Annotated in this window: 50 protein-coding genes and 1 pseudogene (2 of these 51 cut by a window edge); 28 read left to right on the top strand and 23 right to left on the bottom strand. The window is 72.2% G+C overall.

Annotation, left to right across the window (positions count from 1 at the left end):
- Positions 1 to 144, top strand: partial view of a hypothetical protein gene (locus OHO83_RS29120; protein WP_330279953.1) — the final stretch only. It extends 594 nt beyond the left edge of the window; only the last 144 of its 738 coding nucleotides appear in the window; the start codon falls outside the window, past its left edge; it ends in the stop codon at positions 142 to 144.
- A gap of 26 nt (positions 145 to 170) precedes the next feature.
- Here OHO83_RS29120 and alc read toward each other — a convergent pair whose 3' ends face one another.
- From alc to OHO83_RS29100, 4 genes are all read right to left on the bottom strand, one after another.
- The gene (gene alc / locus OHO83_RS29115) at positions 171 to 1319 is read right to left on the bottom strand and encodes an allantoicase (protein ID WP_266670569.1); all 1149 of its coding nucleotides are present in this window, start codon (positions 1317 to 1319) and stop codon (positions 171 to 173) included.
- Positions 1320 to 1409: 90 nt separating this feature from the next.
- Positions 1410 to 2315 carry a LysR family transcriptional regulator gene (locus OHO83_RS29110; protein WP_330279952.1) on the bottom strand — a complete coding sequence of 302 codons (906 nt, stop codon included), beginning with the start codon at positions 2313 to 2315 and terminating at the stop codon, positions 1410 to 1412.
- A 4-nt stretch (positions 2316 to 2319) separates the two neighbouring features.
- A complete protein-coding gene (locus OHO83_RS29105) occupies positions 2320 to 3285 on the bottom strand; it encodes a DMT family transporter (protein ID WP_330279951.1) in 966 nt (321 codons plus the stop codon).
- 40 nt (positions 3286 to 3325) lie between these two features.
- A complete protein-coding gene (locus OHO83_RS29100; protein WP_330279950.1) occupies positions 3326 to 4312 on the bottom strand; it encodes an EamA family transporter in 987 nt (328 codons plus the stop codon).
- 154 nt (positions 4313 to 4466) lie between these two features.
- Between OHO83_RS29100 and OHO83_RS29095 the strand changes: the two genes are divergently transcribed.
- Positions 4467 to 4967, top strand: a complete 501-nt coding sequence (locus tag OHO83_RS29095; protein WP_266670577.1) for a MarR family winged helix-turn-helix transcriptional regulator — start codon at positions 4467 to 4469, stop codon at positions 4965 to 4967.
- A gap of 42 nt (positions 4968 to 5009) precedes the next feature.
- Here the strand turns inward: OHO83_RS29095 and OHO83_RS29090 are convergent, their stop codons facing one another.
- On the bottom strand, positions 5010 to 6470 hold the full coding sequence (locus OHO83_RS29090) for an FAD-dependent monooxygenase (protein WP_330279949.1): 1461 nt from the start codon (positions 6468 to 6470) through the stop codon (positions 5010 to 5012).
- Positions 6471 to 6607: 137 nt separating this feature from the next.
- On the opposite strand from OHO83_RS29090, the gene OHO83_RS29085 reads away from it, so the two are divergent.
- Positions 6608 to 7180 (top strand): TetR/AcrR family transcriptional regulator, encoded by a 573-nt coding sequence (locus tag OHO83_RS29085; protein ID WP_266670581.1) that lies wholly within the window; start codon positions 6608 to 6610, stop codon positions 7178 to 7180.
- Between the two features lie 112 nt (positions 7181 to 7292).
- Here the strand turns inward: OHO83_RS29085 and OHO83_RS29080 are convergent, their stop codons facing one another.
- From OHO83_RS29080 to OHO83_RS29070, 3 genes are read right to left on the bottom strand one after another with little or no spacing between them, the layout of a single operon-like run.
- The gene (locus tag OHO83_RS29080; RefSeq protein WP_116512957.1) at positions 7293 to 7532 is read right to left on the bottom strand and encodes a hypothetical protein; all 240 of its coding nucleotides are present in this window, start codon (positions 7530 to 7532) and stop codon (positions 7293 to 7295) included.
- A gap of 20 nt (positions 7533 to 7552) precedes the next feature.
- Complete coding sequence (gene malQ, locus OHO83_RS29075; RefSeq protein ID WP_266670584.1) at positions 7553 to 9652, bottom strand: 4-alpha-glucanotransferase; 2100 nt, start codon at positions 9650 to 9652, stop codon at positions 7553 to 7555.
- Positions 9653 to 9898, bottom strand: a complete 246-nt coding sequence (locus OHO83_RS29070) for a hypothetical protein (protein WP_100594170.1) — start codon at positions 9896 to 9898, stop codon at positions 9653 to 9655.
- A gap of 319 nt (positions 9899 to 10217) precedes the next feature.
- On the opposite strand from OHO83_RS29070, the gene OHO83_RS29065 reads away from it, so the two are divergent.
- Entirely contained in the window at positions 10218 to 13193 is a 2976-nt protein-coding gene (locus OHO83_RS29065; RefSeq protein WP_330279948.1) for a beta-N-acetylglucosaminidase domain-containing protein, read from the top strand.
- Positions 13194 to 13224: 31 nt separating this feature from the next.
- Here OHO83_RS29065 and OHO83_RS29060 read toward each other — a convergent pair whose 3' ends face one another.
- The gene (locus tag OHO83_RS29060) at positions 13225 to 14286 is read right to left on the bottom strand and encodes a mechanosensitive ion channel family protein (protein WP_266670588.1); all 1062 of its coding nucleotides are present in this window, start codon (positions 14284 to 14286) and stop codon (positions 13225 to 13227) included.
- A gap of 259 nt (positions 14287 to 14545) precedes the next feature.
- On the opposite strand from OHO83_RS29060, the gene OHO83_RS29055 reads away from it, so the two are divergent.
- Positions 14546 to 15082, top strand: coding sequence for an HNH endonuclease (locus OHO83_RS29055; RefSeq protein WP_100594167.1), 537 nt, complete (start codon positions 14546 to 14548; stop codon positions 15080 to 15082).
- Positions 15083 to 15158: 76 nt separating this feature from the next.
- Here OHO83_RS29055 and OHO83_RS29050 read toward each other — a convergent pair whose 3' ends face one another.
- Genes OHO83_RS29050 through OHO83_RS29030 form a run of 5 tightly spaced genes read right to left on the bottom strand, consistent with a single transcriptional unit; the run spans position 15159 to position 19414 of the window.
- A complete protein-coding gene (locus tag OHO83_RS29050) occupies positions 15159 to 15755 on the bottom strand; it encodes a hypothetical protein (protein WP_330279947.1) in 597 nt (198 codons plus the stop codon).
- Positions 15752 to 17128: a hypothetical protein gene (locus OHO83_RS29045; protein ID WP_330279946.1), complete on the bottom strand. Its 1377-nt coding sequence runs from the start codon at positions 17126 to 17128 to the stop codon at positions 15752 to 15754. Before OHO83_RS29045 ends, OHO83_RS29050 begins: the two co-directional genes overlap by 4 nt.
- Positions 17125 to 17901 carry an ABC transporter ATP-binding protein gene (locus OHO83_RS29040; protein ID WP_330279945.1) on the bottom strand — a complete coding sequence of 259 codons (777 nt, stop codon included), beginning with the start codon at positions 17899 to 17901 and terminating at the stop codon, positions 17125 to 17127. Before OHO83_RS29040 ends, OHO83_RS29045 begins: the two co-directional genes overlap by 4 nt.
- Entirely contained in the window at positions 17898 to 18857 is a 960-nt protein-coding gene (locus tag OHO83_RS29035) for a zf-HC2 domain-containing protein (protein ID WP_330279944.1), read from the bottom strand. The genes OHO83_RS29040 and OHO83_RS29035 overlap by 4 nt, the downstream gene beginning before the upstream one ends.
- Positions 18854 to 19414, bottom strand: coding sequence for an RNA polymerase sigma factor (locus tag OHO83_RS29030; protein ID WP_266670598.1), 561 nt, complete (start codon positions 19412 to 19414; stop codon positions 18854 to 18856). The genes OHO83_RS29035 and OHO83_RS29030 overlap by 4 nt, the downstream gene beginning before the upstream one ends.
- A gap of 187 nt (positions 19415 to 19601) precedes the next feature.
- Between OHO83_RS29030 and OHO83_RS29025 the strand changes: the two genes are divergently transcribed.
- The 16 genes from OHO83_RS29025 (at position 19602) to OHO83_RS28950 (ending at position 38776) form a co-directional block, all read left to right on the top strand.
- Positions 19602 to 20780 (top strand): ROK family transcriptional regulator, encoded by a 1179-nt coding sequence (locus tag OHO83_RS29025; protein ID WP_329435202.1) that lies wholly within the window; start codon positions 19602 to 19604, stop codon positions 20778 to 20780.
- Positions 20781 to 20850: 70 nt separating this feature from the next.
- Positions 20851 to 22188, top strand: a complete 1338-nt coding sequence (locus OHO83_RS29020; RefSeq protein ID WP_266670602.1) for an ABC transporter substrate-binding protein — start codon at positions 20851 to 20853, stop codon at positions 22186 to 22188.
- A 17-nt stretch (positions 22189 to 22205) separates the two neighbouring features.
- Positions 22206 to 23141 (top strand): carbohydrate ABC transporter permease, encoded by a 936-nt coding sequence (locus OHO83_RS29015; RefSeq protein ID WP_329435198.1) that lies wholly within the window; start codon positions 22206 to 22208, stop codon positions 23139 to 23141.
- A 5-nt stretch (positions 23142 to 23146) separates the two neighbouring features.
- On the top strand, positions 23147 to 24064 hold the full coding sequence (locus tag OHO83_RS29010) for a carbohydrate ABC transporter permease (RefSeq protein WP_330279943.1): 918 nt from the start codon (positions 23147 to 23149) through the stop codon (positions 24062 to 24064).
- Between the two features lie 8 nt (positions 24065 to 24072).
- On the top strand, positions 24073 to 25338 hold the full coding sequence (locus OHO83_RS29005) for a 6-phospho-beta-glucosidase (RefSeq protein ID WP_330279942.1): 1266 nt from the start codon (positions 24073 to 24075) through the stop codon (positions 25336 to 25338).
- Positions 25329 to 26321, top strand: a complete 993-nt coding sequence (locus OHO83_RS29000) for an N-acetylglucosamine kinase (protein ID WP_330279941.1) — start codon at positions 25329 to 25331, stop codon at positions 26319 to 26321. The genes OHO83_RS29005 and OHO83_RS29000 overlap by 10 nt, the downstream gene beginning before the upstream one ends.
- A 111-nt stretch (positions 26322 to 26432) precedes the next feature.
- A complete protein-coding gene (locus tag OHO83_RS28995) occupies positions 26433 to 26897 on the top strand; it encodes a DUF3995 domain-containing protein (RefSeq protein ID WP_266670612.1) in 465 nt (154 codons plus the stop codon).
- Positions 26887 to 27399 carry an RNA polymerase sigma factor gene (locus tag OHO83_RS28990; protein ID WP_266670614.1) on the top strand — a complete coding sequence of 171 codons (513 nt, stop codon included), beginning with the start codon at positions 26887 to 26889 and terminating at the stop codon, positions 27397 to 27399. Before OHO83_RS28995 ends, OHO83_RS28990 begins: the two co-directional genes overlap by 11 nt.
- Positions 27396 to 27881 carry a hypothetical protein gene (locus OHO83_RS28985; RefSeq protein WP_330279940.1) on the top strand — a complete coding sequence of 162 codons (486 nt, stop codon included), beginning with the start codon at positions 27396 to 27398 and terminating at the stop codon, positions 27879 to 27881. Before OHO83_RS28990 ends, OHO83_RS28985 begins: the two co-directional genes overlap by 4 nt.
- A 292-nt stretch (positions 27882 to 28173) precedes the next feature.
- Entirely contained in the window at positions 28174 to 29559 is a 1386-nt protein-coding gene (locus OHO83_RS28980; protein WP_330280806.1) for a hypothetical protein, read from the top strand.
- A gap of 17 nt (positions 29560 to 29576) precedes the next feature.
- Positions 29577 to 30581 (top strand): glutamate ABC transporter substrate-binding protein, encoded by a 1005-nt coding sequence (locus tag OHO83_RS28975; RefSeq protein WP_266670618.1) that lies wholly within the window; start codon positions 29577 to 29579, stop codon positions 30579 to 30581.
- Between the two features lie 83 nt (positions 30582 to 30664).
- A complete protein-coding gene (locus OHO83_RS28970) occupies positions 30665 to 31981 on the top strand; it encodes a hypothetical protein (RefSeq protein ID WP_330279939.1) in 1317 nt (438 codons plus the stop codon).
- The gene (locus OHO83_RS28965) at positions 31978 to 34548 is read left to right on the top strand and encodes a serine/threonine-protein kinase (protein ID WP_266670622.1); all 2571 of its coding nucleotides are present in this window, start codon (positions 31978 to 31980) and stop codon (positions 34546 to 34548) included. The genes OHO83_RS28970 and OHO83_RS28965 overlap by 4 nt, the downstream gene beginning before the upstream one ends.
- A gap of 1 nt (position 34549) precedes the next feature.
- Complete coding sequence (locus OHO83_RS28960; protein ID WP_266670624.1) at positions 34550 to 35881, top strand: PP2C family serine/threonine-protein phosphatase; 1332 nt, start codon at positions 34550 to 34552, stop codon at positions 35879 to 35881.
- Between the two features lie 274 nt (positions 35882 to 36155).
- Positions 36156 to 37508, top strand: coding sequence for a vWA domain-containing protein (locus OHO83_RS28955; RefSeq protein ID WP_330279938.1), 1353 nt, complete (start codon positions 36156 to 36158; stop codon positions 37506 to 37508).
- 35 nt (positions 37509 to 37543) lie between these two features.
- Positions 37544 to 38776, top strand: a complete 1233-nt coding sequence (locus OHO83_RS28950; protein WP_329435186.1) for an FHA domain-containing protein — start codon at positions 37544 to 37546, stop codon at positions 38774 to 38776.
- A 3-nt stretch (positions 38777 to 38779) separates the two neighbouring features.
- Here the strand turns inward: OHO83_RS28950 and OHO83_RS28945 are convergent, their stop codons facing one another.
- Positions 38780 to 39766, bottom strand: a complete 987-nt coding sequence (locus OHO83_RS28945; protein ID WP_266670630.1) for a methyltransferase domain-containing protein — start codon at positions 39764 to 39766, stop codon at positions 38780 to 38782.
- Positions 39767 to 39973: 207 nt separating this feature from the next.
- Between OHO83_RS28945 and OHO83_RS28940 the strand changes: the two genes are divergently transcribed.
- The 4 genes from OHO83_RS28940 to OHO83_RS28925 all read left to right on the top strand — a co-directional run bounded on the left by OHO83_RS28940 (position 39974) and on the right by OHO83_RS28925 (position 47702).
- Positions 39974 to 40378, top strand: coding sequence for a globin (locus OHO83_RS28940; RefSeq protein ID WP_266670632.1), 405 nt, complete (start codon positions 39974 to 39976; stop codon positions 40376 to 40378).
- A gap of 149 nt (positions 40379 to 40527) precedes the next feature.
- Positions 40528 to 43875, top strand: a complete 3348-nt coding sequence (locus OHO83_RS28935) for an FtsX-like permease family protein (RefSeq protein ID WP_443066065.1) — start codon at positions 40528 to 40530, stop codon at positions 43873 to 43875.
- A gap of 1 nt (position 43876) precedes the next feature.
- Positions 43877 to 46654: an FtsX-like permease family protein gene (locus tag OHO83_RS28930; protein WP_266670636.1), complete on the top strand. Its 2778-nt coding sequence runs from the start codon at positions 43877 to 43879 to the stop codon at positions 46652 to 46654.
- Between the two features lie 91 nt (positions 46655 to 46745).
- Positions 46746 to 47702 carry an ABC transporter ATP-binding protein gene (locus OHO83_RS28925; protein ID WP_266670638.1) on the top strand — a complete coding sequence of 319 codons (957 nt, stop codon included), beginning with the start codon at positions 46746 to 46748 and terminating at the stop codon, positions 47700 to 47702.
- Between the two features lie 30 nt (positions 47703 to 47732).
- On the opposite strand, the gene OHO83_RS28920 is transcribed toward OHO83_RS28925, so the two are convergent.
- The 7 genes from OHO83_RS28920 to OHO83_RS28890 form a co-directional block, all read right to left on the bottom strand.
- Positions 47733 to 48407: a hypothetical protein gene (locus OHO83_RS28920; RefSeq protein ID WP_266670640.1), complete on the bottom strand. Its 675-nt coding sequence runs from the start codon at positions 48405 to 48407 to the stop codon at positions 47733 to 47735.
- Positions 48404 to 48844, bottom strand: a complete 441-nt coding sequence (locus tag OHO83_RS28915; protein ID WP_266676345.1) for an acyl-CoA thioesterase — start codon at positions 48842 to 48844, stop codon at positions 48404 to 48406. The genes OHO83_RS28920 and OHO83_RS28915 overlap by 4 nt, the downstream gene beginning before the upstream one ends.
- Positions 48844 to 50508: an energy-dependent translational throttle protein EttA gene (gene ettA / locus OHO83_RS28910; protein WP_227294723.1), complete on the bottom strand. Its 1665-nt coding sequence runs from the start codon at positions 50506 to 50508 to the stop codon at positions 48844 to 48846. The genes OHO83_RS28915 and ettA overlap by 1 nt, the downstream gene beginning before the upstream one ends.
- Positions 50509 to 50708: 200 nt before the next feature.
- Positions 50709 to 51413 (bottom strand): UTRA domain-containing protein, encoded by a 705-nt coding sequence (locus OHO83_RS28905; RefSeq protein ID WP_330279936.1) that lies wholly within the window; start codon positions 51411 to 51413, stop codon positions 50709 to 50711.
- Entirely contained in the window at positions 51410 to 51718 is a 309-nt protein-coding gene (locus OHO83_RS28900; protein WP_443066064.1) for a transposase, read from the bottom strand. Before OHO83_RS28900 ends, OHO83_RS28905 begins: the two co-directional genes overlap by 4 nt.
- 614 nt (positions 51719 to 52332) lie before the next feature.
- Positions 52333 to 52575, bottom strand: a complete 243-nt coding sequence (locus tag OHO83_RS28895) for a hypothetical protein (RefSeq protein WP_330279935.1) — start codon at positions 52573 to 52575, stop codon at positions 52333 to 52335.
- 652 nt (positions 52576 to 53227) lie between these two features.
- The gene (locus tag OHO83_RS28890) at positions 53228 to 53416 is read right to left on the bottom strand and encodes a hypothetical protein (protein WP_330279934.1); all 189 of its coding nucleotides are present in this window, start codon (positions 53414 to 53416) and stop codon (positions 53228 to 53230) included.
- A 265-nt stretch (positions 53417 to 53681) separates the two neighbouring features.
- Between OHO83_RS28890 and OHO83_RS28885 the strand changes: the two are divergent.
- The 3 genes and pseudogenes from OHO83_RS28885 to OHO83_RS28875 all read left to right on the top strand — a co-directional run.
- Positions 53682 to 54296 (top strand): annotated as a pseudogene (locus OHO83_RS28885) (tyrosine-type recombinase/integrase); the annotation flags it as partial.
- Positions 54297 to 54502: 206 nt separating this feature from the next.
- Positions 54503 to 55066 (top strand): hypothetical protein, encoded by a 564-nt coding sequence (locus OHO83_RS28880; RefSeq protein WP_330279933.1) that lies wholly within the window; start codon positions 54503 to 54505, stop codon positions 55064 to 55066.
- Between the two features lie 760 nt (positions 55067 to 55826).
- On the top strand, positions 55827 to 57326 hold the full coding sequence (locus OHO83_RS28875) for a glycosyltransferase family 39 protein (RefSeq protein WP_266670643.1): 1500 nt from the start codon (positions 55827 to 55829) through the stop codon (positions 57324 to 57326).
- A 285-nt stretch (positions 57327 to 57611) separates the two neighbouring features.
- Here OHO83_RS28875 and OHO83_RS28870 read toward each other — a convergent pair whose 3' ends face one another.
- On the bottom strand, positions 57612 to 57671 hold the end of the coding sequence (locus OHO83_RS28870) for an LAETG motif-containing sortase-dependent surface protein (protein WP_405636280.1). Its footprint extends 1356 nt past the window's final position; 60 of the gene's 1416 nt are visible here — the last part of the coding sequence; the start codon falls outside the window, past its right edge; it ends in the stop codon at positions 57612 to 57614.

Here is a 57671-nt window from a genome sequence, read left to right as displayed (position 1 = left end):
GCCCGGGCAGTCAGCGGCCTGGGACCCGATCACTCATGGACGCGGAACCTCGACGCCACGGCGGTCATTGCCGCACTCGGCGGGATGCACCTCCTGTGGCTGCGCACCTGGTGGCGCCGGCGCCGTACGACGCGGCGGAGCTGATCGCGCGCCCCGCCGCCGGTCGTCCGTCAGGCCTCGGTGTGGCCGTAGCGCTCCCGCAGGGCGTCACGGCCCGTTTCCGTGAGGGAGCCGTGCAGGCGCATGCGGGCGACGCCGCCGTCCGGGAAGGCGTCGAGGCGTACGTGGGTGGCCACGGCCTGGGCGGGGAGCTTGAAGCGGTGGAGGGTGTCGGGCTGGAGGCGGGTGCGGGGGATGATGTCGAACCATTCGCCCGTGTCGCCGTTGCGGCCGCTCAGGGCGATCCAGCCGGCCGAGTTCCCCTTCAGGTACGCCGTGTCGATCTCCACCGCGCGGATCGCGCCCTGCGCGGCGAGGCGGAACCGTACCCAGTCGTTCGTGCCGTGCACCCGGCGCCTGCGGTTCTCCCAGCCGTCGTCCATCTTGCGGGACGTGCCGGGCAGGATGATCTGCGTGGGCGACGAGTAGAACTTGTCCGACGCGTCCTCGTACGTACCGCCGTTGAGGACCGAGATCAGGTCGAACGTGCCGAGCAGGTCGAGCCACTCGGGGTCAGGGACCACCTCGCCGTGCACGCGCAGGCGGGCCACGCCGCCGTCGGGGTGCTGGCAGAGGCGGAGGTGGGTGTAGCGGCGCTCCGAGGTGATCGTGAAGCCGTTCGCCGCGTGGCCGCGTACCGGGGTCGGCGCGATCAGCTCCTCCCACTTCACGTCGGCGGCGAGCAGGTCCTCGGGGCTCGGGGAGCCCTCCACGCACGCCGCCTGGACGCTGACGCGCTGCGGGTAGTTGCCGCGGAAGTGAGCGGTGTCCACGACGATGCCGCGGATCACGCCGGGCGCGCCGAGCCGGACGATCGCCCAGTCGTGGTCCTCGGGCGCGGGGAAGGGGGAATCGGCGGTGCCGCGGCGGCGGCGGGTCTCCCAGCCGTCCATGATCTTGCCCTTGTGCCCGAAGTGCTCCGGGTCGAACACCGCGGGCTCGCGGACGAGGAGGTTCTCGCGCTGGGCGAAGAACTCGTCGTTCGCGGCGATGACTCCCGCGCCCAGGCGCCGGTCGGCGAGGTCCACCAGCTCCGCGTAGCTCTCGGTGTCGCCGAAGTGGCGGTAGTCGGCGTACGGGTCGCCGCCGGAGTACGGGGCGGCGTCGTTGGCGTGGGGGTCCTCGGGGGCTTCGAGCGGCGTGGCGTCGGATGTCGTCATACGTCCACTGTCGGACCCGCCGAGCCCTTAGGTCCATCGAAACTTTTCGACATGTACGTTCAGGTGAACTGAATGGTCGGTCCCGGGGCGTCAGCGCTCCGCCGCGGCGTCCCTCAGGGCTTCCAGCACCCGGGACACCGCCGGCGCCTCCTCCGACCCGCTGCGTACCGCCGCCACCACGTGCCTGACCGGGCGGTCCTCACCCAGCGCGCACATCACGACGCCCTCCCGGCCCGCCGCCGCCATGCGCGGGACCAGGGCGATGCCCATCCCCGCCTCGACCATCGCCAGGATCGCCGTCCAGCCGGCCGCGCTGTGCGCCTGCTCCGGCACGAACCCGGCGGCCTCGCACGCGGCCCGCGTGATCTCCGACCAGGGTCCCGAACCGCCGAAGATCCAGTGCTCGCCGGCCAGCTCGGCCAGGCGGGGGCCCGCCGCCCCCGCCAGCGGGTGCCCGGCCGGCAGGGCCACGTCGAGCGGGTCGGCGAGCAGCGGCACGCGCGTGAACTTGGGGTCGCGCGCGGTGGGCGCGTGCGCGGCGAGCGACAGGGCCAGGTCCACGTCACCGGCCGAGAGCAGCTCGTACGCCTCCGCCGCCTCCGCCTCGCGCACCCGGACCGCGATCCCGGGGTGGGTGGTGCGCAGCGCGCGTACGGCGGGCACCACCAGGGCGGGCACGGCGGTGGAGAACGCGGCGACCCGCACCTCCCCGGACTCGCCCTGCAGATAGGCGTCCAACTCCGCGTCGGCGCGCTCCAGTTGGGCGAACACGGCTTCGGCGTGCCGCAGGACGAGATGGGCGGCGTCGGTGAGGCGTACGCGCCGTCCGTGCGCCTCCAGGAGCGGCACGCCGAGCTGTCTGGCCAGGTTGGACAGCTGCTGCGACACGGCCGACGGGGTCATGAGCAGCGCCTGCGCGGTGGCCGTGACGGTCCCCCGGTCCCGCAGGGCCCGCAGGATCGCGAGCTTCTTGATGTCCCAGTCGGTGGCGCGCATGGGGTCAACGTATCCGGGACCCGCCCCGGGTCGCGGAGCCGAGGGCCACCCCCGCCAGGATCAGCGCCATGCACGCGATCTGCAGGCGGCCCATCGCCTCACCGAGGACCGCGTAGGAGAGCAGGGCCACGCACACCGGCTGGAGGTAGTAGATGACCCCGGCGCGGGCCGCGCCGATCTGGGCGATCGCCTTGTTCCAGGCGAAGAACGCTACGGCGGACGACACCACGCCCACGTACAGCAGGGGCGAGACGGTCGCCGCCGTCGGCTCGAAGCCGCCCTGCACGGCGAGGCTGACGAGGAACACCGGCAGCAGCATCAGCGCGCCGAGCACGAACGTCGCGAAGAGGAACGCGGGCCCGCCGATCTCCGCCGGCCGGCGCCGCAGCAGCGCGCTGTACGAGCCGAAGCAGACCGCCGCGGCGACCACCCACAGGTCGCCCGCCGTGAAGTCCGGCGCCAGGGAGCCCTTGCCGACCAGGAGCAGCACACCCGCGCACGCCACGACCGTGCCCGTCACCCGGCGGGCCCCGAGCCGCGCGCCGCCGAGGCGTTCGTACGCCGCCATCAGGACCGGCGACGCGGCCATGATCATGCCCATGTTCCCGGCGGACGTCGTCATCGCCGCCTGGTTGACGAGGGTGTTGTAGACGGTCACACCGAGCAGCGCGGCGAGCAGCAGGAAGCGCAGGTGGGTGCGGAGCAGCGCCCGCTGCCGCCAGGCGGAGCGCGCCGCGAACGGCGCCACCGCGGCGATCGCGATGATCCAGCGCCAGAACGCGTGCTGGATCGGGGGAACGCTGTCGTGCAGCGCCCGGGAGGTGACGAAGCTGCCCGACCAGACCACCGTGGCGAGTACCGCGAGCGCGAGGCCGGTGCCGAGCCCGTTGCCCGCGCGACGCCCTCCCGCCCCCGCGCCCCCCGCTGCGACCTTCTCGGCGCCGGTGGTCGTCCGGTCCAGGACTGCCATCCCGTATCCCCTCCTGAGCTGTGATCTCTCTACGACCCGACTACCGTCGCAGCTCCCCACCCGTCAGGTCCATCGAAACTTTCCGCTCTTTCTCTTCAGCAGAACTGAAAGGTCGGGGCTGCGGAGCGGGGAGAGCGGCGATCCGGGGCGGGCGCTGGCCCAGCAGGGTCGCGCCGAACGCCAGCGCCATGCCCACCAGCTGCACCGGCGTCAGCGCCTGCCCGAGCGCCACCCAGCCGATCACCGCCGCCGTCAGCGGCGAGAGCGGGCCGAGGAACGTGACCTGCGTCGCGGACAGGCGGCCGATGCCGCGGAACCACAGCCAGTACGCGACCGCCGTGTTGGCGAGCGCCAGGTACGCGTAACCCGCGACGGCCCGGCCGTCCAGCGCCGGGGGCGGGCCCTCGACGAGGAAGGCGAGCGGGGCGATGAGGAGGCCGCCGGCCGTGAGCTGCCAGCCGGTGAGCGCCAGGGGACCCACCCCTTCCGGGCGGCCCCACCGCTTGGTGAGGACCGTTCCCGTCGACATCGACGCCGTGGAGGCCAGCGCCGCCAGCGCGCCGACCGGGTCGAGCGCGCCCGCCGCCTTGAGGACGACGAGGCTGACGCCGAGCGCGGCCGCGATGCCGGTCAACAGCGTGCGCCGCGTGGGGCGTTCACCGAGCAGGACCGTCGCGAGGCCCGCGACGAAGAGGGGGCCGATCGAGCCGACGACCGCCGCCATGCCCCCGGGGAGGCGGTAGGCGGAGAGGAAGAGGAGGGGGAAGAACGCGCCGATGTTCAGCGCGCCGAGGACCAGGGACTTCCACCACCAGGCACCGCGCGGCAGCGTGCGCGCCAGCGCCAGCAGGAGGAGGCCCGCGGGCAGCGCCCGCATCAGCCCGGTGAACAGCGGACGGTCGGGCGGCAGGAACTCCGTGGTGACCGCATAGGTCGACCCCCAGGAGATCGGGGCCAGCGCGGTCAGCGCGATCACGGCGCCGTTGCGCCTGTTCCCTTTCTCGACGCTGTGCTTGTTCGTCTTCATCGGGCGCCCCCCGCGGCGAAATGGGTTGGAGGAAGTGACTTCGTAGCAAGTAGCTTAGTCGTAAGCTACTTGCCGTCAAGTCACTTCCTTCCAAGTTACTTTTCACTGATCTACTTTCTTGCGACCGACCGAACCCGGGTCGCATACTCACCCCATGAGCAGCAGCAAGGACGCCGTCGACGCGATCATCGACCAGTGGGCCGAGGTCAGGCCCGACCTCGACACCACGGCGATGGAGGTCTTCGGCCGGGTCTACCGGATCTCGCGCGCGATGGGCGACCGCATCGACAAGACGTACGCGCGCTACGGCATCGCGCGGGGCGAGTTCGACGTCCTCGCCACGCTGCGCCGCTCCGGCGACCCGTTCACGCTCTCGCCTCGTCAGCTCTCGGCGACACTGATGCTGACGACCGGCGGCATGACCGGGCGGCTCGACAAGCTGGAACGGCGCGGGCTACTGCGCCGCTCCCCCGACCCGCACGACCGCCGCGGCCTCCAGGTGACACTCACCGACGAGGGCCGGGCGCTGGTCGACGAGGCGGTCGGCGCCGGGCTCGCCGTGCAGACCGAGGCGCTCACCTCGCTCGACAAGGAGCAGGCCGGCCAACTCGCCGACCTGCTCCGTCAGTTGATGGCGGGCACGCAGCCCTCCTGATACCGGACCGAACTCCCGGACGCCCCGGTCGCGGCCGGCCGCCTACGCCCGGAACGAGTACGAGTCGATGCTGTCCGGGATGCGGGCTGAGATGACGCCCCCGTCCGCCGGCTCGTCGTCCGACACCCAGGCGACGTAGCCGTCGGGGCGCACCAGGAGTGACGTGCGGCGGTCGCCGGCCCAGTGCGTGACGGCGTAGCGGTCGTCGCCCTTGTCGTGGGCATCCCCGGGGACGATCAGGACGAACGTGCCCTGACGCAGAGCCTCGTAGAGCCGGCCCTCCTTGAGCGCGACGTCGGGGACGCGGGTGCCGACGAGGCGGTGCGCGCGGGGCGGGGCCGGGTAGGCGATGCCGATGCCGGTGAGCTGGCCGACCATCCGGGTGCGCGCGGGGCGGACGCGGCCGAGGAACGCGGTGAGGGCGGCGCGGGCCGCGAGAGTCCAGGGCCGGTTGGCCATGGCGAGCCTGACGATGCCGCCGCTGCTGCGCAGGACGGCCTTCCCGACGGGGTGGCGCTCGGCCTCATAGGTGTCCAGCAGGGCCTCTCCCGCACGGCCGTTGACGACCGCGGCGAGCTTCCAGCCGAGGTTGGCGGCGTCCTGGAGTCCGGTGTTCATGCCCTGGCCGCCGGCCGGAGTGTGAACGTGCGCGGCGTCGCCGGCGAGCAGGACGCGGCCGACGCGGTACGCGGGCGCCTGGCGCTCGTCACTGTGGAAGCGGGACATCCAGCGGGCCTCGTGCATCCCGTAGTCGCGACCGAGGGCGCGGCGGGTGACCTCCTTGATCTCGTCGAGGTCGAGGGGCGCGGACTCGGGGACATTGCGCGCGCGGTTCCAGCCGATGATGCGGTAGTAGCCGTCACCGAAGGGCGCGATGAAGGCGAAGGCGTCGCCGACGGCGTTGACCGTGAGGACGTTCTCGGGCTCCTCGGCGAGCTTCACGTCGGCGAGGACGACGGAGCGGATGACGGACTTACCGGGGAAGGGGAGCCCGACGCCCTCGCGCACGGCGCTGCGCATGCCGTCGGCGCCGACGACGTACGCGGCCCGCATCGTCGTCGACTCGCCTTCCCCTGTGCGGACTTGGAGCGTCACCTCGTCCGCGTCCTGCGTGAGGCCGGTGACCTCGGTCTCGTACGAGAACTTCACGCCCGCGTCGGTGGCGCGTCGCTGCAGGGCGGCCTCGACCTCGTACTGCGGCAGGACCAGGAGGTGCTGGAAGCGGGAGGGGAGGTCGCTCAGGTCGACGGCGAGGCGGCCGAAGAGGCTCAGCCTGTCGAGGGCCCGGCCCTTGGCCTCGATGCCGTCGGCGAGGCCGCGGGCGTCGAGCTGCTCCAGGGTGCGCGCGTGCAGGACGAAGGCCCGGGAGAGGTTGCTGATCTTGTGGGGGCGCTTCTCGACGACGGTCACGGGGACACCCGCGGCGGCGAGGTCGCCGGCGAGGAGCAGGCCGGTGGGGCCGGAGCCGACGACGATCACGGTGCGAGGAGTGGTGGCGTTCATGGTGGCCTCCTGGTGCCTGCAAGCTCAGGTCGGTTGTACCCGGTCGCCCATTGCCAACGCTTGTTGGTCAACGTCTGTTGGCAAATCTAGGGGCACCGCTCTGGACTGTCAACAGGTGTTGGCCTACGTTTGTTGGCATGACAGGAACCACCCGGCAGGCACGCCGCTCGGACGCCACCCGCACCGCGATCCTCGCGGCCGCCCGCGAACGCTTCGCCGCCGACGGGTACGAGCGGGCCACGATCCGCGCCATCGCCAAGGACGCGGCGATCGACCCGTCGATGGTGATGCGCTACTACGGCAACAAGGAGGGGCTCTTCGCCGCGGCGATCGACCTGGACCTGCGGCTGCCCGACCCCGAGGAGATCGCGGTCGACGACATCGGCCGGACCCTCGTGCGGCACTTCCTCGACCTGTGGGAGGAGAACGAGGTCCTCACCGCGCTGCTGCGCGTGGGCGTCACCAACGCCGCGGGCGCCGAGCGCATGCAGGACATCTTCAAGAGGCAGACGCTGCCGCTCGCCCTGCGCGTGTGCCCCGACCCCGCCGAGGCCCCGGTGCGGGCCGCGCTCTGCGCCTCACAGGTCCTCGGTCTCGCGCTCACCCGCTACGTGCTGCGCTTCGATCCCGCCGTCGGGCTCGGCCGCGACGAGACGGTGGAGTGGCTGGCGCCGACCCTCCAGCGCTATCTGACGGCCGAGCGGCCGTAGAACCTCCCGGCCGGGCGCGCGGACCGGGGCGAGGAACGCACCGAGGGCGCCCTCGGTGCGTGGTGCACACGAGGACGCCCTCGGCAAAGACGTCACATGAGAGGTGCGGCGGTCAGCCCTGCTTCTGCGGCTTGCGGGACTTGTCACCGACGATCACGAGGCCGGCGATCACCAGGAACAGCACGATCGGCGCAACGACATAGAGGCCAAGGGTCTCGATGACGGTGAGGCCCTTACCGGGGTCGTCGCCGTCGTCGCGCGCCAGCGCGAGCGCGGGGGACGACATGAGCAGCATCATCAGCGTCGTACCGGCAGCCAGGGCGCCGGCGCGCAGGGCGTTCTTCTTGTCCACGGTGCAAACGTAGCGAACACCTAAACGGGCCGCGCGCCCGGGGGTGCCGTACGGGGCAGCCCGGACCGCAGGACCTCGATCAGCGCGTGCGCCCTCGGCGAGGCCGTGAGCTCCTCGAAGGTGACCGGGCGGCCGGTGGGGTCGGCGATCGGGAGCCGCCAGTTCGGGTACTCGTCCCAGGTCCCCGGCAGGTTCTGCGGGCGCCGGTCGCCGACCGCGTCGGGCAGCCAGACCCCGACCATGCGGGCCGGGGTGAGCAGCAGGAAGCGGTGGACGGCGCGGATCTCCTCCTCCTCGCCAGGGCCCTGTCCCCCGCCGCCGGGCAGCAGTCCCAGGCGCGCGAACAGGGCGGTCCACTCGGCGACTTCCGCCGTGGCCTCGGCCTGCTCCCGCGCGAGCGGCCGCCCGAGGAGGCCGAGGCTGTCGCGCAGCCGCACATGGTCGCCGGTCAGCCGGGCCGCGGTGGACGGCAGGTCGTGGGTGGTGGCGGTGGCCACGCAGTCCGTCCGCCACTTCTCCGGCGGCACCGGGCGGCCCGTGCCGTCCCAGTCCCGCTCGAACCACAGGACGGACGTGCCGAGCACCCCGCGCGCGTCCAGGGTTTCCCGCACGCCGGGCTCGACCGTGCCGAGGTCCTCGCCTATCACCAGGGCGTCGGCGCGGCCGGCCTCCAGGGCGAGCACGGCGAGCATCGCCTCCGCGTCGTAGCGGACGTACGCGCCCTCGGTCGGCGGCTGCCCGGCCGGCACCCACCACAGCCGGAACAGGCCCATGACGTGGTCGATGCGGACCGCCCCCGCGTGGGCGAACAGGCCGCGCAGGAGCGCGCGGTACGGGGCGTAGCCGGTGGCGGCGAGCCGGTCGGGGCGCCAGGGCGGCAGGCCCCAGTCCTGGCCGCGGGAGTTGAAGGCGTCCGGGGGCGCGCCGACGGACATGCCCGCGGCGAAGACATGCTGCTGGGCCCAGGCGTCGGCACCTTCCGGGTGTACGCCCACGGCCAGGTCGTGGACGAGTCCGACGGGCATGCCCGCGTCGCGCGCGGAGCGCTGGGCGGCGGCCAGTTGGGTGTCGGTGAGCCAGGCGAGGTGGCTGTGGAAGTCGACGCGGTCCATCAACTCGGCGCGGGCTTCGGCGGTTTCGCGCGATCCGGGGTCGCGCAACGGCTCGGGCCAGGTGTGCCAGTCGGGGCCGTGCCGCTCGGCGAGCGCGCACCAGGTGGCGTGGTGGTCCAGGTCCGCGCCCTGCTCGGCGAGGAAGTCCCAGTAGGCGGCGCGGCGGCCGGGGCCGAGCGGGACGCGCAGGACGTGGTCGAGGGCGCGGCGCTTGAGGTCCCACACGGCGTCGCGGTCGATCAGGGCGCCTGTGTGCAGGACGCCGTCGCGCAGCCGGGCGGCCTCCGTGAGCAGCTCGCGCACGCGGTCGCGGTCGGTGTCGGGCAGATAGGCGTACTCGGGGATGTCCTCGACGCGCAGGTGTACCGGGTCGGGGAAGCGGCGCGACGACGGGCGGTACGGGGAGGGGTCCGAGGGTCCTTCCCCGCGGGGTACGGCCGCGTGCAGCGGGTTGACCTGCACGAACCCGGCACCGGCGGTGCGGCCCGCCCAGGCCGCGAGGTCGGCCAGGTCACCGAGGTCGCCCATGCCCCAGGACTTCGCCGACAGGAGGGAGTAGAGCTGCACGAGCAGCCCGTACGTGCGCTCGCCCGGGGTGCGCACGCGCGGCGGGGCGACGATCAGGTGGGCGTCGGCCGCGGCGCCGTCGCGGGCGGTGGCGCGCAGCCGGTGGACGCCGAGGGGAACGGACCCGGACGGTCGCCAGCCGTCGACGCGTTCGCCCTGTTCGGTGGCCAGCTGGAGCGTCACGCCTTCGGGTAGTTCCCGCGCCCAGGCCGGGGCGGGTTCGCCGGCCCACAGGACGACCGTCGGGGGCAGCAGCCGCGCCGCGGCCTCCGCCTCGCCCGCGGCCAGTGCGTCCCGTACGGACTCCGGGGTGCGCGCGTCGACACCCAGGGCGGCGAGGACGGCGACGAGCGCGGCGTCCGGGGCCTCGACTGTGCGGCCGGGGGACGGCGAGTAGGACGGGGAGACCCCGTGCAGCGCGGCGAGCCGGGCCAGCGTCACCTAGACCCCCGAGGCGTCCAGGCCCGCGACCGGACCCGAGGGGGTCGGCTCGCTCGTGAGGGGCGCTACGTCGATGAGGGCGGGCTCGCTGGTCAGCGGCTCCGTGTCGGCGAGGGGCGGTTCGCTGGTGAGGGGCAGCTCGGCGCCGAACGCGAACTCGTCCGGCAGCGGCAGGGCGGGAGCGGGCAGGATGACGTCCGCCTGTTTGGACAGGGCCGAGAGCAGAAGGTGCGCTGATGCGGCCATGAAGGCCTCCTTTTCGCGGTTCTTCGCGGGTCTTGTCGTCGATCTTCTCGTGGGTGACGGTCTCGGCAGCTCTACCCAGCGAGCGCGGCCGCAGACATGAACGGCCCGACAACGTGTTACTGGTCACATTCTGTTCCATGGGCGGGACTCGGCCGGTGAGCGGCGCGAAACACCCCTTCCCGCCACTCCCGGCCGGGCAATTGCGGCACAACGGCCACTCCCGTTGACACTCCGACCCGGTCAGTGGTGGGCTCGGTCCCCATCCTGGGACACCTATGACCGGTCCCATCACCGAGCCGAGACCAACGAGGAGTGAGCCGTGCAGCTCCGGCGCCACAGGAAGGGGGCGGCGGCGATCGCTGTCGCCGTCATCGCCAGTGCGCTCGGGGGAGCCTCCGGAGCGGTGGCGGCCCCTCCCGGTCACCCGCTCTCCACGGGTGACCGGGAGAGCGAGACGGGGACGCCCGCGGTGTGGCCCCGGCCGCAGTCGCTGCGTACCGCCTCCGGCGCGGAGTCCGTGACCGTGACCGACGAGGTCGTCCTCGTCACCGGCCGGGGCGCCGACCCGTACGCGGTGGAGGCGCTGCGCACCGTGCTGCGCGGGGCGGGAGCCCGGCACATCACCGAGGTCGACGACGAGAGCTCCCTGCCCGCGTCTCCCGCCCTCGTGGTGCGGATCGGCTCCGTGGCCGCCGGGACCGCGGCCGGTGACGGCTGGGGGGCGGCCGGCGCGCGCCCGGGCCGGGGACAGGGCCTGGAGGCGGCGCTCGGCGCTCTCGGGGCGTCGGCCCGCAAGGACCTGCCGTCCGGCGGGTACCGGCTCGCCGTCGGGCGGACGGACGGCCGGGACACCGTCGCCGTGGAAGGCGTCGGCGACGACGGCCTGTTCCACGCCGTGCAGACGTTCCGGCAGCTGGTGAGCGGGCGCAAGGTCGCCGGGGTCGTCGTGCGCGACTGGCCGGGTACGGCCGTGCGCGGCATGACGGAGGGGTTCTACGGGACCCCGTGGACCCGTGAACAGCGGCTCGACCAGCTGGACTTCATGGGGCGCACCAAGCAGAACCGCTATCTGTACGCGCCGGGCGACGACCTGTACCGGCAGGCGCGGTGGCGCGAGACGTATCCGGCCGCCCAGCGCGCCGACTTCCGGGCGCTCGCCGAGCGGGCGCGCGCCAACCACGTGACGCTGAGCTGGGCCGTGGCGCCCGGGCAGGCGATGTGCATGTCGTCGGACGACGACGTCAGGGCCCTGAACCGCAAGCTGGACGCCATGTGGGCGCTCGGTGTGCGGGCGTTCCAGCTGCAGTTCCAGGATGTGTCGTACAGCGAGTGGCACTGCGAGGCGGACGCGAGGACGTTCGGCTCGGGACCGAAGGCGGCGGCGCGGGCGCAGGCGCGCGTGGCGAACGCGGTGGCGCGGCACCTCGCCGCGCGGCACCCGGGCGCGGGGCCGCTGTCGCTGATGCCGACCGAGTTCTACCAGGACGGGTCGACGGAGTACCGCGAGGCGCTCGCGGGCCGGCTCGACGACTCGGTCGAGGTGGCGTGGACGGGCGTCGGCGTGGTCCCGCGCACGATCACCGGGCGCGAACTGGCGGGCGCGCGGGCCGCGTTCGGGTCCGGACACGACCTCGTCACGATGGACAACTACCCGGTCAACGACTACGCGCAGGACCGCATCTTCCTCGGGCCCTACACGGGCCGTGAGCCCGCCGTGGCAACGGGTTCGGCGGCGCTGCTCGCCAACGCGATGGAGCAGCCCGCGGCCTCCCGCATCCCGCTGTTCACGACGGCGGACTACGCGTGGAACCCTCGCGACTACCGCCCGCAGGAGTCCTGGAAGGCCGCCATCGACGACCTGGCGGGCGGTGACGCGCCCACCCGTGAGGCGCTCGGCGCACTGGCGGGCAACGACGCGTCGTCCGTGCTCGGCGAGGACGAGTCCGCGTATCTGAAGCCGGTCGTCTCCGGCTTCTGGGACTCCCGTACGACGCTGGTCACCGACCGCGCGCGGTACGAGGCGGCGGCGAAGAAGCTGCGGGACGCGTTCACCGTGATGCGGCGGACGCCCGAGCGGCTCAGGTCGACACCGGTGGACGCCGAGGTGCGGCCCTGGAGCGACCAGTTGGCGCGCTACGGGGAGGCCGGGGAGACGGCCGTCGACATGCTCGACGCGCAGGCCCGCGGTGACGGGGCGGCGGCGTGGCGGGCGGCGCGACTTCTGGAGCGCCGGCGCGCCGGCCTGGAGTCCCGTCAGGTCACCGTCGGCAAGGGTGTGCTGGACCCGTTCCTCGACCGGGCGCAGAAGGCGTACGCGGCGTGGGCGGGGACCGGCCGCGCCGACGCGACGCGCGACGGGGAGGCGAAGCTTCCGCGGGCGCGGCGGCTCACGGCGGTGACGGTCCTGGCCGACCCCGGCACGCGGGGCACCGTGCAGGTCCATGAGCCGGGCGAGGGCTGGAAGTCCGTGGGCACGCTCTCGGACAGCGGGTTCACCGAGCGCAGACCGAAGGACGTGCGCGCGGACGCGATCCGCGTCACCGGCGCCGAGAAGGGCGCCGTGCGCCACGTCGTCCCCTGGTACGCGGACTCCCCCGACGCCTCGTTCGAGCTGGCCCGCACGGAGCTGGACGCGGAGATCGGCGGCGGCGCACGGCGGGTCACGGCACGCCTGACCTCGCAGCGGCCGGGCTCCGTCCAGGGGCGCCTTCACGCGGAAGGCCCGCACGGCATCAAGGTGTCGCTGCCCGACCGGGCGACGCTCCCGCGCGGCACACAGGTGAGCGCCCCGGTCGAGATCACCGTCCCGGACGGCACCCCGGCGGGCACGTACGACGTCCCGGTCAGCTTCGCCGGCACGACGCGCACGGTGTCGGTACGGGCGTATCCGCGTACGGCGGGCCCGGACCTGGTCCGCGAGGGCAGGCCCTCGTCCTCGGCCGACGAGACCGCGGACTTCCCGGCGTCCGCCGCCGGCGACGGCGACCCGGAGACCCGGTGGTCGTCCCCCGCCGAGGACGGCGCCTGGTGGCAGGTCGAACTGGCGAAGCCGGTGCGGCTGGGACAGGTCGTGCTGACCTGGCAGGACGCGTACGCGAAGGGCTACCGGATCCAGACGTCCGCCGACGGGAAGTCGTGGCGCACGGCCGCGACGGTGAAGGACGGTCACGGGGGCCGTGAGTCGGTCCGCATGGACGCCCGCGACACCCGCTTCGTACGGGTCCAGGGCGACAAGCGGGCCACGCGGTACGGCTATTCGCTGTGGTCGGTGGAGGCGTACGCCGTCGCGGAGTGACGCGAGCCGGGCCGGCGTACGCCCGAGGCCGTTACTTCGACAGGTTCGGCGGCGTGATCGGGGAGGCCGCCAGGGACTGCGGGGATGTGGTCGACGCGTAGGCGGACGGCGCCGAGACGCCGGCCGTCGGGTCGGCGGTGACCTCGTCGGCGGCCTGCAGGGGCACTCGGCCCACGATGCGGATCCCGGCCTCGTCGAAGGCCAGCTTGATGCGCCAGCGCAGCTCGCGCTGCACGGTGAGGGACTTGCCGGGCATGGTCTTCGCCGAGACGCCCACGACCATGGAGTCGAGGAGCACGCTGTCCAGGCCGAGGACCTCGACCGGGCCCCACAGCATCTCGTTCCAGGGCTCGTCCTTGCTCATGGCGACGCCGACCTCGGTCAGGGTCTCCTTGACCTTGACCAGGTCCTCGTCCGAGCGGACGGTGACGTCGACGCTCGCGGTGGCCCAGCCCTGCGAGAGGTTGCCGATGCGCTTGACCTCGCCGTTGCGGACGTACCAGATCTCGCCGTCGGCGCCCCGCAGCTTGGTGACGCGCAGGCCGACCTCGACCACCTCGCCCGAGGCGACGCCCGCGTCGATGCTGTCCCCGACGCCGTACTGGTCCTCGAGGATCATGAAGACGCCGGACAGGAAGTCCGTGACGAGGTTGCGGGCACCGAAGCCGATCGCCACACCCGCGACGCCCGCCGAGGCGAGCAGCGGGGCGAGGTTGATCTGGAACGTGCCGAGGATCATCAGGGCGGCTGTGCCGAGGATCACGAAAGAGGCGACCGAGCGCAGCACGCTGCCGATGGCGTGCGAGCGCTGCCGGCGGCGCTCCACATTGACCAGCAGGCCCCCGAGCGCCGTGCCGTCGACGGCCTGCGCCGTGCGGTTCATGCGCTCGATCAGCTTGGTGATGGCACGCCGGATGGCCACCCTCAGGACCGCGGCGATGACGACGATGAGCAGGATGCGCAGGCCGATACCCAGCCAGGTGGACCAGTTCTGCTCGACCCAGCTCGCGGCGTTGGTGGCCTGCTCCTGGGCGTCCTTGAATGTGGTCGGGTCCGAGGACGGGTCGGACGCCGACAGGACGGACAAGATCACGGCTGAAACCTCCAGGCATAGCGGCCGCCCGTGAAAGGCGAAGTTACGGGCAGACCCACCACACTAACGGGGCATTGTGTGTGGATCGTTGTCTTGTTCGAGGGAGAGGCTGTCCTCACCTGGGGATGTAGGGGGTGTGGTCGAAAACACTCCCAGCCCGTTACCGGGACATGGTGGCGCTCGTGCAGGCCATGAGGGGAAACTGACTACAGATCGTCCCGGCGCGAGCCACGCGCCGCCGGCGTACAAGGAGGCATCCGTGCCGCATGTCCTGGTCCTCAACGCGTCGTACGAGCCACTCGGCGTCGTACCGCTCCGCCGCGCGCTCGTTCTGGTCCTCGAGAACAAGGCCATGTGCCTCGAGGAGTCCGGCGCCTATATGCACAGCGCAACCTGTACTGTCCCCGCACCCAGTGTGGTCCGCCTCAAGCGGTTCGTCCGGGTCCCTTACCGGGGGCCCGTTCCTCTGACCCGGCGGGCGCTGTTCGCCCGGGACGGCGGGCGGTGCATGTACTGCGGTGGCGTCGCAACCAGCGTCGACCACGTCATTCCCAAGAGCCGCGGCGGCCAGCACGCCTGGGAGAACGTGGTCGCGTCCTGCCGCCGATGCAACCACGTCAAGGCCGACCGTCATCTGGTCGAGATCGGCTGGCGCCTGCGGCACAAGCCGGCCCCTCCGACCGGGCTCGCCTGGCGCATCATCGGGACCGGGCACAGGGATCCGCGCTGGCTGCCGTACTTGCAGCCGTTCGGCGCGGACGAGGCACTGGCCCGGATCGAAGGCATTTCCGCCTGACCATCGATCCGGGTCCTTGTTTTCACCGGTACGTTCTGCGGGCCCCGCAGAACGTACCGGCCGGGCTGTTGCCCGCTCAGTGTCCGGTCCGGGCTCCGCGCCGGGCGTAGAGCGCGCCGCCGAGCACGAAGAGCGTGAGCGCCGCGGCCCAGGCACCGCGCTGCGGCCCCGTCTGCATGGGCCAGGACAGGACCGTCGCCTCCCGCATGCGAGGGGACGAGAACGACAGATAGACGGTCGAGAAGTACAGCATCGCGGGCAGCCAGCTGAGCCGCGCCCCGATGACGACCGCCGCGAGGGCCGTGATGCCGGTGGCCCCGAGGACGTTGCGGATCATCGCCGCGGCCCCGTAGATCTGTGTGTCCCCCGGCACCGCGAGGGCGAGGACCGCCGCCGCGAGGCCGGTGAGCGCCAGCAGATGGACGAGCCGCCGTCGCCACCAGGGGCGTACCGCCGTGCGGTCCAGTTCTTCCGCGTGCTGATGCAGGCCGGTGCCGATGGCGGCGGAGGTGAGCAGCGGGGCCAGGGTGAGGAGGGGGACGCGGCGGTACGGGTCGAGGAACGCGTCCTGCCGGGTCCCGGCCCACAGGGTGAAGAGCGCCGCGCACAGGAACATGAGGAGCGTCAGGGGCAGGCCCCGCGAGCGGGCGTAGAGGGCCAGGGGCGTACTCACAGTGACGGGACCTCCTTCGGGTCGGGGGCACAGTCGCGGGCGGTCGCGAAGTAGCGGCTCAGCCAGGCGCGGCGCTTCTCGGGGGACATGGCCCTGAGGTGGTCCAGGGCCGCTTCGTCGGCGCGGTGCGTGGCGAGTCTCTTCTTGTCGCCGGGGTGCAGGGCGATGTCCTTTTCGTGTATCTGCTCGGACAGGCGGCTGGGAGCCAGCCAGCGCAGGACCGCCTCGTCGGTCCGGGCGATCCGTGCGTTCTGCGTCTTCAGCGCGGGGCAGTCGTCGCGGACGAGCTTGTGGGCGGCCTCCCACGCGTACTGCTCCGGGTCGGTCAGCTCGCCGCGCACCACACTCCAGCCGATCGGCGTGAGCATCGGCAGCTCGGCCTCGTCCTCGTGCGGCCTGCGCGGCAGGTCCTCGAAGCGGACCGGCAGGTTCTGTACGCCGTCGAGGCGGCCCCTGAGTCCCGAAAGGGCGTCGGACACCTTGGGCAGCATCCCCGGGTAGGCGGCGCTGACGCAGACGCGCGGAGCGGAGTCGTCGCACACCTGGCGCTGGGTGAGGGGGTTGCGCTGCCACATGGCGTCACCGCTCTGCACGAGGACGGTGGCCGCGGCGAGTGCGGCCGCGAGCGGGACGAGGGCGGTGGCGCGACGGCGTGCCGCGTGCGCGAGGACGGCCGTCAGGGCGAGTGCGCTCCCCCACAAGGCGAAGACGAGGGGCTGCCACCACACGGGGTCCGTGGTACCGCCGAACGGGAACCCTCCGGCGGGCCCGAGGAAACGGACGGCGGAGTCCGTGGTGGAGGCGAGGCCGAAGAGGACGTAGCCGCCCAGGGCGAGCACCGGGGCCGCGAGCCGCCACGGCACCGTCCGGCCCGCCACATGCCCGAGCAGTGCGCACGCCCCGACCGTCAGCGCGTCACCGAGGAGCACGAGCGGCAGGGGGTGTCCGGCGGAGGTGTAGGGCAGGCAGGCCAGCAGGGAGCCGGCGGCCGCGAGGGCGTAGCCGGCCGTCACCCACAGCGCGACGGGCAGCGCGCAGACCAGGAACTGTGCCAGCGGGCCCCGGGGCATCGACGCCCTCAGTTCGCCCATCCGCGTCCGGCGCTCCCGCCCGCCCTGCCACGCGCCCGCCGCGAGGGCGAGGGGGACGGCCAGGGCGGCGGCCGTGAGATGCAGGTTGCTCATGGTCTCGGGCCAGCTGCCCTGCCACTGGGCCGCTTTGGACGCCATGAGGCCGCCGACGCTGAGGAGTGCGGCGAGCCCGGCCCAGGGGGCGAAGCCGCGGAGCAGCTCGGCGCGCAGGGGGTGTCGGGGACGGCCGGGTGCTTTCGGCGCCGGTGGGGCGGTGGCGGGTGCCTGGACGTCCGTGGTCATCGGCCCGCTCCGGCCGTGGCGGCGCGATGGCCTCGGAGGGCGGCCGTGTAGCCGCGTTCGGTGGCGTTGCCGTCGGCTTCGTCGCCGTCCGTGCCGAGGGCGGCGAGGGACCCGGGGGTGCCGCGGTAGGCGATCCGGCCTGCCTCGATCAGCGTCACCCGGGTGCAGGCCGCCGCGACGTCCTCCACGAGATGGGTGGACACGATGACGGCGGCTCCCAGCCCCAACTCGCGCAGCAGTGAACGGAATTCGACCCGCTGCTCGGGGTCGAGGCCGGCGGTCGGCTCGTCGAGCAGGAGCACCGCCGGATCGTTCACGATGGCCTGCGCGATACCGACGCGGCGCACCATGCCGCCCGACAGGTTCTTGATCTTCGCGTCGATACGGTCCGTCAGGCCGACACGCGCGACGGCCCGCTCGACCGCGTCGGGCGTGAGCTCGGCGGGCATCTCCTTCAGCCAGGCGACGTACGCGACGAACTCGCGCACGGTGAAGCCGGGGTAGTAGCCGAAGTGCTGCGGCAGATAGCCGAGTCGGCGCCGGGCCGCGCTGCGCTCGCGCGGCTTGCGCAGGTCGCCGCCGAGCATCTCCACCCGGCCGCCGGTGGGTTCGGCGACGGTGGCGAGCACCCGGATGAGGGAGGTCTTGCCCGCGCCGTTCGGGCCGAGGAGGCCGTGGACGCCGGGGCCGAAGTCGAGGTCGACGCCGTCGAGCGCGGGGGCGGGGGACTTGCGGTGCCGGACGGTCAGTCCGGTCACGTGAATCGTGCTCACGCCTTCTCCAGGTGGTCGTATGCGGAGCGGCAGACGGCGAGGACAGCGCCGGACAGCGCTATCGCGGCCGCCCAACCCGCTTGTGCCGCCGCTCCGTCGAAGTAGAGGGAGATCTGTTCGGTGAGCCGTTGGATGAGGAGGCCGGGGCTGTCGCCGCGCGCGGCCGTGGGCACCGCGAGTGCGAGCAGCCAGCCGCCGCCGACGAGGAGGGTCGCGGTGCGGCAGCCGAGGAACGCGGTGAGCGCCAGCGACGCGAGCGTCAGGGCGAGTCCCGGCAGCAGCCAGGCGGCGGCGCCGGGCACCCGCGTCCCGTACGGGACGGGCCCGCCGTGGCCCGCGCTCATCGTGCCGGGCAGCAGCAGCCCCGCCACGGTGAGCAGCGGGACGCAGACGGCGAGGACGGCGGCCGCGCGCGTCAGGAGCAGCCGCAGCCCGCCCGACGGCGAGGTGGCGGCGAGCTCGTACGCCGGGTCCGCGTGACGCCCGTAGGACAGAGCGATCCCGGCGACGGGCAGTACGGGGGCCAGGGCGAGCAGCAGGGGCCGGGCGCCCTCGTACCCTCCGGCCTTCCCCAGTCCGACGGCCCCCGCGGCGACGAGCAGCAGGGCCAGGGCCCAGGGGCCGCGCAGCGCGGGACCGGCAGCCCACAGGAGCCGCCCGCGCCGCGGGCGTCGGGGCCCTGTCGGCAGCGAGTGGGCCGCCGGCGACGCGGCCTCCTCGTCGCCGGCCGGCGACGCCGCACGGATGTCCCCGAGTACGGCCGCGCGGATCTCCGCCAGTTCGGCCCCTGCCGCCCCGGCCCGTACCGCCCGGGACACCCGCGTGGCGCACGCTCCGCAGCTCTCCAGGTGTTTCTCGACGGACCAGTCGTCCGTCTCGGCCAGGAGCCCGTCCGCGTAGCGCGCGGCGAGTTCTCCGCCGACGTGCCAAGCCGGTCCGTGCCGTTCGCCGCTCATGCGGTGCCTCCCATCGGCGTCAACCGGCCCAGTGCGATACGCAGTTCACGCCGCGCCCGCATCGCCCGGGTCTTCACGGTGCCTTCCGGTATGCCGAGCAGGCGGGCTGCCTCACGGGTGGTCAGACCGTCGACGACCGTGGCGCGCAGCACTTCGCGCAACTCGGGCGAGATACGGCCGAGCGCGGTGCCCACATCGCCGTACTCCAGCCCGTCGAGCACGTGCTCCTCGACGGAGGGGACGTCGGCCGTGGGCGCGTAGGCGATCTGTCCGGTCCTCTCCTGGACCCGTCGGGCGTCGACGAGCCTGCGCGCGGCGATCACCCAGAGCCAGCCGCCCGCCTCCGCGCCGCGGTGCGAGGCGGCGGAACGCCACACGGTGACGAAGGTGTCCTGCAGTACTTCGCGGACGACTTCGGGATCCGCGCACCGCCGGCTGAGCCGCGCGTGCAGCCATCCGGCGTGCCGGTCGTAGAGCGCGGCCATCGCGGCGGAGTCCCCGCCGGCGACGGCGCGCAGCAACGCCGCGTCCGAGTCGTCGTCTCCCTGGCCCCCCATGGGGCGGAACAGTCTCACAACCCCTCTATCGATGGTGCGTGTCACTTCGGTTCACGGGGCGGGCACGGCGGGGACAACAACTTGGCCACCGCCCGGCCGCACCCTATTGACGCGGCCTTCACCCACGGCTTACGTTCCTCGCACATCAATAGGAAACCTTCCTAACAGTGCTGCGAGGAGACAGGTCATGGCCGGTACGGCCCCGGGAACCCCCGGTACCCCGAGCGTCCTGCGCGCCATGAACGACCGCGCGGCCCTCGACCTCCTCGTCGCCCACGGCCCACTGACCCGCACCCGGATCGGCGAGCTGACCGGCCTGTCCAAGCCCACCACCTCGCAGCTGCTCAGCCGGCTGGAAGCGGTGGGCCTGGTGCGCACCACGGGCAGCCAGACCGGCCGCCCGGGGCCGAACGCCGTGCTGTACGAGATCCACCCCGGCGCCGCCCACATCGTGGCCGTCTCCGCGGACCCCACCGGGATCACCGCCGTGGTCGCCGACATCGCCGGCGCCGAGCGCGGCCGCTGCCGTATCGAGGCCGTCGCCGTCGCCGACGACGTGCGCAACCGCACCGCCCAGCTCGTCGCCGAGGCTTTCGACGGCGCCCTGCGACGGGCCGGGCTCGGCCACGACGACATCACGGCCACCGTGATCGGCACCCCCGGCGCCATCGACCCGCACACCGGTCAGCTCCGGTACGCCCCGCACCTGCCGGGCTGGCACTCGCGCACCCTGCTCGCCGAGCTGGCCGAGGTCCTCGGCACCCCGGTCTCCATCGAGAACGACGTCAATCTCGCCGCCATCGCCGAGCAGTACGAGGGCGCGGCGCAGGACCACGACGACTTCGTGCTGGCCTACGTCGACGAAGGTGTCGGCGCGGCGATCGTGCTCGGCGGCGTGCTCCTGCGGGGCGCGACCGGCGGCGCGGGCGAGATCGGCTACATGCCGCTGCCCGGCGCCCCGCTGGCGCGCGGCGGCGAGAAGGAGACCGCCGGCGAGGACGCGGGAGGCGGCTTCCAGAGTCTGGTCGCCGCGCCCGCCGTGCGGCTGCTCGCCGGGGGCACCAAGGACCTCGGCGAGGCCCTCGCCGACCCCGCCGTGCTCGACGAGGTGGCCCGCCGCCTGGCCACCGGGCTCGCCGCCGTCGTCGCCGTCGTCGACCCCGAGCTGGTCGTCCTGTCGGGACAGGTGGCCCAGGCCGGCGGCGAGGCGCTGCGCGTCCGCGTCGAGGACGAACTCACCGGTCTCGCCCTGCCTCGGCCCCAGCTGCGTATCAGCGATCTCGACGACGACCCGATCCTCACCGGTGCGCTGCGCTCGGCGCTGACCCAGGCTCGCGACATCGTCTTCGACACCAGCCACGTCTGAGCCCGCCCCACTCTCCCCTCCCCCCTTTCGTCACTTCCCCCGACCCCCGTACAGGTAAAGGACGTTCGCCATGCCGCGATGGCGTGTACCCCTGCGCGCGCCCGTAGCGCTCGCCGCGGCCGGACTGCTGCTGTCCGGCTGTGCCAATCCGAGTGTCGGCAGCGCCGACGACGACCCGACGAAGCCCGTGACCCTGAAGTTCTGGCACGGCTGGTCGGCGCCCGGCGAGGTGAAGGCGATCAACAACTCGATCGCCCGCTTCGAGAAGCTCCACCCGAACATCAAGGTGAAGGCCACCGGGAACGTCACGGACGCCACCATCAACCAGGCCCTGCGGGCCGGCGGCGACGAGGCCCCCGACGTGGTGACCTCGTTCACCACCAACAACGTGGGCCAGTACTGCGACTCCGGCATGTGGGCGGATCTCGACCCGTTCATGAGCAAGAGCGGCCTCGACAAGGCGAAGGTCTTCCCCAAGACCCTCCTCGACTACACGAGTTATGACGGCAACCAGTGCGCCCTGCCGCTGCTCGCCGACGCGTACGGGATGTACTACAACAAGGACGCGTTCAAGGAGGCGGGCATCAGCCGGCCGCCGCGGACCATGTCCGAGTTCGAAGCCGACGCCAAGGCGCTCACGAAGCGCGCGGGCGGCTCCTACAAGCGCGTCGGCTTCATGCCGAACTTCCGCCTGTACCAGAACAGCCCCGACCGGCTCTTCGCCCAGTGGGGCCCCGCCTACTTCGACGCCAAGGGTGACTCGCGGCTCGCGAAGGACCCGGCCACGTACAAGTTCTTCGACACCGCCCACAAGCTCGTCGAGGCGCAGGGCGGCTACAACGCCCTGGAGCGCTTCCGTACGTCCTTCGGTGACGAGATGTCCACGCAGAACGCGTTCATGAACGGCAAGCTGGCGATGCACCTCGACGGCGAGTGGCGCGGCCTGATGATGAACGAGGCCAAGGTCGGCTTCGACTGGGGCGTGGCACCGCTGCCGGTCCCCGACGACCAGGCCGAGACGTACGGGCGCGGCTATCTCACCGGCACCGTCGCGGGCATCGCGCACAGCAGCAGGCATCAGAACGCGGCCTGGGAGCTGGTCAAGTACCTGACCGCCGACACCGACCAGGTCGTCAGTTTCGCCAACGCGATCCACAACGTGCCGTCCACGTTCGCCGCACTCAAGTCGCCGAAGCTGGACGCCGATCCGACGTTCCGCACCTTCCTGGACATCGCGCAGAACAAGTACAGCCAGGTCATGCCGCCCTCCACCAACGGCGGCATGTACGTCACCTCGCTGCAGGACTTCTCGTACTCGGTCGAGGCGGGCAAGGTCCACGACCTCAAGAAGGGGCTGCGCGAGCTCGACCGGCAGATCGACGCCGACACCCTTCAGTCGAAGAGCTGAGGAGCGGGAGCCCCATCATGGCCTTGACACTGTCCAATCCCGCGCGGCGCAGACTGCGTACGCTCGGGTTCCTCTCCCCCTGGCTGATCGGCTTCAGCGTCTTCTTCGCGTACCCGCTGATCGCCACCGTCTACTTCTCGTTCATGCACTACAACCAGATCCAGAAGCCCGACTTCGTGGGGCTGCGGAACTGGAGGTACGTCTTCGAGCAGATGCCGCTGTTCGGTCCCGCCCTGTGGAACACGCTGTGGCTGGTCGTCGTGATGGTGGCCCTGCGGGTGATCTTCGGGCTCTCGCTCGGACTGCTCATCACGAAGATCAAGACCGGCGCCGGCTTCTTCCGTACGGCCTTCTACCTGCCGTACCTGGCCCCACCGGTGGCGGCGACCGTCGCCTTCGTCTTCCTGCTCAACCCGTCGACGGGGCCGGTCAACGAGGTCCTCGCGCACCTCGGCATCACCGGACCGAACTGGTTCAACGACGCCGCCTGGGCCAAGCCGTCCCTGGTGATGCTCTCGCTGTGGGGCATCGGCGACCTCATGGTGATCTTCATGGCCGCGCTGCTCGACGTGCCCAGGGAGCAGTACGAGGCCGCGGAGCTGGACGGCGCGGGTGCCTGGTCCAAGTTCCGGTACGTGACCTGGCCGTCGATCACTCCGATCGTCATGTTCGCCGTCGTCACCGGCGTCGTACAGACGATGCAGTACTACACGCAGGCCCTGGTCGCCGGAAAGATCGCCTCCGGCGTCTCCATCGGCCCCGGCAGCGTCATCCAGCCCGGCTACCCGGACCACTCGACGCTCACCGTCCCGCAGCTCGTCTACTCGATGGGCTTCCAGAACTTCAACACCGGCGCGGCGTGCGTCCTCTCGCTCGTGCTCTTCGCCATCGCCATGGCCGTGACCATGCTGCTCATGCGCAAGCGCTCGGGTCTGCTCGCGGCGGAGGACTGATCAAGATGACGTCTACGACACTCAGCCCAGCCCCCACCCCGACCGCTGCTCCCGCCGGCGCCTCGCGTCAGCGCGGACCCGCCGCCGCTCGCGCCCGCCGCAAGCGCGTGCTGCACTGGATCGCCGTGCACTGCGTCGCGATCGCCGTCGCGCTGCTGTTCATCCTGCCGTTCGTGTTCGTCTTCCTGACGTCGGTGATGAGCGACAGTCAGGCGATGAGCGGCGACCTGTGGCCCGACTCCTGGCACTGGGAGAACTACAAGGCCGTCTTCGAGACCGACGGCTTCCTCGACTGGTGGAAGAACTCCCTGCTCTACGCGGGCCTCGGGACCGTGTTCACCGTGTGCTCGGCGATCCCCGTCGCGTACGCGCTCGCCAAGTTCCGCTTCCGCGGCCGCAGGACGGCGATGATCCTCGTCATCTCGACGATGATGCTGCCGCCGCAGGTCATCGTGATCCCGATGTACCTGGTGTGGGCCCAGCAGTTCCATCTGTCGGGCACGCTGTGGCCACTGATCATCCCGATGGCGTTCGGCGACGCGTACTCGATCTTCCTGCTCCGTCAGTTCCTCCTGACGATCCCGAAGGAGTACATCGAGTCGGCGAAGGTCGACGGCTGCGGTGAGCTGCGGACCCTGCTCAAGATCATCGTGCCGATGGCCAAGCCGGGCATCGCCGCGATCGCGCTGTTCCAGTTCTTCTACTGCTGGAACGACTACTTCGGGCCGCAGATCTACGCGGCCCAGAACCCGGCGTCCTGGACGCTGTCGTACGGCCTCGAGTCCTTCAAGTCCGCACACAGCGTCAACTGGAACCTGACGATGGCCGCGACCCTTCTCGTGATGGCGCCGGTCTGCATCGTCTTCTTCTTCGCACAGAAGGCCTTCGTCGAAGGCGTCACCCTCACCGGAGTAAAGGGCTGAGAACCGATATGAAGCTCGCTGTGGTCGGCGGAGGCTCGACCTACACACCCGAACTCATCGACGGATTCGCACGGCTGAGGGACACCCTGCCGATCGAGGAGCTCGTGCTCGTCGACCCGGCGGCCGACCGCCTGGAACTGGTCGGCGGCCTCGCGCGGCGCATCTTCGCCAAGCAGGGCCACCCCGGCGTCATCCGCACGACGAGCGACGTGGACGCCGGTGTCGCCGACGCCGACGCGGTCCTGCTCCAGCTGCGCGTCGGCGGTCAGGCCGCCCGCAACCAGGACGAGACCTGGCCGCTGGAGTGCGGCTGCATCGGCCAGGAGACGACCGGCGCGGGCGGCCTCGCGAAAGCGCTCCGCACGGTGCCGGTGGTCCTCGACATCGCCGAGCGGGTGCGCCGCGCCAACCCGAACGCCTGGATCATCGACTTCACCAACCCGGTCGGCATCGTGACCCGCGCGCTGCTCCAGGCCGGGCACAAGGCCGTCGGTCTGTGCAACGTCGCGATCGGCTTCCAGCGGAAGTTCGCGCGGCTGCTCGACGTGACGCCGTCGCAGGTCCACCTCGACCACGTCGGCCTCAACCACCTCACATGGGAACTGGGTGTGCGCCTCGGCGGCCCGGACGGCGAGAACGTGCTGCCGCGCCTGATCGGCGAGCACGGCGACGCCATCGCCGAGGACCTGCACATGCCCCGCGCGATCGTGGACCGCCTCGGGGTCGTGCCCTCCTACTACCTGCGCTACTACTACCAGCACGACGCGGCCGTGCGGGAGATGCGCACGAAGCCGTCACGCGCCTCCCAAGTGGCCGCGATGGAGAAGGAGTTGCTGGAGATGTACGGCGACCCGACGCTCGACGAGAAGCCGGAGCTGCTCGCCAGGCGGGGCGGCGCCTTCTACAGCGAGGCGGCTGTGGACCTGGCGGCGTCCCTCCTCGGGGGCGGCGGCTCCCCGTACCAGGTCGTCAACACGTACAACAACGGCACGCTGCCGTTCCTGCCCGACGACGCCGTGATCGAGGTACAGGCGGCGGTCGACGGCAAGGGCGCGAGGCCGCTGGCCGTGCCCGCGCTCGACCCGCTGTACGCGGGCCTCATCGCGAACGTCACCGCTTATGAGGACCTGGCGCTCGAAGCCGCCCTGCGCGGCGGCCGCGACCGTGTCTTCAAGGCGCTGCTCGCGCACCCCCTGGTGGGCCAGATCGACTACGCCGAGCAGCTCACGGACCAGCTGATCGCCCACAACCGGGAGCACCTCGCGTGGGCCTGAGCTCTTCTCACAACGGCTGGGTGCTGGCCATCGACGCCGGCAACAGCAAGACCGACGTCGCGGTGGTCGCGGCCGACGGCACCATCGTCGGCGCGGCCCGCGGCGGCGGGTTCCAGCCGCCCAAGGTGGGCATCGAGGCCGCCGTCGACGTGCTCGCCGAGGCCGTCGACCGTGCGCTCGCCGAGGCGGGCACGACCACGGTGGGACACGTCTCGGCGTGTCTCGCCAACGCGGATCTCCCCGTCGAGGAAAGGGAGTTGGCCGCGGAGTTGCGCACGCGCGGCTGGGCCGCCTCCGTCGACGTACGCAACGACACCTTCGCCGTCCTGCGTGCCGGGCTCCTCAAGGACTCCGAGCCGCGCGGCGTCGCCGTCGTGTGCGGCGCCGGCATCAACTGCGCCGGGATGCTTCCCGACGGGCGCACCGCCCGCTTCCCCGCGATCGGCAAGATCTCCGGCGACTGGGGCGGTGGCGGCGGCCTGGCCGAGGAGGCCCTCTGGTACGCGGCGCGCGCCGAGGACGGCCGTGGCGAGACGACCGCCCTGATGCGCGCCCTGCCGGCGCACTTCGGGCTCCCCTCCATGTACGCGCTGATCGAGGCGCTGCACCTGGGCCGCATCCCGATGGAGCGACGGCACGAGCTGACGCCGGTGCTCTTCGCGACGGCAGCGGACGGCGACCCGGTGGCCCGCGCCCTGATCGACCGCATGGGCGACGAGGTCGTGGCCATGTCCGTGGTGGCCCTGGACCGGCTGGGCCTGCTCGAAGAGGAGACCCCCGTGCTCCTGGGCGGCTCGGTGCTCGCCGCGCGCCATCCCCAACTCGACGACCGGATACGGGAGATGCTCGCCGTGCGCGCCCCGAAGGCGGTACCGCGCGTGGTCACCGCCCGGCCCGTCCTCGGCGCGGCGCTGCTCGGCCTCGACGCCGTGGGGGCGGACGAGGACGTGCACGCGCGCGTGCGGGCGCACTTCGGGGGCTGAAGGGCCCCGGCCCACGGCCCCGGCTGCCGGAAAAGTCGCGGGGAACGTTTCGCCGGGACCCGTCCTCTGGAGGGTGTCGGTCACTCATCGCACCCTCCGGAGGACGCCCCCATGCCCACCGACCGCACCGCCCGCCGCGCCGCCACGCTCATCGCCTCCGTACTGAGCTGCGACGCCGTGCTGCACCTCTGCTGGTCCACCGGGTCGACCTGGCCCGCGCGCGACGTGCGAAGCCTGTCGTACGCCGTCCTGGGCGCGGATGTGCCCTTCACCCCGCCCGTCCTGCTGCCGCTCGCCACCGCCCTGTTCACGGCGAGCGGCGTCGTCGTGGCCCGCGCGCGCCTCGACCGCCCGCACGCCCTGCTGCGCCTCGGCACCTGGGCCGTCGCCGCCGGGCTTTCGCTGCGCGGTCTCGCGGGGGTCTACTGGCTCTTCACCAAGGACCCCGGCACGGCGTTCTACTGGCTCAACCTGGGCGCCTACACGCCGCTGTGCGCGGGGCTCGCGCTGGCCGCCGTCAGGGCCGCCCGGCCGGAGCCCGTGGCGCGCAGGGAAGATGCCGTACGTGTCCGATGACGACGACAGGGCCGGGACCGTGCGTCTCGTGCGGGCCGCCCAGCGCGGCGACACCCTCGCCATGGCGCGGCTCCTCGACGAACTCGCCCCCTACGTAGGGCGCATCTGCGGTCCCATCGCACTCGACCAGGGGGCGGACGCGGCCCAGGAGGCGCTGGTCGCCGTGTTCCGCTCGCTGCGCTCGCTCAAGGACCCGGCCGCCGTGCGCGGCTGGGTCCGCGCCATCGCCGTGCGCGAGGCCGTGCGCCTCGCGCGCCGCTCGGCGCGGGCCGTGCCCGCCGACCTGAGCACCCTGCCCGCGCGCGGTGACCCCCAACTCGCCTCCGACATCAGGGACGTACTGGACCGGCTCTCCCCCGAGCACCGCGCGGTGCTCGTCCTGCGCGATGTGGAGGGTCTCGACGAGCGCGCCGCCGCCGAGCTCCTCGGCGTGCGCGTGGGCACCGTCAAGTCCCGGCTGTCCCGGGCCCGTGACACCTTCCGGAAGGCGTGGACCTCATGACACAGCCCCCTCAGCCGCCACACTCCCCTCAGCTGCCGCAGTGGCCCCGGGCGGAGCTCGACCCCGTACGCAGGCTGCGCGCGCTCGCGTCCGGCATCAGCGGCGCCCACGTCACCGAGGGATACGTCGACGCCCCGTACGCTCGCGTGTGCGCCCTTCTGGGCGATCTGGAGGGCGAGTTCGGGCGGATCACGCCCGATATGCGGGGGCTGCGCGTGCTGCGCCGGGACGGGGAGCGCGTGGAGGCGCTGGCCGTCAGCAAGTACGGGATGCGGGCCCGCCTGCGCGGGGTTCACCGGCCGGGCTGGTGCTGGCTCCAGAGCCGGTTCCTGCTGCTCGGTGTCGCGGCGGTACCCGAGGGGGACGGGACCCGCGTCGCGTTCACCGGCGGGGTGCGGGTGCCGGGGCGGGCCGCGCTGGTGCCACTGGGCGTGCGCCGTGAGGGCCGCCGTAGTCTGAAGCGGCTGACCGTCCTGCTGTGACGGGGCGTGTGGAGGGAACCGTTCGGATTCGCCTCACGTGTTCAGGGGCAGGGGCCGCACGACGGCGTGCGCGGGGGCGCTCGAAGTGCGGTGTTCGCACGGCAATACGAACAAGATCCAGTCAATGGCTGTGCGGATGTCAGTCCCTGCGGCAATACTTGCGGCCGTGCACCTTCGCCGGCGGTCCCCGCACGCCGGGCGGAAGTGACGGACCGATGACCATGGGGGAGGTCGAGTGAACAACCCGCCGAACGGCAGCGCGGCGCCGCCGGGGACGGTCGGCGCGCCCACGATGCCGTCCGTGCCGCCGCAGGTGCGGCCGCCGCACGCGCAGGTCCCGGAGCCCGCCGCACCCGCGCGCAGCACCGCGTGGGCGGAGGGCGTCGACCGGGTGCGCGCAGCGGCGACGACGGAGCCGGGGCGCCTGCGCATCATCGGCGCGGTGCTCGCGCTGCTCGTCGTCGCGTTCGGCGCGGTCACGGCCTGGCAGATGACCGACCGCTCGGCCGCCGCGGACGACGTCCTGCACAGCAGCCAGCCCCTGAGCGCCGACGCGGCGGACATCTACCGCTCGCTCGCCGACGCCAACACGGCGGCGTCCAGCGGCTTCCTGGCGGGCGGCCAGGAGCCGGCCGAGACGCGGGACCGGTACGAGAAGGACATCAGGACGGCCGCGGCCAAGCTGGTGACGGCGGCGGCGAACTCGGACCCCGACTCCCCCTCCACCGCGGCCATTTCGAAGCTCAACAAGCTGCTGCCGCAGTACAAGGGCCTCATCGAGCGCGCCCGGGCGAACAACCGGCAGGGCTTCCCCCTGGGCGGCGCCTACCTGCGGTACGCGAACGAGACGATGCAGGAGCAGATGCTCCCCGCGGCCGAGGACCTGTACAAGAAGGAGAACGAGCGGCTCCGCTCGGACTACGACAGCGCCACGCCCTACCCCTGGGCCGCGATCGGCCTCGGCGTCGTCGCGCTCGGCGCGCTCGCCTGGGCCCAGCGGCGCAACTACCGCCGGACGAACCGTGTGCTCAACCACGGCCTGGTCGCCGCGACGGCCGCGTCCACGGTCGTCCTCCTCTGGCTCGTCGTCGGACACACCGTCGCCCGCGCGGGTCTCGACGAGTCGTACGACCACGGGGTCCGCTCGCTGAACGTGCTGCACGACGCGCGCATCGCCTCCCTCAAGGCCCGGGGCAACGAGAATCTGACGCTGGTCAGCCGCGGCGCCGAGACCGTCGAGGTGAAGGGCGTGACCAAGGACGCCTTCGACGTGGACTACCAGAACCAGATGAAGACGCTCGCCACGAAGCTCGGGGACGCGACGAGGCTCGCCGACGACAGCACGGGCAAGCGGCCCGTGCAGGCCGCGGGTGACAACATGCGGGTGTGGCAGGACCGCCACATGGACGCCCGTGAGCAGGACGACGCGGGCAACTACCAGGGGGCGCTCGACAAGGTGATCGGCTCCGCGCAGGACAAGCCGACCCGCGAGTGCTTCGACAACGTCGACAAGGAACTGCAGTCCGCCCTGACGCACGAGCAGGCGGAGTTCAAGCAGGCGGCCACCGACGGGCGCGGCGCGATGACGGGGCTCCCGGTGGGCGCCGCCGTACTCGCCGTGCTGGGCGCTGCGGGCGCCGTGCTCGGCATCGGGCGCCGGCTTTCGGAGTACCGGTGAGAGGGGGCGGGACAGCCATGAGCGCACGACGTACGCGGATCAGCCTGCGCGGCTGGGGCGGTGTGGCGGCCATGGCGGTCGCCTGTGCCCTGACCGCGGTCCTCGCGCTGCTGCTCCCCCTGACCCGGGGCGCCGGCGGCGACGGAAGCACGGGAGTCGGCGGCCCCGGTCTGGCCACGGGTGTGCAGGCCAGGGCCGACAACTGCACCGATCCGGAGCGCAGCCTGAAGCCGTCCGGCGACGAGTCGGGTGCGGCGGTCAAGGCCATCAAGAAGCGCGGCTACCTCATCGTCGGCGTCGACCAGAACAGCTACCACTGGGGCTACCGCGACCCGAACAAGAAGTCCAGCGAGCTCGAGGGCTTCGACATCGACCTGGCGCACGAGATCGCCCAGAAGATCCTCGGCGACCGCGACCTGATCCGGTTCCGCGCGATCCCGACCAACCAGCGCATCCCGGCGATCCAGCACGGGAACGTCGACATGGTCGTCCGCACGATGACGATCAGCTGCGAGCGGCTCAAGGACGTCGCCTTCTCGACGGCGTACTTCCAGACCGGGCAGCAGGTGCTGGCACCCAAGACCTCCTCGATCACCGGGTACGACAAGTCGCTCGCGGGCAAGCGGATCTGCACGGCGGCCGGCTCGACCGCGTTCGACCGTCTCGACGCGGACCGGAAGGCGGGCACGCTGGCCGCCGGCGCCGACATCTCCACGACGGTGCCGAACCAGCTGGACTGCCTCGTCAGGCTGCAGCTCGGCGAGGTGGACGCCGTGGTGACGGACAGCGCGCTCGCCGCGGGCCAGGCCGCGCAGGACCCGACGGTCGAGCTCAAGGGCACGCCGTTCACCAAGGAGTTCTACGGCGTGGCGATGAAGCGCGGTACGGACGACCTGGTACGCCGGGTCAACCAGGTCCTGGAGGACTTCCGCAAGGACGGCGGCTGGCAGGACTCGTACGACACGTGGCTCAAGGACGGTCTCGGCGCGGCCTCCGGGCCGCCCGCACCGAAGTACAAGTAGCCCCGGCCGGGCGCTACTTGCGGCAACTGCACAGCGGCAGCCGGCGGCAGCCGGCGGCAGCGACGTGAACGGAGAGGTGATCGATGGGCGTCACGGGACCCCCCGGTCCGGTGATGGACCGGGACGAGGTGGACCGTGCGCTGGCGCGGCTCGGCGCGGAGCACGAGGCGATCGAGACGTCGCTGTTCGCCCTCCAGGACCACGCGGGCCGCAGACTCCTCGAAGGCGCGCGGCTGACCGGCACCACTCAGGAGCGCTGGGCGGCCGCGGACCAGGCGATCACACTGCTGTGGACGTACTTCGACGCGTACACGGCCGCGCTGCGCTCCGCCCGTGAGATACGGGCGCGGCGGCGCTGGTCGAGCCGTGAGGACCTCGTCGAGCTGACCGAGCTGCTGCGCGGCGAGAGCGTGACCGTCGCCGGAAGCGGCCCCTCCACGCCCGCGTCGATCACCGGCCCCGCCCGGCTCAGCGACCGGTTCTCGCTCGCCGACCTGGTCGAGCGGATGAACGACCTGTACGCGAGCTCACTGGACATGGTGGTCGCCGCCGACGCCGTCTGGTCGGCGCTGCCCGCCCGCATAGACCTCCTCGCCGCCGAGCTGGGCCGCACGCGTCAGCTCGCGCACTCCGTCGGCGTACGCCCGGGTGAGCACCCCTCGGGCGACGACCTGGAGCGGATCACGCACGCGCTGACGCGGCTGCGGGAGGACGTCGTGTCCGATCCGCTGGCGTACTGGCGCTCCGGGAGCGGCAGTTCGGCGCCCGGTGGTGGCCGGCCCGACACGACGGCGTACGACCGTGAGGCGCAGGCCCTGGAGGAGGTGCGCCGGGAGATCGACGCGGTGCTGACCGTGCGGCAGGACGCGGAGGTCCGGCTCGGCAGGCTGCGGGACGTCCTCTCGCGCGCCGACCGCACCCTCGCCGAGGCGCGGTCCGCGCGCGGCGAGGTCCTCGCCAAGATCGCCGCGTTCGAGGTGCCCGCGGTCAGCGGCCCGCCGACCGCGCTCCAGGAACAGTTGGCGACGGCGGCCGAGTACCGTTGGTCCGCCCAGTGGCACCGGCTCTCACCGCTTCTCGAGACGCTGGAGACGCGGGCCGAGGACGAACTCCTGCGGGCCCGTGAGTCGCTGACGGCGGTCACACAGCCCTTGGCGGTCCGCGCCGAGCTGCGCGGCCGCCTGGACGCGTACAAGGCGAAGGTGGCGCGGCTCGGGTTCGCCGAGGACCCGCTGCTCGTGGAGCGTTACGACGCGGCCCGGCGGATGCTGTGGAGCGCGCCCTGCGACCTGCGGGCGGCCGAGGACGCGGTCCTGCGGTACCAGCGGGCGGCCGCCGACGTATTGGTCCCGCGGGTGCCCGATCAGGGCGGTCCCGCCGACCGGAGGGGGGAATCATGAGCGAGCAGCGGCAGTGCCAGCGTCCCGGGTGCGCGGGGTCGTACGAGGACGTGGGCGGCGGGGAGCTGTACTGCGACACCTGCGGTCTGGCCCCGGTGGTCTCGCCGACGGGCATGGTGGCGTCGCCGCCCACGGGCATCACGGTGGGGGGCCGTGGCTCCAACAGCGCCAGTGGGCGCAGCAGTTCGCGCTCGTCGCGGGCCAGTTCGCGCTCCTCGTCGCGGTCCTCGCAGTCGCGCCGGTCGGTCTCGGGCCGTCTGTCGCGCTCCCTGTCGGGGCAGTCGACGTCACGGTCGGTGTCGGTGCGCAGTTCGGGTGCCTCGGCCGCGTCGTCGGGGCGCGGGCGCCTCGGCGTCGGCCTGGTCCAGGTGCCGGACGTACCGCGGCCCGACCCGCGGGCGATGGTCCAGGAGAACCCCGAGGTCCCCGAGCGGAAGCGATTCTGCTCGCGCTCGGACTGCGGGGCGCCGGTGGGCCGGGCGCGCGGTGAACGCCCGGGCCGCACGGAGGGGTTCTGCACGAAGTGCGGCCACCCGTACTCGTTCGTGCCGAAGCTGCGCACGGGCGACATCGTGCACGGCCAGTACGAGGTGGTGGGCTGTCTCGCGCACGGCGGGCTCGGCTGGGTCTATCTCGCCGTGGACCGCGCGGTCTCCGACCGCTGGGTCGTCCTCAAGGGTCTCCTCGACACGGGTGACCAGGACGCTATGGCGGCGGCGATCTCGGAGCGGCGCTTCCTCGCCGAGATCGAGCACGCGAACATCGTCCGCATCTACAACTTCGTCGAGCACCTCGACCAGCGCACCGGCTCCCTGGACGGCTACATCGTCATGGAGTACGTCGGCGGCAAGTCCCTGAAGGAGATCGCCAACGGACGCCGCACGCCGGCCGGCAAGCGCGACCCGCTGCCGGTCGAGCAGGCCTGCGCGTACGGGATCGAGGCGCTGGAGGCGCTCGGGCACCTGCACAGCCGCAACCTCCTGTACTGCGACTTCAAGGTCGACAACGCGATCCAGACGGAGGACCAGCTCAAGCTCATCGACATGGGCGCGGTCCGCAGGATGGACGACGACGAGTCGGCGATCTACGGGACCGTGGGCTACCAGGCGCCAGAGGTCGCGGACGTCGGACCCTCCGTCGCCTCCGACCTGTACACGGTGGCGCGCACGCTGGCCGTCCTGACCTTCGACTTCCAGGGCTACACGAACGTCTTCGCGGACTCGCTGCCCGACCCCGACAGCATCGAGGTCTTCCGCACGTACGAGTCGTTCTACCGGCTCCTCGTACGCGCCACCGACCCCGACCCGGCCCGCCGGTTCGCGTCCGCGCAGGAGATGGCGGAGCAGCTGACCGGCGTCCTGCGCGAGGTCGTGGCCCTCCAGACGGGCCGTCCTCGCCCGGCCCTGTCGACGCTGTTCGGGCCCGAGGTCAAGGTCACGGACACGGAGTTGTTCGCGCAGCTGACGGGCGAGGTGTCGCGGCTCGGGGTCCGGGCGGAGCCGGTGCGCCGGAAGGGGCGGGGCGCGCAACAGGCCGCACCCGCGCTCCCGTCGGCCGGCGTGCCGCCCACCGCGCTCCCGGGCGCCCCGGGCACTCCCGCCTCCCCCGCCTCGCTGGTGAAGCCTCTCAACGCCGCCGCCACCGCGCTCGCGCTCCCCGTGCCGAGAGTCGACCCGGGCGACCCGAACGCCGGGTTCCTCGCGGGACTCATGGCGTCCGCGCCGGGCGAGCTCATCACCGCCCTGCGCGCCGCGCCCGCCACCTCCCTGGAGCTGCGCCTGCGCGAGCTGCGGGCCCGCCTCGAAATGGGCGAACTGGTTTCCGCGGCCCATGCGTTGACGGAGCTGGAGGCACAGCACCCGGACGACTGGCGGGTCGTCTGGTACCGCGGGGTCGCGGCGCTCGCGACCGGCGACCACACGAACGCGGCCCTGTCGTTCGACGCGGTCTACGACGCGTTCCCGGGCGAGCCCGCCCCGAAGCTCGCGCTCGGTGTGTGCGCGGAGGTGCTCGGCCAGCTGGACAACGCGGCGGAGTACTACCGCCTCGTCTGGGCCACCGACCCCAGTTATGTGAGCGCCGCGTTCGGCCTGGCCCGGGTGCAGCTCGCCGCGGCCGACCGGCACGGTGCCGTGCACACCCTGGAGTCCGTACCGGAGTCGTCGATCCACTACACGGCGGCCCGGGTCGCCGCGGTGCGGTCAAGACTGCGGCAGCGGATGGCCGAAGCGGTCGTCGCGCACGGGCCCCTGCTCGACGACCTGACGGCCGCGGCGGGCCAGGTCGAGGCGCTGGACGGGTTCGGCCTTGACGCGGTGCGCCGGGAGCAGTTGTCGACCGAGGTCCTTGGCACCGCGCTCGACTGGGTACTCTCCGGTAGTCAAGGTTCCGCTCCACACCAGGGACCCGTGAGGACCCTGGTGCTGGGGAACGACCTGGACGAGCGGGGGCTGCGACTCGGCCTCGAGCGCTCGTACCGGACACTGGCCAGGCTCGCTCAGGTTGGCGAGGAGAGGATCGAACTGGTGGAGCGGGCGAACCGTTACCGTCCACGGACGTGGGTGTGAGTTGATGTCGCAGATGCCTCGGCCGACGGCCATGTCGACGTGCCCCAGCTGCGAGGAGCCCCTCGAGTCGGGTGACCGCTTCTGCGGCGCGTGCGGGTACGACCTGTCGGCGGTGCCGGCCCCGCCGGACGACCTGCCGACGGTCACCCTGAGCACGGACGGCGCGGCGCCTGGGCAGGCGCCCGCCGTGGACTGGCCGTCCGCCCCCGAGCTCGACAGCTCCGACACCCCGGCGCCCGTGCATCTGCCCACCGACCTGCCGGGCACCGACTCGGGCGGCTCCGAACTGCCGTCGGCCGTCCGCTTCGACGGGGTTCCCGAGCAGGCCGGTGAGTCCGCCGGCGCCGGCGACTACACGCTGCCCGCGCCCGATCCGCGTACGGTGCCTCCCGAGGCGCTCGCGACCCCGCCCGCGGGCACGAAGCTCTGCGTGGCGTGCCGGGCCGGGCACGTCGACCGTGACGGCTACTGCGAGAACTGCGGGCACGCGCAGCCGCGCGAACGCGATCACATGGAGCAGGAGCTGGGCGCGGTCGCCGCGGTCAGCGACCGGGGGCTGCGCCACCACCGCAACGAGGACGCGTTCGCGATCGCGTCGGCCGCGCTGCCCGACGGGACGCCGTCCGTCGTCTCGATCGTCTGCGACGGCGTCTCCTCGGCGACCCGCCCCGACGAGGCGTCCCTGGCCGCGTCGCGCGCCGCGAGCGAGGCACTCCTTGAGTCCCTGCCGCGCGGCACGCATCCGCAGCAGGCCATGCACGACGCGATCGTCGTGGCGGCCGAGGCGGTCAACGTCCTGGCACAGGAGCCCGGTTCGGCCCGCGAGCACGCCCCGCACCAGAACGCGCCCGCGTGCACGCTGGTCGGCGCGATCGTCGCCAAGGACCTGCTGATCGTCGGCTGGGTCGGCGACTCGCGCGCCTACTGGGTGCCCGACGACCGCACCGCCCCCGCGGCCCGCCTCACCGAGGACGACTCGTGGGCGGCGCAGATGGTCGCCGCGGGCCTGATGAACGAGGCGGAGGCGTACGCGGACGAGCGCGCGCACGCCATCACGGGCTGGCTCGGCGCGGACGCGTACGAACTGGAGCCGCACACGGCCTCGTTCAAGCCCGACCGCCCCGGCGTGGTCGTGGTGTGCACGGACGGGCTGTGGAACTACGCGGAGGCCGCGGAGGAGATGGCCAGGGTCATCCCGGCCGACGCGGCGCACCGGCCGCTGCACAGCGCCCAGGTCCTCGTGGGCCACGCGCTCGACGGCGGCGGCCACGACAACGTAACAGTGGCCGTGCTGCCGTTCCCCGTCCCGCCGCAAGGGGCAGGATCGGCCTAGGGCCTTTCGTCCGGATCAGGCCGGATCAGGGAGCGGGGTCCGGTGCGGTGCATCGCAAGGCGGAGGAGGGAGTCGACGCGATGGGGGTCCCCCTGCTCGAGCGCAGCCGAGAGCTTGGGGGAGTCGGGGACCGACGACAACGCCGCGAAGTGTGGTGCCAGGGGCCCGCGAGCCCGGCCTGATCCAAACGAAAGGCCCTGGCGACGCGGGGAAGTCGCCGGGTCGTCGGGGAAGTTCCACGAGGCGCACGAAGGTGCAGGGGGGACCAACAACCATGGCCAAGTTCTCGAAGTCGAGCGTTCCGCAGTTCTCGGTCGACGTCTATCAGAACGAGTTCCTGCCGGAGGGCGGCCGCGAGGTCAACGCGATCGTGACCGTGACGTCGACAGGCGGCGGCACGGTCGGCGGCGCGGTGGCCGCTCCGCAGTTCTACGCCGCGGGCCGGGGGGCCGACGCCGCGGTCGCGCTGATGGTCGACTGCTCGGGCTCGATGGACTACCCGTCGACGAAGATGCGCAACGCCCGTGACGCCACGGCCGCCGCGATCGACACCCTGCGCGACGGTGTGCACTTCGCCGTGATCGGCGGGACGCATGTGGCGAAGGAGGTCTTCCCGGGCGGTGGCCGGCTCGCGGTCGCCGACGCGCAGACCCGTGACCAGGCCAAGCAGGCGCTGCGCAAGCTGTCCGCGGGCGGCGGCACGGCGATCGGCACCTGGCTGCGCCTCGCCGACCGGCTGCTGTGGGCCGCCGACGTCCCCGCGTCCTCGGTGCGTCACGGCATCCTGCTGACCGACGGCCGCAACGAGCACGAGTCGCCCGAGGACCTGCGGGCCGCGCTCGACGCGTGCGCGGGCCGCTTCACGTGTGACGCGCGTGGCGTGGGGACGGACTGGGAGGTCAAGGAGGTCACGGGGATCGCCTCGGCCATGCTCGGCACCGCCGACATCGTCGCGGACCCGGCCGGCCTGGCCGCCGACTTCACGCGGATGATGGAGACGGCGATGGGCAAGGAGGTCGCGGACGTCGCGCTGCGGCTGTGGACGCCGCTCGGCGCCGAGATCAAGTTCGTGAAGCAAGTGGCTCCGACTGTCGAGGAGTTGACGGACCGTCGTGTCGAGGTGGGGCCCCGCGCGGGCGACTACCCGACGGGTTCGTGGGGCGACGAGTCCCGCGACTACCACGTGTGCGTCCAGGTCCCGAACGCCGAGCTCGGCCAGGAGATGCTGGCAGGCCGCGTCTCGCTGGTGGTCCCGGGCGCCGACGGCAGCACGCAGACCCTCGGACAGGGACTCGTACGGGCCGTGTGGACGGACGACATGACGGCGTCGACGTCGATCAATCCGCAGGTCGCGCACTACACGGGTCAGGCGGAACTGGCACAGGTCATCCAGCAGGGTCTGGATGCCCGCAAAGCGGGCGATGCGGACGGGGCGACGGCCAAGCTGGGACGCGCGGTGCAGCTCGCCGCGGCCTCCGGGAACGCGGATACGGCCAAACTGCTCTCGAAGGTGGTGGACGTGGTCGACGCCGCGGAAGGTACTGTTCGATTGAAGGCCAAGGTCGCCGAGGCCGACGAAATGACCCTCGAGACCCGGTCGACGAAGACTGTCCGTGTCAAGAAGTGACGACGTAGCGAAGTAACGGAGGGGGAAGCGCCGACATGCCGACCTGCCCGAACGGACACCAGTCGGGTTCCGACGACTGGTGCGAGGTCTGCGGTCACCGCATGGCCGGTGCCGTACCCCCGCCCCCTCCGCCGCCGCCCCCGGCCGCCGGTTACGGCTACCCCCAGGGTGGCCAGACCCCGCCTCCCGGCTACGGCTACCCGCCGCCGGGGAACGCGGGACAGTCCGCTCCGCCGCCGCCCGGCGCCGGCCCCGAGCTGTGCCCGCAGTGCCGCACGCCCCGTGAGGGCGGCGCGCCGTTCTGCGAGGAGTGCCGGTGGAACTTCCTGACGAACACGGCCACGTCCTACACGCCGGCCGCGCCGAACCCGCCTGCTCCCGGTCCGGGTCCCGGTCAGGGCCCCGGTCCCGGTCAGGGCCCCGTCGGCCCGAATCCGGCGCTCCGCTTCCAGCAGCCGCCCGGTCCCGGTGACTCGTTCGAGTACCAGGGCTCGCGGCCCTCGCAGATGAACCGGCCCGCCGAGCCGATCCCGCCGTTCGGCGGGGGCCCGGCGCAGGCCCCGCCGCCCCCGCCGGGCCCCCGCACGGGTGGCGCCCCGCAGGCGTTCCAGCAGCCGGGTCCGCCGGCCCCGCCCGCGTTCCCGCAGGAGACCGGCCGCCCGCAGGGTCCGCCGCCGCCCTCGCCGGGTCCGTCGGGTCCGTCGTTCGGCGGCGGGGACGACTGGGTGCTTTCGCCCCCGTCGGCCCCGGCGCAGCAGGGCCAGGGACCCGGCGCGACCGAGGCGCCGGGCGGCCCGCAGGGCTTCCCGCCACCGCAGCAGACCCAGGCCCCGCAGGCGCCCCAGGGGTTCCAGCAGCAGCCGGTGTCCTGGAGTGCGACGATCGGCCCGGACCGCGAGTACTTCATGGCGATGATGCACCGCAGCGGGCCCGAGGCCTCGGGCCTGAACCTGCCCGCGTACTCGCCCGAGCAGCAGCGCCGGCTCACCGGGAACCAGATGACGATCGGCCGTCGCCGCCACTCCACCGGCGACACCCCGGACATCGATCTGTCGGTGCCGCCGGAGGACCCGGGCGTCTCGCACCAGCACGCCGTGCTGGTGCAGCAGCCGGACGGATCATGGGCGGTCGTCGACCAGAACTCGACGAACGGCACCACGGTCAACGGCGGCGACGAGCCCATCCAGCCCTTCGTCCCCGTGCCGCTCCAGGACGGCGACCGGGTGCACGTGGGCGCCTGGACGACGATCACGATCCACCGGGGCTAGTCCCTACATCCGGTCGGGACGCAGGGACCAGGCGTACGGCCCTTCGGGGTCGTCCAGCCAGGCCCACTCGTGCTCGCCGCTGACCGTGACGCCGAACCGTTCCCGCACGGGCCGTCCCTCCCGCTCCCACAGGGCGAGGGCCTCGTGCGGGTCGAGCCGGCCCGCGGTCAGCGCGAGCAGGAACCGGAAGAGGTCGTCGGCGAGCGCCCTGCGGGGCAGCCCGCCGATGTGCTGCACCGGTTCCTCGCCCTGCGTCCCGCCGCGCAGGGGCACGAAGTAGGCGGGCGTGTGCAGGAAGCGGCCCTCGGCGTGGCCGGCCTCGCCGACCGTGAGCAGGATCAGGCCGGTCGTGAGGGGCGCCAGGATGCGCGCCCCGGGCCGGCACTGCGCGGGCCAGGCACTGGGCACGGACCGTAGCGCGCAGGTCGCGACGATCCGGTCGTAGGGGGCGTGCTCGGGGCAGCCGGCCGCGCCGTCGCCCGTGACGACATGGGGCCGGAAGCCCGCTGTGGCGAGGTGCAGGCGCGCGGACTCGGTGATCTCCGGGTCCAGGTCGACGGTGGTGACGTTCTCGTCGCCGGCGCGGCGGGACAGCAGCGCGGCGTTGTAGCCGGTGCCCGCGCCGATCTCCAGGACGCGGTGCCCCTCGCGTACGTCCAGCTCGACGAGCATCCGTGCCATCAGGGACGGCTGACTGCTGGACGACACCAGCTCCCCGTCGCGCACCCGGGTGGCGAGCGGCTCGTCGGCGTAGGCGCCGCGCAACCAGCGCTCCCGCTGCCGCGGGTCGGGGTCCTCGCGCCACAGCCTCCGGTAGCCGGTCGGCGCCGGAAGGTAGTAGTAGGGCACGAACACATGGCGCGGGACCTGCTCGAACACCTCGCGCCAGGCCGGATCGCCGTCGAAGGCGCCGCTCACGGCGATCTCCCGCACGAGCGCGGCCCGTGCCGCGTCGGCTCCCGCATCCGGGTCCGTGTCCTGTGCGCCCATGCGTCCACTGTGCTGCGCCGGGGGCGTAAGAGCGAGCCCCCGTCCGGGGTGTAGTCGGGGGCGGGGAGGGCAGGGCCTAAGCCTCAAGTCCTCGTCCCGGTCGTCTGAGACGATGGACACGTGCTGCATTTCCCGGGGGACGCCCCCCGGACCCCCGGCCGGAAAGGCATCGGGGTGACCCGAGCGAGAGTTGTGAGGCCCACCGACGTGACCGAGATTCCGCGCGGCACGCTTCAGGAGCAGACCTTCTACGAGCAGGTCGGCGGCGAGGAGACCTTCCGGCGCCTGGTCCACCGCTTCTACGAGGGTGTCGCCGAGGACCCGCTGCTGCGGCCGATGTACCCGGAGGAGGACCTGGGTCCGGCCGAGGAGCGCCTCACGCTGTTCCTGATGCAGTACTGGGGCGGTCCCCGCACCTACAGCGACAACCGGGGCCACCCTCGCCTGCGGATGCGGCACGCGCCGTTCGCCGTGGACCGGGCGGCGCACGACGCGTGGCTGAGGCACATGCGGACCGCGGTCGACGAGCTCGGCCTGTCCGCGGAGCACGAGCACACACTCTGGAGCTACATGACGTACGCCGCGGCCTCGATGGTGAACACGGAGGGCTGAGACGCCGTTATCCGATGCGCCACCCCCGATATCCGGTTCGAACCCCTTCCCCAAGTCCGTTCGCTCTGAAAGCATCCGGACAGACTTTCGGGGGATGTACGGCGTAGAGCGGGTACGGGGGCAGGGTGTCAGGATTTGTTCTTCTTCGGGTGCGCGCGCACCGGTTGCTCCTGACGGCTGCGCTTCTCGCGGTCCTGCTGACGACGTCGGTCCTCGCGATGCTCAGCGCCTTCTCGGGCGCGATCGGTGACGCCGCCCTGCGCAACAGCCTGCGCACCCGGGACGCGGCGACCACGGCGCTGACGGTCAAGGCCGATGTGCCGGCCGAGGGCCGCGGGGCGGCGGACGCGGCGGTCCGGTCCGGGGCACGGGACACCTTCGACGGTCTGCCGGTGCGGGTGCAGACGCTGATGAGGTCGGGCCCGTACGCGCTGCCGCGCTCCCTCCAGCCGCCCGCCGCCCGCTCCGGGAACCCCGACCTGACCCAGTTCGCGGCGCTGGAGCGCGGCGAGGTCCGCATCACGACGGGCCGCGCCCCCAAGGCGGCACAAGGATCGAAGGCATCACAGGGATCGAAGGCGCCCGTCGAGGCGGCGCTCCCCGAGATCGCCGCCCGGCAGCTGAAGCTGCGCCCCGGCGACAAGCTCACCCTGAAGGACCGCATCGGCGGCCCCACGGTGTCGGTCGTACTCACCGGCGTGTACCGGCCCGTCCGGCCGACCGCCCCCTACTGGAAGCTCGACGACCTCGGCGGCCGCGGCATCCAGAAGATCTCCTTCACGACGTACGGGCCGCTGCTCGCCGCCCCCGCCGACCTCGCGGCCGGCCGAGTCTCCGCCGGGAAGTCGGCCTGGCTGGCGTCCGCGGACTTCTCGTCGGTGACGACGTCGGACATCGACAGGCTGCGCACCAGCGCCCGCGAAGGCACCAGGGCGCTCCTGCACGAGAAGGCTCTCGCGGGCACGACCGGGGTGACCACCTCGCTGCCGGAGACCCTCGACCGGGCGGAGCGCGCCCTGCTCGTCTCCCGCTCCACGCTCCTCATCGTCGCGCTGCAGCTCGTCCTGCTCGCCACGTACACGCTGCTGCTGGTGGCCCGGCTGCTGAGCGCGGACCGGGCGGGCGAGACGTGGATGCTGCGGGCGCGCGGCGGTTCGCGGGCCCGGGTGACCTCGCTCGCGGCCATCGAGGCGCTGCTGCTCGCGCTGCCCGCCGCCGTGTGCGCGCCGCTCCTCGCGGGCCCGCTGATCCGGCTGCTGTCCTCCTGGGGTGCCCTGTCGCGGATCGGGCTGCGGCTCGACGTGAGCGCCGACCGCGGGGTGTGGCTCGTCGCGGTGGCGGTCGCGGTGGGCTGCGCGCTCGCCGTGACGGTGCCCTCGCTGAGCGCCGCCGGTCCCGAGCGCGGCAGGGCCCGGGCCCTGCCCGCCCCGCTGCGGGCGGGCGCCGACGTCGGGCTCCTGGTCATCGCGGCCGTGGCGTACTGGCAGCTGGACCGGCAGACCTCCGGTTCGGGCACGCTCAGCAGCAGCGCCTCGGGCACCCTCGGCATCGACCCGCTCCTCGTCACGGCCCCCGCCCTGGCCCTGCTCGCCGGTACGGTCCTGACGCTGCGGCTGCTGCCGCCCGCCGCGAAGCTCGCGGAGCGGCGCGCGGCCGGCGGGCGCGGGCTGCCGTCGGCGCTCGCGGGCTGGCAGCTCAGCCGCCGCCCGCTGCGCGGCGCGGGCCCCGTCCTGCTCCTCGTACTCGCCGTCGCCATGGGCATGTTGGCGATCGGGCAGGGTGCGTCCTGGAACCGCTCGCAGGAGGACCAGGCGGACTTCCGCGCGGGCGCCTCCATCCGTGTCCTCGCGGAGGGGGGCGGGCTCGGCCGGGCCGGGGTCTACGCGGCGGCTCCCGGCGTGCAGGACGCCGCGCCCGCCGTGCGCGCCACAATGCCGCTGACCGGAAGCCGCGAGGCGACGCTCCTCGCCCTCGACACGGCGCACGCCACGGACCACTTGATGCTGCGGGACGACATGGCGTCGAAGTCCCCGTCGCGGCTGCTGTCGTCGCTGCGCACCGGCGTCGACGGCCGCTCACGCGGCGTCGTGCTGCCCGCCGACGCGGCCGGTGCCTCCCTCACGCTGCGCCTGAGCGCGCCCGCCCGTCCGCACGACGCCTCACCGTCCGATGTGCGGGGCACCGTCACCGCGATCGTCGAGGACCGTTACGGCATCCCGTACCAGGTGTTCCTGGACGACCTGCCCGCCGATGGACGCGCGCACCGGCTCACGATGGACCTCGGCGGGGGCGGCTCCTTCGGCGGCTCCTCCTCCCTCGACCGGCCCGCGACCCCCCTGACCCTGACCGGCCTGGCCCTCGACATCGACCAGCCCGTCACCGAGACCGTGAAGCACCGCCTGACGTTCGAGGGACTGCGGTCCGTGAACGCGGCGGGGGCACAGCAGTCGCTGAAGCTGGGCACGCGGTGGCAGGCCTCCGTGCAGGGTGGCTCCGAAGACACCGGCGCCAGTCGGCCCAGCGCCCCCGTGGTCGAGCGGCAGTCCGGCGGCCATGTGTCCGTCGGGTTCGACACCGGGCAGCTCAATCCGCTGACCATCCCGAACGGGGCGCCGCCCAGAATGACCGTCCGGCTCACCGCGAAGCGCCCCCCGGCCAAGGAGGTCACCGCCGTGGCCACCGACCGCTTCCTGAGCTCGTCCGGCGCGAAGGTCGGGTCCACCGTCGCCGTGCCCGTCAACGGGTCGCCCGTCAAGGTGCGCATCTCCGCGAGCGTGCGCGCCCTGCCCACCACGGGACCCGAGGCCGGAGCCGACACCACGACCGGGACGGCCGCGGGCCCCAAGTCCGCCGACGGCGGCGCCCTGCTGCTCGATCTGCCCACCCTGAACCGGGCGCTCGCCGACCGGCACAAGGAGGCCGTCCTGCCCGACGAGTGGTGGCTGAGCACCGAACCCGGCCGCAGTGCCGAGGCCGCCGCGGCGCTGCGCGCCCGCCCCGACGCCGACCCGGCGCAGGTCGTCGTGCGGTCCGAGATCGCCGAGTCGCTGCGCGACGACCCGATCGGCGCGGGACCGCAGTCGGCGCTCGCCGCTGCCGCCGTCGCCGCCGCCCTCCTCGCCGCGGTCGGGTTCGCCGTGAACACGGCGGGTTCGATGCGTGAGCGTGGCGACGAGTTCGCGATCCTGCGGGCGCTCGGCGCGCCCCGGCGCCAGCTCGCCCGTCTCGTCGCCGCCGAGCAGGGCATCCTGGTCGCGCTCGCCCTCCTGGTGGGGCTGGCCCTGGGATCGTTCCTCACGAGAGCCGTCGTACCGCTCGTCGTGCTGACCGGGCAGGCGACCCAGCCGATGCCCCGGGTCCTGGTCGAACTGCCCTGGGGGCAGGTCCTGCTGCTCCTCGCGGGCGTCGCCGTGACGCCCGTCCTGATCACCGCGGGCATCGCCCTGCGCCGGCCGCCGGACGCCGCCATCACACTGCGCCGCCAGGGGAGTGAGTGACATGACGCCACCGACCGTCGCCCCCTGGGTGCGCACCCGCTTGCGCGCCGCGCCCGGCGCCGCCTGCGCGCTCGCCCTCCTGGTCGCCCTCACCTCGTGCCTGGCCGCCGTGTTCCCGCGCGCCGTCCAGGACTACGAGGACGCGGGCCTGCGCCACGTCATCTCGGCCGCGGCACCCCAGCGCACGGTGCTCGACCTCACCACCGCGCAGCCCGCCATCGAACAGGAGGCGGACGCGCGGGACGAGTTGATGCGCACCGAGTCCATGCGCGCCGCGTACGACAAGATCGTCGGCTCCCTGCACGCGCCGCTCGCCGTGGACGAGACGCAGTCCTCGTACGGGCTGCGCACCACCGTGCAGCTGAAGGCAGCGGACACCGACACATGGCTGCCGCGGCCCGACGGGCTGGGCGCCCAGTTCACCCTCTCCGCGCAGACCGGGCTCGCCCGGCACAGCAGCGTCACGGCGGGACGGATGCCGCGCGCGGGCAAGGTCACCTGGGAGACGACCGAGGTGGAGGGCGCCGTGACGGCCGCGACCGCCAAGGCGCTGCACATCGAGCCCGGTTCGGTGATCCATGTGCCCGCGCTGATGAAGGGCGACGTGTCCGTGCGCATCACGGGCGTCCTGAAGGTGCGGGACCCCGAAGCGTCGTACTGGGCGGCCAATCCGGTCCTCGCCGCCCCGTCGATGCGACAGACCGAGACGATACCTCCGTCGCATTTCTGGGTCGGCGGGCTCCTCCTCGCGCCCGACGCGGCGCCCGCGCTGCTCGGCACGGCGGGCGACCCCGAGCAGTTCTGGCAGCTCGCGCCCGACCTGGGTACCCTCGACGCGCGCACCATGCCCGCCCTCAAGTCCGCTCTCGCCTCCACGAAGGGCGGCCCGGGCCTGCTCGCGGTGCGCCGGGCCACGGGCGGCGACACCGAGGTCGCCACCGGCCTCGACGAGTTCATCACCGGCTACCAGGACCTGCGGTCCCGTATCGGCCCGGTCGTCTCCGTCGCCGCGTACGGCACGGGGACGGTCGCCTGCATCGTGCTCCTGATGGCGGGCGGCCTGGCCGCCGAGCGGCGCCGGGCCGAGTTCACCGTCCTGCGCTCGCGCGGCGGCTCGGTGCGCGGGCTCGCCGGGCGGCTGCTCGCCGAGACGGCGGTCGTGGCCGTGCCCGCGGGAGCGGCCGGTCTCGCGCTCGCGCTGGTCGCGGTCCGGCACGGCCGCTGGCAGCCCGCCGCGCTCGGGGCCGCCGCGGTCGTCCTGCTCACGTGCCTCGCGCTGCCCCTGCGAGCCGTCGCCGCGCACCGCCGCGTCCACGTGGGCGGCGCGCGCGACGACCTCGCCCACGCCCGCCCCTCGCGCCGCCGCACCGTCGCCGAACTCACCGTGCTCGCCCTCGCGGTCGCGTCCATCATGGCGCTGCGCCGCCGGGGCACGTCCGACGGCGGGGACAGCCTCGTCGCGCTCGCGCCGGTCCTGGTCGGTGTCGTCGCCGCGTTCGTCCTCGTACGCGTGTATCCGCTGCCGCTGCGCTGGCTGGCCCGCCCCGCCGGGCGGCTGCGCGGCGTCGTCGGCTATCTGTCGCTCGCGAGGACGGGCCGCGCGACGGCAGGTGCCGGTACGGCGGTACTCCCCCTGCTCGCGCTGCTCACGGCGCTGACGACAGCCGCGTTCGGCGGTTCGGTCCTCGCGGGCATCGACCACGAACGGGACCGGGCTGCGGTCCTCGCGACCGGCGCGGACGCCCGCGTCGAGTCCGCCTCCCCGCTGCCCTCCGCACTCGCCGGGCAGGTCAGGAAGATGCCCGGGGTGCGGGACGTGGCGCCGCTGACGCTGCGGTACGACGCCGAGCCGAAGGACGGCAAGCGCAAGGTGCCCCTCGCGGTCGTGGACACGGCGTCGTACGCGCGTCTGGCCGCCCGTACGGACCTCGGTGGGTTCCCCGCCGGCGCGCTGACGACGGACGCCGCGAAAACCGGCACCGCCGCGTCGCCGCTCCCCGTGCTGGCCTCCCCCTCGATGCGGGACGTCTTCGGGACCGGGCCGTTCTCGCTGTGGATGGACGGCGAGGACATCGTGCTGCGCGTCTCCGAGGTCCGTACGACGACACCCGCGCTGTCCGACGACTTCCTCGTGGTCGACAGGACGGCCCTGGCCCGCCGGGTCGGCATCGGGCAGAAGGCCAACGAGGACATCGCGTCCCGCTACCTCCCCAGCGACCTCCTCGTCACCGGCGACCACATCGACGGGCCCGCCCTGCGCAAGGCGGCCGGCTCCAAGGTGTCGGTGCGGCTGCGCGCCACCGAACGCGCCCGGTACGTCGACTCGCCCCTGCAGACCGGCGCCGCCCGCGTCTACTCGGCGGCCGTCGTCATCGGGGCGGGGTACGCGGCCCTCACCCTGCTCCTCGCGCTCGCACGCGCCGCCCCCGAACGCACCGCGCTCCTCGCGCGCCTGCGCACCATGGGCCTCACCCGCCGCCAGGCCCGCCGCCTCCTCGTCCTCGAAGCGCTCCCCCAGGCCGCGCTCGCCGCGGCGGGCGGCGCCCTCACGGGGTGGGCGGCGATCCGGCTCCTCTCGCCGGGCCTCGACCTGACGGGTCTGGCCCTGGCGACGGCCGGTGACCAGGGCCCGGTGGCGCAGCTGCGCACCGACGCCCTGTCGCTCCTGCTGCCCGCACTGTGCGTCGTCCTGCTCGCCACGGCCGTGGCGGCCGGGCAGGCCTGGTGGGCCGGGCGGCGTGGATTCGTCCGGGAGTTGAGGGCGGGGGAAACGTCATGAACCGACGCGGACAGCGGGCGTACTGCGTCATCACACCGACAGGATCGGCAACGTCAGCGGCGAGGGCCGAAGGGACACCGGGAGAGACATCATGACCACCACCGACCCCACCCTCGCCGATCTCGAACGGCGCGCCGCGGACCGCCGCGAGCAGCCCGCGTACGGCCATGACGCCCTGATCACCTGCGACCGGCTGGTGCGGATCTTCTCCACGGACGGCGTCGAGGTGCAGGCGCTCCAGGGGCTCGATCTCCTGGTGCGCGAGGGCGAGTTGATGGCCCTGGTCGGCGCGTCGGGCAGCGGTAAGTCGACGCTGATGAACATCCTCGCGGGGCTCGACGAGCCTACGGCGGGAGCGGCGAAGGTCGCGGGCTGCGACCTGCTCACGATGGGCGCGAAGGAACGCCTGCGTTACCGCAGGGACATCGTGGGCTTCGTCTGGCAGCAGACGGCCCGCAATCTGCTCCCCTACCTGACGGCAGCTCAGAACGTGGCGCTGCCCATGCAGTTGAAGGGCGGCACCAAGCGCGCGCACAAGTCCCGGCGGGCCGTGGAACTCCTCGGCCTGCTGGGGGTCGGCGACTGCCGCGACCGGCGCCCGCAGGCGCTGTCGGGCGGCCAGCAGCAGCGCGTCGCCATCGCGGTGGCGCTCGCCAACGAGCCGTCGGTCCTGCTCGCCGACGAGCCGACCGGCGAACTGGACTCCCACACGGGCGAGCAGATCTTCGCCGCGTTCCGCACCGCGAACGAGGAGCTGGGCACGACCATCGTGATCGTCACGCACGACCAGACCGTCGCCTCCGAGGTCCGCCGCACGGTCGCCATCCGCGACGGCCGCACCTCGACGGAGGTCCTGCGCCGCACGCAGGTCGACGCGGCGACGGGCCAGGAGTCCCTGATCTCACGCGAGTACGCGATGCTCGACCGCGCGGGCCGGCTCCAGCTCCCCGCGGACCACACGCGGGCACTGGGCATGCGGGACAGAGTGCTCCTGGAGCTGGAGGAGGACCACATCGGGGTGTGGCCGGACGACACCGAGCCGGTCTGATCCGTCAGGCGGGCGTCTTGGTGCCGTCGGTCAGGCGGGCGTCACCAAGAGGCCGGAGAGCCCGTTGCTGCGCCGCAGCGCCACGGAGCCGTAGGCCGTGCGCAGCCGCAGCCACGAGCCGCTGCTCAGGAGGTCGAGCGCGTCCCCGCGGAGGAAGCCGAGCGACTGGGCCGCGTGGGCGGCCCGCACCGGAACTCCGGTGTCGCCGATGGTCCGCGACCAGATCTCGCGCCCGATCCGGTCCAGTTCGGCGCGGGTGCGCCCGTCGGGGGCCAACTCCTCGACACGCGCCTTGAACTCGGCGACAGCCGCCCGTACGAGCCCGCGCACGACGTCCACGTCAGGGAAGCCGGGAACCAGCTCCCAGCCGCCGCGAGGGGGCAGGACACCGGCCCACGGAGGCCCGGTCACCGCGGCGGGCACCCGCGCGGTCCCGGCGGCCTCGTCGATCGACTCGAGCAGCTCACCGGCCGACACGGTCACGTCGAGCGAGCTGTCCAGCCCGTTCTCGTACGGCTTCAGGAGGCGGGCCGTGCGGATCGCGAGCACCTCGAACGACGGCGGCCGCCCGAAGACGGCCAGCGCCTGTCCGCCCGCCTGGAGCCGCACGGCGGCGGCCCGGTCGTAGTGCACCAGCCGGCCGAGGAAGGCGGCGAGGTCCGCGCCTTCCCCGGCGTCGGCGAAGTGCAGCACGGGTGCCGTCATGCGGCCAGCGCCCCCGCGCCGCTGTCGGCACTGTCGTCCATGTACTCCTGCAGGTACCGCTTCTCCTCGGCGCTGATCCGCCGGGGCCGCTGAGCCTCCAGGTCGAAGGGCACGACCACGGTCGAGGCCCGCACGTACACCTGGTCGGTGTCCTTGACCTCGTACGCGATCGTCAGGGACGCGGCGCCGAGCTTGGTGACCCACGACTCGATGGTGACCGGCTCGTGCCGGTGCACCAGCGGGCGTACGTAGTCGATCTCGTGACGGGCCACGACGGACCCGCCGGAGAAGGACGGCGACCCGTCCCCGGGCGCCAGCCGGAACATGAAGTCGATCCGCGCCTCTTCCAGATACCGCAGGAAGACGACGTTGTTGACGTGCCCGAAGGCATCCATGTCCGACCAGCGCAGGGGGCAGGCGTAGATGTGACGCACGATCAGCCTCGCGTCAGCTTCTTGTACGTGGCACGGTGCGGACGCGCGGCGTCCGCGCCCAGGCGCTCGATCTTGTTCTTCTCGTACGACTCGAAGTTGCCCTCGAACCAGTACCACTTGGAGTCACCCTCGTAGGCGAGGATGTGCGTGGCGACCCGGTCCAGGAACCAGCGGTCGTGGGAGATCACGACGGCGGCACCGGGGAACTCCAGGAGCGCGTTCTCCAGCGACGACAGGGTCTCGACGTCGAGGTCGTTCGTCGGCTCGTCGAGGAGCAGCAGGTTGCCGCCCTCCTTGAGCGTCAGGGCGAGGTTGAGGCGGTTGCGCTCACCGCCGGACAGGACGCCGGCCGGCTTCTGCTGGTCCGGGCCCTTGAAGCCGAAGGCGCTGACGTACGCGCGCGACGGCATCTCGACCTGGCCGACGTTGATGTAGTCGAGCTCGTCCGACACGACGGCCCAGAGGGTCTTCTTCGCGTCGATGTTGGCGCGGCTCTGGTCGACGTAGGAGATCTTGACCGTGTCGCCGACCTTGATCGAGCCGTTGTCCGGCGTCTCGAGGCCCTGGATCATCTTGAACAGCGTGGTCTTGCCCGCGCCGTTCGGACCGATGACGCCGACGATGCCGTTGCGCGGCAGCGTGAACGACAGGTCGTCGATGAGGACCTTGTCGCCGAAGGCCTTGGAGAGGTTCTGGACCTCGACGACGATGCTGCCCAGACGCGGGCCCGGCGGGATCTGGATCTCCTCGAAGTCCAGCTTCCGCATCTTGTCCGCCTCGGCGGCCATCTCCTCGTAGCGGGCGAGACGGGCCTTGGACTTGGTCTGACGCCCCTTGGCGTTGGACCGCACCCACTCGAGCTCTTCCTTGAGCCGCTTGGCGCGCTTCTCGTCCTTGCGGCCCTCGACCTTGAGGCGCGCGGCCTTCTTGTCGAGGTACGTCGAGTAGTTGCCCTCGTAGGGGAGCGCGCGGCCGCGGTCCAGCTCGAGGATCCACTCGGCGACGTTGTTGAGGAAGTAGCGGTCGTGGGTCACGGCGACCACGGCGCCCGCGTACTTCGAGAGGTGCTGCTCCAGCCAGTTCACCGACTCGGCGTCGAGGTGGTTGGTGGGCTCGTCGAGGAGCAGCAGGTCGGGGGCCTCGATGAGGAGCTTGCACAGCGCCACGCGGCGCTTCTCGCCACCGGAGAGGTTGTTGACGGGCCAGTCGCCGGGCGGGCAGCCCAGGGCGTCCATGGCCTGCTCGAGCTGCGCGTCCAGGTCCCACGCGTTGGCGTGGTCCAGGTCCTCCTGGAGCTTGCCCATCTCCTCGAGGAGGGCGTCCGAGTAGTCGGTCGCCATGAGCTCCGCGACCTCGTTGAAGCGGTTGAGCTTCTTCATGGTGTCGGCGGCGCCGTCCTGCACGTTCTCCAGGACCGTCTTCGACTCGTCGAGCTGCGGCTCCTGCATGAGGATGCCGACGCTGAACCCGGGCGAGAGGTAGGCCTCACCGTTCGACGGCTGCTCGAGGCCCGCCATGATCTTCAGCACCGTGGACTTACCGGCACCGTTGGGACCCACGACACCGATCTTCGCGCCGGGCAGGAAGTTCAGGGTGACGTCATCCAGAATCACCTTGTCGCCGTGCGCCTTGCGCGTCTTGCGCATGGTGTAGATGAACTCAGCCAAGAGAAACCGTCCGGCAATCGATGTGTGGGCAGATACACCCCATCTTGCCTGACGTCCATCCCTGGATGGAAACCCGTATGCGCCTGAGGCCCTGAACTGGGCGTTCGACCCCAGTCCGTCACAGCAGAGCCGTCACTGTCGGTCACCATTGGTCACCCTCGGGCAACGTCGCACGGCCCAGGGACGGCCCGGGAACGATCTCACTGACTCCCGATGGGAACCTCATAGACGATCTCGCACAGGGCAGCGGGCACGACGATGTCGGCCGTCTCGACGGGCCGTCCTTGATCGCTGCAGTACGTGCGCCGGATGTGCGTCACGAGGGCGGACTTCTGAATACCGAGGAGTGACGCCTCCTCGGCGCTCGCCTGGCGCGGCTCCGGCTGCTCGACGACGTGGCTGACGGTGACGCCGATCGCCGCCATCCGATTCACGACTCCCGCCCCCGCATGCGGCCCACCTTCGGGGAGAACGACGAGCGTCCCGGCGGTGAGGTCGTACGGCTCCCAACTCGTGGACAGCTGCACGGGCCTGCCGTCGGCCAGGAACTCGTAAACAGTACGGACGCACAGATCGCCCTCAGAGACGCCGAGTCGCACCGCGATCTCGGCGGGCGCCGGCACCTTGGCTTCGGTACGACTCTCCCAGTCGCCCTGCTTACCCGCGGCCTTCATGTCCGCGCGGAACGGGGAGCCGTCGGGCTGCTGGGCCCCGTAGGTTCCGCGGGACCGGTCGTGGACTTCGGCGATCTTCTCGGCCAGTTCGGCATCGCGGACCGCCCGCGGACCGGGCCTGCCACTGCGACGGGCATAGAAGGCGGCTCGGGAGACCTGCAGCAGTTCACACGCGCGCTTGACGCTGTGACCGTCTCGCTTCTCCGCCTCGATGAACGGATGCACCGTCACCGGGTCTCCTTCGCGAAGAAAGCCGTGGCCCGCTTGAGGACCTCCACGTCCTCCCGCAGCCGACGGTTCTCCCGCCGCAACGCGGCCAACTCCTCGCGTTCGCTGCTGGTCAGCCCGTCGCGCTCACCCGCGTCCACCTCGGCCTGGCCGACCCACAGCCGTACCGCGGTCTCGGTCAGGTCGAAGTCCTTGGCAACCTGACCGACCGAGCGGTCACCGCGCCGAAACAGCTCGACGATCTCGGCCTTGAACTCCGGCGTGAACGAACGGCGAGGCCGAGGCTTCTTCTTCCCCATGCTCTCCATGATGGACATCCTTCCGGGGGCAGAACCCCTGATCCCAGATATCCGTCAAAGCGGATCAAGCCCAAAATCCCACACCCACCGCAGGTGAATGGCCCCTGACTAGGTAACTCGGTCAGGGGCCGTTTACGTGAGCGTTGTCCGTCAGCGACCGCTGTTCCCCGCTGTTTCCCGACCGAACGGGCACGGGAGGGGCACGCCGACTGGCCATCTCTAGATGGCGAGCAACCCGGCGAGCATCAAAGCGACCACCGCAGAGAAGACCCGCAGCTTCCTCCAGCCCGGTCCCGAAGCCTGGCGGGTCAGTTCCCAGACGCCTACAAGACCGCCACCTAGGCCCAGCGCATCCCGCAGCAGGAAGACGGCGGTGTGCACAGAGAGCCTCCAGTAGCCTTCGAACGGACTGGAAGGCTATCCCTGGTGGCTGCATCTCCAGAAGAAGTCCATGGTCCGGCTAACGACGCCCCGGCTGGTGGGACTAACAGGATTTGAACCTGCGGCCTCATCCTTATCAGGTCGATCACGGGGCGTCGTTCGCGCCGTTCGGCCCATGCATCGCATCGGTTGGCAGGGCGCGGAAGTGAGGCGTTGTCCGGTGCCGTTCGCGCCTGTTGGTGTCAGGCGCTGATGTCAGGAGCAGGGGTGCCCTGGGGACCTTGGGGGTTGGATTTCCGCCGCTCCTGCTGCCGGCCATAGACGGTTCCCACAGCGAAGGCCAGAACGACCAGACCGAAAATCGCCCCGGCTCGCGTGATCATGCTGGACTCAGTCACCGCCCTGACCCCAAGGTCGATGATGAATGCGATGGCCACCAGTGCGTACAACCAGGCCCGCATGGGTGCACGTTGCTTCTCTGGCATTGGACCCTCCTCACACGCACCTTATAGCGAGGTCAGCGGAGCGACTCTGGCCGGGAGTGCTTCGATGCGGGGGCTCATGGCCCCGTGGTCTTCCGATGAGTCCGGCGGTCCGTGGCCCAGTCGCCATGGGGCCCGTGAGCGGTCTGTTGGTGTCAGCTGCTGACGTCGGGAACCGGGGCGCTTGACGAGTTCGGGCTACTTGCACGCCGGATCATCTCCACAACGTGCACCGCCTGCTCCGGGTAGGCCCATAGCCGTACAGGCACCGCAGACGATTCACACTCGATCACCAGCGCTCTGGTCGGGACCCACAACACTTCGCGGAAGGACGGATGGCGTGCGCGGATGTAGCGCAGATCTTTCGGGAGTTCACGCAGCCGCGTCCTCGACCAGCGAGGCTTCCATTGGAACTTGCCTCCGGCGCGTACCTGGCCAAGGCTGTATCGGGGCCCCTCGTCCGGCAGGTTGGCCCCGACTTGGAAGAAGACTATTTGCCCTGCTTCGGTCTGAGTGGCTGTTCGCCGCGCTCGCCGCGCAAGGAGAAGAATCCCGATCACGCTGCCGATGAGGGCACCGCAGAATGCCTGAATCATGCGTGAAGATAACAAGCGGCCAACTCATCGCCAAGGGGTTCGGCGCACCTCGGACCTGGTCAGCGCTTCTGCCTGTAGCGGTCGGCGAGTTCTACGGCGACGATGGCGATCCCTGCGAGGAGTGCACTCGTGTACCAGCTGTTCGGGCTGCCGAGCACCTGGGCAAGCGACCAGAACATCACGGTGACAACGATCCAGGCTAGGACCCAGACCAGGGGTTCCGGCACGACCGGGCGTGGGATCTTCACGGGGTGAGGCTACGTGCCGCCGGCCCCGCACCCGACCTTTCCCCAACCCACTTCTTCCCCAGCTCCCATCCCGTCCGCCGTCGACCCACACACCGTGGAGCGGGCGTGGTTCATGGCGTCCAGGTGGAGCGCGCCACTGTACGAACGACCTGGACGCCATGGGCCGCGTCTGCTCGGCTCTGCCTGGGGCGATGGTGGACGGGATGGAAGCCCCCAACGCTCGCCACGATGTGCCCGCGGCCGGGAACGGCGCCCCCTCCATCCCGGACTCCGTCAAGGCGAGATCTTCGGTCTGGCGGTCGACAACCTCGGTGATCTCGGCTGGCTCTACGTGCGGCAGCAGGTCAAGAAGGTCCGCGGCTCGCTGGTCTTCGCGCCGCCCAAGCGCGGCAAGCTCCGTGACGTGCCGCTGGACCCCGAGGTGTCGGCGGCCTTGGCCAACCACATGGAGCGTTTCCCGCCGGTTGAAGTGACCTTGCCCTGGTTGACGCCGACCGGGCCGAGGGTTACGCATCGGCTCGTCTTCACGAGCGGTATCGGCGCTGCACTTTGGAGCAACGGGTTCAACGATCAATCGTGGAAACCCGCGCTGGCGTCCGCCGGAATCATCCCGTTTCCCGAGAAGGGGCAGCGGTACGCGGCGGCCCGCGAGCACGGCATGCATGCCCTGCGGCACTTCTACGCCTCGGTCCTCCTGGACGCCGGGGAGAACATCAAGGCGCTGAGCCTGTACCTCGGTCACGGCGATCCGGGTTTCACGCTCCGTGTGTACACGCACCTGATGCCGAGCAGCGAGACCCGGACCCGCAAATCCATCAGTGCGATGTACCGGGCCGCCGGTCACGCACATGACGGCCCAGAGACCGCCCAGGCTGCCTGAGACGGCCCCTCATCAGCGGGAAATCTGCTGGTGAGGGGCATCTTTGTGCCCGCACTCAGCGAACGCTTAGGTACGGGGAGGCGATGGCACTGAGGCGCGAAAGTACGTCCGTAACCACCACATCGCGGGCAGAATGCAACTGACGTGAATCTGTCAATCAGTCGGGGGGTTCAATGGGAAGCGCTCTCATCGGGTTAGCTGCTGCCGTGGTTGGTGTCACCGGCACGCTAGTTGCCTCTGTCCTGTCGCAACGCCTTCTAGGCCGCGTTCAATCGGAACAGTTCGAGCGTCAGCAGCAGTTGACCGAGGCTCAGTGGCGCCGCGAACAACAGGTAGGTGAGCTGAACCGTCGACGCGACGGCTACATGCAGGTCAACGCCTCCTTCCGACGCTACCGGACGCATCTCGTGAACTTCCTCTGGATCGTGCACAAAGAAGCTGTCACGCCGGATGCACGGGAGCTGGTCGAGGAGGCCCGACGCGATCACCACTCAGTCTTCGCTGAGGCTCAGCTGATCGCATCCGCAGCTGTTCTGGCCGAGCTGGATGAGATGACTGCGGCGCTGTCTGAGGTCTACCGACGCACCATGTGCCTGGAAGAAGGGAATCCGGACCCGGATGGGTCATTCGACGACCTACGGACAGACTTCGCTCGTCTTTGGGAGCGATGGGAGAGGATGCGCGACGTGATGCGCGCCGATATCGGCGCCGGGGACGTTCCCTACGGGCAACCGGCAATCGGCCCCCAACAACTACCCTCTCCCGGCTGACGGCCCACAGGCGGCCCAAGCCGCCGGACACGGCCCCTCATCGACGGGAAACCCGCTGGTGAGGGGCTGTTTCATGCCCTCGTTCGGCAAGTACCACCCCATCTTGCCTGACCGCCACCCCATGGGGGAAACCAGTATGGCCAGGGGCCCATGACCTGGCCGTTCCTGGTGCGCCTCGGTAGCTGACCTGTCACTGGTTGTCGACGTCGGTCACCTCTGAGCCCCTTCGCACGGCCCGCAGACGGCCGGGCGGCCGAACGCTGTTCCTCACGGCGGGGCGGGGCACCTGGCGGAGCGCCCTCGACGGACTCAGCCAGATCACGGCAGCAGCTGCTTCCCCTCGGTCCATCCCCCGCGATGGCCCGTCCACGCTCCCGCATCCGTGACGGCGCCGGTACGGCGATCCGCTCCCGCCGCCGTTTCCGACCGGCTTCGGCGCCCCCGGCCGGAGTCGAACCTACGACCAGGCGCTCCGCAGTCGTACGCGAGGCACCCCCTCGCCGGGTACCGGGGCAGGGGGCCTGCCGCGCCGGAGAAGCCGCCGGTGGGGCCGTCGGGGGCCACCAGGGCCACGCACTCCTGGCCGTCGTGAGCACGGTCACTCCATGGCTGACGCCGAGAGTCCCGCCGTGAGAAGCCGCGGCGACGGTCTCCCTCGTGGGCCCGGTTCCGCTACAGCTCAGGGCCGAACAGGGGAAGCCGCCCACAACGGGCGGGTCACGGCGGACGCCCGCGCCGCCGCACCGCTATGGCTTTCGCCATGGCAACTCTCTCCCCTACCGCCCCGCGCACGGACGACGATCCGGCCCGCGAAGCACAGCACGGCGACCGGAAGGCGACGGCGGTCCGTCTGTGGTGGTGTCCGGCGATGGTCACTCTCGTCCTGGCGATGTACCGGATCGGCGAACCGCTGCTCGGCCGCGACGAGTTGACGAGCTGGGACATGTCCGGCCGCAGCGTCGGCCAGGTGCTGGCCACGGTGCAGCGGGTGGACGGGGTACTGGGCACGTACTACTTGATCCTGCACGCCTGGACGAGCGTCTTCGGTGACTCGGCCCTCGCCCTGCGCGTGCCCTCGGCGCTGGCCATGACCGGTGCCGCCTGCTGTGTCGCGCTGGTCGGGCGGCGGCTGTTCGGCCACCGCGCGGGACTGGCCGCCGGTCTGCTGTTCGCCCTGATCCCGGGCGTGAGCCGCTTCGCCCACGAGGCCCGCCCCTATGCCCTGGTGGTGCTGGCCGTGATCCTGTCCGCGCTGCTGCTGCTGAGGGCCCTGGACCGTCCCGGCAGCCCGTGGCGATGGGCGGGTTACGCGCTCGCCCTGACCGCCGTCGGACTGTTCCACTTGATCGCGTTGACGTGCCTGATCGGACATCTGGTCCTGGTGGCCATGCGGGCCCGGCGCGAGCGCCGGACCTGGCTCGGCTTCGGCTGCGCGGTTCTGGGCGGCGTCGTCTGGCTGGTCCCGGTCGTGGTGCTGGGCAGGGCGCAGACCGCGCGGCAGATCTGGTGGATCGCCAAGCCGGGGCCGTGGAGCCTGATCGACATCTGGTCCCAGCTGTTCTACTCCGGCCTGTGCGCGGGGACGGTGCTCCTGCTGGCCCTCGTCGCCTGCCGGGCGCGCCGCGACGCCGTCGTCTTCTGCACCGTGTCGGCCGTGGCGCCCGTCCTGCTGATCTGGGCGGTGTCCCACGGACACATCTCGTACTTCTACTTCCGCTACATGCTGTTCACCCTGCCGGCGCTCGCGATGCTGGCCGGGGCCGGGCTTGCCACCGCGGCACGGTCCCGGCGGGTGATCGCGTCGGTCCTCGCGGTCCTCACCCTGCTCACGCTCTCGGACCAGAAATCCATGCGCGAGCCGCTCGCGCACTACTGGTCGGACGGCCCCGACTTCGCCGCGGCCGCACGGACCATCCAGCAGGGCTACGCTTCCGGCGACGCGGTCGTCTACAACCGGGTCCAGGAGGAGGCCCTCTCCCTGGGCGTCAGCTACTACCTTCCCCGCGACCTGAAGCTGCGCGACGTCTTCCTCTCCGAGTCACCGATCCGGCGCGACGACCTGGCGGCGACCGAGTGCCCCGACCCGGCCCGGTGCCTTCGGGACGAGCAGCGGATCTGGGTGGTGGTGGAGGGAAACGCGCCGGATCCGCTGCAAGGGCTGCCCCTCCCTCAGGCGGCGGCGCTGCAGGCCCACTACAAGGTGTCCGAGGAAGCGCGCCCCACCGGCCTCACGGTGTCCCTGCTGGTCCGCACCAGCTAGCCGCACGCTTTCCTGAGGCGGGGCTGCCGACCGGTGATCGCCCCAAGAAAGCGAAGCGTCCTTTGAGCCGGCCCGTTCACCCATCGCTCTCCCCGGCTTCCATCCCGTCCGCCGCCCACCCACACACCGTGGAGCAGGCGTGGTCCACCGCGGACGGGACGGAAGCCCACCACGCTCACCACGAACCGGCAGGCACTCGCGCACGGCGTCCCTCCGCGGCCGGGAACGCATACGGCCCCGGCCACCGTGGAGGCGGGCCGGGGCCGCGGTCGGGCGTGGTGGGGGTCAGTCCTGAGCCGGGGCCTTCTTCTTACGGACCAGGAAGACCGCTCCGCCGCCGATCAC

This window comes from Streptomyces sp. NBC_00569 (assembly GCF_036345255.1).
In the GTDB taxonomy this organism is placed as follows: Bacteria; Actinomycetota; Actinomycetes; order Streptomycetales; family Streptomycetaceae; genus Streptomyces.
The sequence above is the reverse complement of the archived record's forward strand: the minus strand, read 5'-3'. Positions and strand labels throughout refer to the sequence as shown.

Bases quoted from the DNA above. Each gene is read 5' to 3' on its own strand.
- alc (WP_266670569.1), bottom strand. From the start codon at position 1,319: ATGACGACATCCGACGCCACGCCGCTCGAAGCCCCCGAGGACCCCCAC.
- OHO83_RS29110 (WP_330279952.1), bottom strand. From the start codon at position 2,315: ATGCGCGCCACCGACTGGGACATCAAGAAGCTCGCGATCCTGCGGGCC.
- OHO83_RS29105 (WP_330279951.1), bottom strand. From the start codon at position 3,285: ATGGCAGTCCTGGACCGGACGACCACCGGCGCCGAGAAGGTCGCAGCG.
- OHO83_RS29100 (WP_330279950.1), bottom strand. From the start codon at position 4,312: ATGAAGACGAACAAGCACAGCGTCGAGAAAGGGAACAGGCGCAACGGC.
- OHO83_RS29095 (WP_266670577.1), top strand. From the start codon at position 4,467: ATGAGCAGCAGCAAGGACGCCGTCGACGCGATCATCGACCAGTGGGCC.
- OHO83_RS29090 (WP_330279949.1), bottom strand. From the start codon at position 6,470: ATGAACGCCACCACTCCTCGCACCGTGATCGTCGTCGGCTCCGGCCCC.
- OHO83_RS29085 (WP_266670581.1), top strand. From the start codon at position 6,608: ATGACAGGAACCACCCGGCAGGCACGCCGCTCGGACGCCACCCGCACC.
- OHO83_RS29070 (WP_100594170.1), bottom strand. From the start codon at position 9,898: ATGGCCGCATCAGCGCACCTTCTGCTCTCGGCCCTGTCCAAACAGGCG.
- OHO83_RS29045 (WP_330279946.1), bottom strand. From the start codon at position 17,128: ATGACCACGGACGTCCAGGCACCCGCCACCGCCCCACCGGCGCCGAAA.
- OHO83_RS29035 (WP_330279944.1), bottom strand. From the start codon at position 18,857: ATGAGCGGCGAACGGCACGGACCGGCTTGGCACGTCGGCGGAGAACTC.
- OHO83_RS29030 (WP_266670598.1), bottom strand. From the start codon at position 19,414: ATGGGGGGCCAGGGAGACGACGACTCGGACGCGGCGTTGCTGCGCGCC.
- OHO83_RS29025 (WP_329435202.1), top strand. From the start codon at position 19,602: ATGGCCGGTACGGCCCCGGGAACCCCCGGTACCCCGAGCGTCCTGCGC.
- OHO83_RS29020 (WP_266670602.1), top strand. From the start codon at position 20,851: ATGCCGCGATGGCGTGTACCCCTGCGCGCGCCCGTAGCGCTCGCCGCG.
- OHO83_RS29015 (WP_329435198.1), top strand. From the start codon at position 22,206: ATGGCCTTGACACTGTCCAATCCCGCGCGGCGCAGACTGCGTACGCTC.
- OHO83_RS29010 (WP_330279943.1), top strand. From the start codon at position 23,147: ATGACGTCTACGACACTCAGCCCAGCCCCCACCCCGACCGCTGCTCCC.
- OHO83_RS29005 (WP_330279942.1), top strand. From the start codon at position 24,073: ATGAAGCTCGCTGTGGTCGGCGGAGGCTCGACCTACACACCCGAACTC.
- OHO83_RS28995 (WP_266670612.1), top strand. From the start codon at position 26,433: ATGCCCACCGACCGCACCGCCCGCCGCGCCGCCACGCTCATCGCCTCC.
- OHO83_RS28985 (WP_330279940.1), top strand. From the start codon at position 27,396: ATGACACAGCCCCCTCAGCCGCCACACTCCCCTCAGCTGCCGCAGTGG.
- OHO83_RS28980 (WP_330280806.1), top strand. From the start codon at position 28,174: ATGCCGTCCGTGCCGCCGCAGGTGCGGCCGCCGCACGCGCAGGTCCCG.
- OHO83_RS28975 (WP_266670618.1), top strand. From the start codon at position 29,577: ATGAGCGCACGACGTACGCGGATCAGCCTGCGCGGCTGGGGCGGTGTG.
- OHO83_RS28970 (WP_330279939.1), top strand. From the start codon at position 30,665: ATGGGCGTCACGGGACCCCCCGGTCCGGTGATGGACCGGGACGAGGTG.
- OHO83_RS28965 (WP_266670622.1), top strand. From the start codon at position 31,978: ATGAGCGAGCAGCGGCAGTGCCAGCGTCCCGGGTGCGCGGGGTCGTAC.
- OHO83_RS28955 (WP_330279938.1), top strand. From the start codon at position 36,156: ATGGCCAAGTTCTCGAAGTCGAGCGTTCCGCAGTTCTCGGTCGACGTC.
- OHO83_RS28950 (WP_329435186.1), top strand. From the start codon at position 37,544: ATGCCGACCTGCCCGAACGGACACCAGTCGGGTTCCGACGACTGGTGC.
- OHO83_RS28945 (WP_266670630.1), bottom strand. From the start codon at position 39,766: ATGGGCGCACAGGACACGGACCCGGATGCGGGAGCCGACGCGGCACGG.
- OHO83_RS28930 (WP_266670636.1), top strand. From the start codon at position 43,877: ATGACGCCACCGACCGTCGCCCCCTGGGTGCGCACCCGCTTGCGCGCC.
- OHO83_RS28925 (WP_266670638.1), top strand. From the start codon at position 46,746: ATGACCACCACCGACCCCACCCTCGCCGATCTCGAACGGCGCGCCGCG.
- OHO83_RS28920 (WP_266670640.1), bottom strand. From the start codon at position 48,407: ATGACGGCACCCGTGCTGCACTTCGCCGACGCCGGGGAAGGCGCGGAC.
- OHO83_RS28900 (WP_443066064.1), bottom strand. From the start codon at position 51,718: ATGGAGAGCATGGGGAAGAAGAAGCCTCGGCCTCGCCGTTCGTTCACG.
- OHO83_RS28895 (WP_330279935.1), bottom strand. From the start codon at position 52,575: ATGCCAGAGAAGCAACGTGCACCCATGCGGGCCTGGTTGTACGCACTG.
- OHO83_RS28875 (WP_266670643.1), top strand. From the start codon at position 55,827: ATGGCAACTCTCTCCCCTACCGCCCCGCGCACGGACGACGATCCGGCC.